Annotated in this window: 52 protein-coding genes, 1 tRNA gene and 1 pseudogene (1 of these 54 only partly in view); 34 read left to right on the top strand and 20 right to left on the bottom strand. The window is 70.0% G+C overall.

Annotated elements, in window-relative coordinates; translation table 11 throughout:
- The 7 genes from Air01nite_RS13795 to Air01nite_RS13765 all read left to right on the top strand — a co-directional run.
- On the top strand, window positions 1–379 hold the 3' portion of the coding sequence (locus tag Air01nite_RS13795; RefSeq protein WP_203702533.1) for a DUF6079 family protein. It extends 3347 nt beyond the left edge of the window; only the last 379 of its 3726 coding nucleotides appear in the window; the start codon falls outside the window, past its left edge; the stop codon is at window positions 377–379.
- 5 nt (window positions 380–384) lie between these two features.
- Window positions 385–3066 (top strand): BREX-2 system phosphatase PglZ, encoded by a 2682-nt coding sequence (gene pglZ / locus Air01nite_RS13790; protein ID WP_239090705.1) that lies wholly within the window; start codon window positions 385–387, stop codon window positions 3064–3066.
- Window positions 3063–4349, top strand: coding sequence for a BREX system ATP-binding protein BrxD (brxD, locus tag Air01nite_RS13785; protein WP_203702531.1), 1287 nt, complete (start codon window positions 3063–3065; stop codon window positions 4347–4349). The genes pglZ and brxD overlap by 4 nt, the downstream gene beginning before the upstream one ends.
- Before the next feature lies 1 nt (window position 4350).
- Window positions 4351–6486, top strand: coding sequence for a DEAD/DEAH box helicase (locus Air01nite_RS13780; protein WP_203702529.1), 2136 nt, complete (start codon window positions 4351–4353; stop codon window positions 6484–6486).
- A gap of 361 nt (window positions 6487–6847) precedes the next feature.
- Window positions 6848–7210 (top strand): hypothetical protein, encoded by a 363-nt coding sequence (locus Air01nite_RS13775; RefSeq protein WP_203702527.1) that lies wholly within the window; start codon window positions 6848–6850, stop codon window positions 7208–7210.
- Window positions 7211–7233: 23 nt separating this feature from the next.
- Window positions 7234–8286: a hypothetical protein gene (locus Air01nite_RS13770; protein ID WP_203702525.1), complete on the top strand. Its 1053-nt coding sequence runs from the start codon at window positions 7234–7236 to the stop codon at window positions 8284–8286.
- The gene (locus Air01nite_RS13765; RefSeq protein ID WP_203702524.1) at window positions 8286–8561 is read left to right on the top strand and encodes a hypothetical protein; all 276 of its coding nucleotides are present in this window, start codon (window positions 8286–8288) and stop codon (window positions 8559–8561) included. The genes Air01nite_RS13770 and Air01nite_RS13765 overlap by 1 nt, the downstream gene beginning before the upstream one ends.
- Window positions 8562–9107: 546 nt before the next feature.
- Here the strand turns inward: Air01nite_RS13765 and Air01nite_RS13760 are convergent.
- A complete protein-coding gene (locus Air01nite_RS13760) occupies window positions 9108–10148 on the bottom strand; it encodes an ATP-dependent DNA ligase (protein WP_239090704.1) in 1041 nt (346 codons plus the stop codon).
- Between the two features lie 703 nt (window positions 10149–10851).
- Complete coding sequence (locus Air01nite_RS13755; protein WP_203702523.1) at window positions 10852–11112, bottom strand: helix-turn-helix domain-containing protein; 261 nt, start codon at window positions 11110–11112, stop codon at window positions 10852–10854.
- 98 nt (window positions 11113–11210) lie between these two features.
- On the opposite strand from Air01nite_RS13755, the gene Air01nite_RS13750 reads away from it, so the two are divergent.
- Entirely contained in the window at window positions 11211–11543 is a 333-nt protein-coding gene (locus Air01nite_RS13750) for a hypothetical protein (protein ID WP_203702522.1), read from the top strand.
- 137 nt (window positions 11544–11680) lie between these two features.
- Here the strand turns inward: Air01nite_RS13750 and Air01nite_RS13745 are convergent, their stop codons facing one another.
- From Air01nite_RS13745 to Air01nite_RS13720, 6 genes are all read right to left on the bottom strand, one after another.
- Window positions 11681–12988 (bottom strand): hypothetical protein, encoded by a 1308-nt coding sequence (locus Air01nite_RS13745; RefSeq protein ID WP_203702521.1) that lies wholly within the window; start codon window positions 12986–12988, stop codon window positions 11681–11683.
- Entirely contained in the window at window positions 12985–13680 is a 696-nt protein-coding gene (locus Air01nite_RS13740; RefSeq protein WP_203702520.1) for a GGDEF domain-containing protein, read from the bottom strand. The genes Air01nite_RS13745 and Air01nite_RS13740 overlap by 4 nt, the downstream gene beginning before the upstream one ends.
- 121 nt (window positions 13681–13801) lie before the next feature.
- Entirely contained in the window at window positions 13802–14623 is an 822-nt protein-coding gene (locus tag Air01nite_RS13735; protein WP_203702519.1) for a hypothetical protein, read from the bottom strand.
- Window positions 14624–14638: 15 nt separating this feature from the next.
- Window positions 14639–15100 carry a hypothetical protein gene (locus Air01nite_RS13730; RefSeq protein WP_203702517.1) on the bottom strand — a complete coding sequence of 154 codons (462 nt, stop codon included), beginning with the start codon at window positions 15098–15100 and terminating at the stop codon, window positions 14639–14641.
- 338 nt (window positions 15101–15438) lie between these two features.
- Window positions 15439–16269, bottom strand: a complete 831-nt coding sequence (locus Air01nite_RS13725) for a TRM11 family SAM-dependent methyltransferase (RefSeq protein ID WP_239090707.1) — start codon at window positions 16267–16269, stop codon at window positions 15439–15441.
- 4 nt (window positions 16270–16273) lie between these two features.
- Complete coding sequence (locus Air01nite_RS13720) at window positions 16274–16804, bottom strand: hypothetical protein (RefSeq protein ID WP_239090703.1); 531 nt, start codon at window positions 16802–16804, stop codon at window positions 16274–16276.
- Between the two features lie 305 nt (window positions 16805–17109).
- Between Air01nite_RS13720 and Air01nite_RS13715 the strand changes: the two genes are divergently transcribed.
- The 13 genes from Air01nite_RS13715 (at window position 17110) to Air01nite_RS13655 (ending at window position 30443) form a co-directional block, all read left to right on the top strand.
- Window positions 17110–17868 carry a hypothetical protein gene (locus Air01nite_RS13715; protein ID WP_203702514.1) on the top strand — a complete coding sequence of 253 codons (759 nt, stop codon included), beginning with the start codon at window positions 17110–17112 and terminating at the stop codon, window positions 17866–17868.
- Window positions 17869–18143: 275 nt separating this feature from the next.
- The gene (locus Air01nite_RS13710) at window positions 18144–18437 is read left to right on the top strand and encodes a pilin (RefSeq protein WP_203702513.1); all 294 of its coding nucleotides are present in this window, start codon (window positions 18144–18146) and stop codon (window positions 18435–18437) included.
- 11 nt (window positions 18438–18448) lie between these two features.
- The gene (locus Air01nite_RS13705; RefSeq protein ID WP_203702512.1) at window positions 18449–19411 is read left to right on the top strand and encodes a TrbL/VirB6 family protein; all 963 of its coding nucleotides are present in this window, start codon (window positions 18449–18451) and stop codon (window positions 19409–19411) included.
- Window positions 19411–20298 (top strand): PrgI family protein, encoded by an 888-nt coding sequence (locus tag Air01nite_RS13700; RefSeq protein WP_203702511.1) that lies wholly within the window; start codon window positions 19411–19413, stop codon window positions 20296–20298. Before Air01nite_RS13705 ends, Air01nite_RS13700 begins: the two co-directional genes overlap by 1 nt.
- Window positions 20295–22040, top strand: a complete 1746-nt coding sequence (locus tag Air01nite_RS13695; RefSeq protein WP_239090702.1) for a VirB4 family type IV secretion system protein — start codon at window positions 20295–20297, stop codon at window positions 22038–22040. The genes Air01nite_RS13700 and Air01nite_RS13695 overlap by 4 nt, the downstream gene beginning before the upstream one ends.
- Window positions 22037–24484, top strand: coding sequence for a type IV secretion system DNA-binding domain-containing protein (locus tag Air01nite_RS13690; protein ID WP_203702510.1), 2448 nt, complete (start codon window positions 22037–22039; stop codon window positions 24482–24484). The genes Air01nite_RS13695 and Air01nite_RS13690 overlap by 4 nt, the downstream gene beginning before the upstream one ends.
- Before the next feature lie 208 nt (window positions 24485–24692).
- A complete protein-coding gene (locus tag Air01nite_RS13685) occupies window positions 24693–25541 on the top strand; it encodes a replication-relaxation family protein (RefSeq protein WP_203702509.1) in 849 nt (282 codons plus the stop codon).
- 290 nt (window positions 25542–25831) lie between these two features.
- A complete protein-coding gene (locus Air01nite_RS13680) occupies window positions 25832–26533 on the top strand; it encodes a hypothetical protein (RefSeq protein WP_203702508.1) in 702 nt (233 codons plus the stop codon).
- A 75-nt stretch (window positions 26534–26608) separates the two neighbouring features.
- The gene (locus tag Air01nite_RS13675) at window positions 26609–27334 is read left to right on the top strand and encodes a hypothetical protein (RefSeq protein WP_203702507.1); all 726 of its coding nucleotides are present in this window, start codon (window positions 26609–26611) and stop codon (window positions 27332–27334) included.
- A gap of 111 nt (window positions 27335–27445) precedes the next feature.
- Window positions 27446–28462 (top strand): helix-turn-helix domain-containing protein, encoded by a 1017-nt coding sequence (locus Air01nite_RS13670; RefSeq protein WP_203702506.1) that lies wholly within the window; start codon window positions 27446–27448, stop codon window positions 28460–28462.
- Between the two features lie 187 nt (window positions 28463–28649).
- Window positions 28650–29639 (top strand): DUF932 domain-containing protein, encoded by a 990-nt coding sequence (locus Air01nite_RS13665; RefSeq protein WP_203702505.1) that lies wholly within the window; start codon window positions 28650–28652, stop codon window positions 29637–29639.
- Between the two features lie 63 nt (window positions 29640–29702).
- Window positions 29703–30032 carry a hypothetical protein gene (locus Air01nite_RS13660; RefSeq protein ID WP_203702504.1) on the top strand — a complete coding sequence of 110 codons (330 nt, stop codon included), beginning with the start codon at window positions 29703–29705 and terminating at the stop codon, window positions 30030–30032.
- A gap of 72 nt (window positions 30033–30104) precedes the next feature.
- The gene (locus tag Air01nite_RS13655; protein WP_203702503.1) at window positions 30105–30443 is read left to right on the top strand and encodes a hypothetical protein; all 339 of its coding nucleotides are present in this window, start codon (window positions 30105–30107) and stop codon (window positions 30441–30443) included.
- A 47-nt stretch (window positions 30444–30490) separates the two neighbouring features.
- Here the strand turns inward: Air01nite_RS13655 and Air01nite_RS13650 are convergent, their stop codons facing one another.
- The gene (locus Air01nite_RS13650; protein ID WP_203702501.1) at window positions 30491–32401 is read right to left on the bottom strand and encodes an Hsp70 family protein; all 1911 of its coding nucleotides are present in this window, start codon (window positions 32399–32401) and stop codon (window positions 30491–30493) included.
- 299 nt (window positions 32402–32700) lie between these two features.
- Between Air01nite_RS13650 and Air01nite_RS13645 the strand changes: the two genes are divergently transcribed.
- Window positions 32701–35112, top strand: a complete 2412-nt coding sequence (locus tag Air01nite_RS13645) for an AfsR/SARP family transcriptional regulator (RefSeq protein WP_203702500.1) — start codon at window positions 32701–32703, stop codon at window positions 35110–35112.
- 364 nt (window positions 35113–35476) lie between these two features.
- A pseudogene (locus Air01nite_RS41905) lies at window positions 35477–36541 on the top strand (recombinase family protein); the annotation flags it as partial.
- A gap of 348 nt (window positions 36542–36889) precedes the next feature.
- On the opposite strand, the gene Air01nite_RS13630 reads toward Air01nite_RS41905, so the two are convergent.
- Window positions 36890–37213, bottom strand: coding sequence for a hypothetical protein (locus tag Air01nite_RS13630; protein WP_203702498.1), 324 nt, complete (start codon window positions 37211–37213; stop codon window positions 36890–36892).
- 159 nt (window positions 37214–37372) lie between these two features.
- Window positions 37373–37444: transfer RNA gene (locus Air01nite_RS13625), tRNA-Arg, on the bottom strand.
- A gap of 504 nt (window positions 37445–37948) precedes the next feature.
- Here Air01nite_RS13625 and Air01nite_RS13620 point away from each other — a divergent pair.
- On the top strand, window positions 37949–38215 hold the full coding sequence (locus Air01nite_RS13620) for a hypothetical protein (protein ID WP_203702497.1): 267 nt from the start codon (window positions 37949–37951) through the stop codon (window positions 38213–38215).
- A 29-nt stretch (window positions 38216–38244) separates the two neighbouring features.
- Here the strand turns inward: Air01nite_RS13620 and cpt are convergent, their stop codons facing one another.
- Window positions 38245–38781 (bottom strand): chloramphenicol phosphotransferase CPT, encoded by a 537-nt coding sequence (gene cpt, locus Air01nite_RS13615; protein WP_203702496.1) that lies wholly within the window; start codon window positions 38779–38781, stop codon window positions 38245–38247.
- Window positions 38782–38903: 122 nt separating this feature from the next.
- On the opposite strand from cpt, the gene Air01nite_RS13610 reads away from it, so the two are divergent.
- From Air01nite_RS13610 to Air01nite_RS13600, 3 genes are all read left to right on the top strand, one after another.
- Entirely contained in the window at window positions 38904–40271 is a 1368-nt protein-coding gene (locus Air01nite_RS13610) for a CoA transferase (protein ID WP_203702495.1), read from the top strand.
- Between the two features lie 102 nt (window positions 40272–40373).
- On the top strand, window positions 40374–41210 hold the full coding sequence (locus Air01nite_RS13605; RefSeq protein WP_203702494.1) for a DUF4097 family beta strand repeat-containing protein: 837 nt from the start codon (window positions 40374–40376) through the stop codon (window positions 41208–41210).
- Window positions 41211–41222: 12 nt separating this feature from the next.
- On the top strand, window positions 41223–41864 hold the full coding sequence (locus tag Air01nite_RS13600; protein WP_203702492.1) for a CatB-related O-acetyltransferase: 642 nt from the start codon (window positions 41223–41225) through the stop codon (window positions 41862–41864).
- On the opposite strand, the gene Air01nite_RS13595 is transcribed toward Air01nite_RS13600, so the two are convergent.
- A complete protein-coding gene (locus tag Air01nite_RS13595; protein ID WP_203702491.1) occupies window positions 41849–42427 on the bottom strand; it encodes a TetR/AcrR family transcriptional regulator in 579 nt (192 codons plus the stop codon). The genes Air01nite_RS13600 and Air01nite_RS13595 overlap by 16 nt on opposite strands.
- An 87-nt stretch (window positions 42428–42514) precedes the next feature.
- On the opposite strand from Air01nite_RS13595, the gene Air01nite_RS13590 reads away from it, so the two are divergent.
- Together Air01nite_RS13590 and Air01nite_RS13585 are read left to right on the top strand one after the other, a co-directional pair.
- Window positions 42515–43528: an aldo/keto reductase gene (locus Air01nite_RS13590; protein WP_203702490.1), complete on the top strand. Its 1014-nt coding sequence runs from the start codon at window positions 42515–42517 to the stop codon at window positions 43526–43528.
- A gap of 50 nt (window positions 43529–43578) precedes the next feature.
- The gene (locus tag Air01nite_RS13585) at window positions 43579–44493 is read left to right on the top strand and encodes an NADP-dependent oxidoreductase (protein WP_203702489.1); all 915 of its coding nucleotides are present in this window, start codon (window positions 43579–43581) and stop codon (window positions 44491–44493) included.
- On the opposite strand, the gene Air01nite_RS13580 is transcribed toward Air01nite_RS13585, so the two are convergent.
- Window positions 44490–45113 carry a gamma carbonic anhydrase family protein gene (locus Air01nite_RS13580; RefSeq protein ID WP_203702488.1) on the bottom strand — a complete coding sequence of 208 codons (624 nt, stop codon included), beginning with the start codon at window positions 45111–45113 and terminating at the stop codon, window positions 44490–44492. The genes Air01nite_RS13585 and Air01nite_RS13580 overlap by 4 nt on opposite strands.
- A gap of 5 nt (window positions 45114–45118) precedes the next feature.
- Window positions 45119–46078, bottom strand: coding sequence for a helix-turn-helix transcriptional regulator (locus Air01nite_RS13575; protein WP_203702487.1), 960 nt, complete (start codon window positions 46076–46078; stop codon window positions 45119–45121).
- A 64-nt stretch (window positions 46079–46142) separates the two neighbouring features.
- Between Air01nite_RS13575 and Air01nite_RS13570 the strand changes: the two genes are divergently transcribed.
- From Air01nite_RS13570 to Air01nite_RS13560, 3 genes are all read left to right on the top strand, one after another.
- Window positions 46143–46598, top strand: coding sequence for a hypothetical protein (locus Air01nite_RS13570; RefSeq protein WP_203702486.1), 456 nt, complete (start codon window positions 46143–46145; stop codon window positions 46596–46598).
- 68 nt (window positions 46599–46666) lie between these two features.
- The gene (locus Air01nite_RS13565) at window positions 46667–48349 is read left to right on the top strand and encodes an NAD(P)/FAD-dependent oxidoreductase (protein WP_203702484.1); all 1683 of its coding nucleotides are present in this window, start codon (window positions 46667–46669) and stop codon (window positions 48347–48349) included.
- 42 nt (window positions 48350–48391) lie between these two features.
- Complete coding sequence (locus tag Air01nite_RS13560) at window positions 48392–48811, top strand: protease complex subunit PrcB family protein (protein WP_203702482.1); 420 nt, start codon at window positions 48392–48394, stop codon at window positions 48809–48811.
- 363 nt (window positions 48812–49174) lie between these two features.
- Here Air01nite_RS13560 and Air01nite_RS13555 read toward each other — a convergent pair whose 3' ends face one another.
- Entirely contained in the window at window positions 49175–49861 is a 687-nt protein-coding gene (locus Air01nite_RS13555) for a hypothetical protein (RefSeq protein WP_239090701.1), read from the bottom strand.
- Window positions 49862–50051: 190 nt separating this feature from the next.
- Here Air01nite_RS13555 and Air01nite_RS13550 point away from each other — a divergent pair, with 190 nt between their 5' ends.
- Both Air01nite_RS13550 and Air01nite_RS13545 read left to right on the top strand, forming a co-directional pair.
- Window positions 50052–50654, top strand: coding sequence for a helix-turn-helix domain-containing protein (locus tag Air01nite_RS13550; RefSeq protein ID WP_239090700.1), 603 nt, complete (start codon window positions 50052–50054; stop codon window positions 50652–50654).
- On the top strand, window positions 50654–52990 hold the full coding sequence (locus Air01nite_RS13545; RefSeq protein ID WP_239090699.1) for a VIT domain-containing protein: 2337 nt from the start codon (window positions 50654–50656) through the stop codon (window positions 52988–52990). Before Air01nite_RS13550 ends, Air01nite_RS13545 begins: the two co-directional genes overlap by 1 nt.
- Here Air01nite_RS13545 and Air01nite_RS13540 read toward each other — a convergent pair.
- The 4 genes from Air01nite_RS13540 to Air01nite_RS13525 form a co-directional block, all read right to left on the bottom strand.
- Entirely contained in the window at window positions 52987–54429 is a 1443-nt protein-coding gene (locus tag Air01nite_RS13540; protein ID WP_203702478.1) for a sulfite exporter TauE/SafE family protein, read from the bottom strand. The genes Air01nite_RS13545 and Air01nite_RS13540 overlap by 4 nt on opposite strands.
- Entirely contained in the window at window positions 54426–55757 is a 1332-nt protein-coding gene (locus Air01nite_RS13535) for a tetratricopeptide repeat protein (RefSeq protein WP_203702477.1), read from the bottom strand. Before Air01nite_RS13535 ends, Air01nite_RS13540 begins: the two co-directional genes overlap by 4 nt.
- Window positions 55754–56359, bottom strand: coding sequence for a class F sortase (locus tag Air01nite_RS13530; protein WP_203702475.1), 606 nt, complete (start codon window positions 56357–56359; stop codon window positions 55754–55756). The genes Air01nite_RS13535 and Air01nite_RS13530 overlap by 4 nt, the downstream gene beginning before the upstream one ends.
- Before the next feature lie 94 nt (window positions 56360–56453).
- On the bottom strand, window positions 56454–57474 hold a 1021-nt coding region (locus Air01nite_RS13525), incomplete at its 5' end, for a DUF4331 domain-containing protein (protein WP_203702474.1).

The raw sequence follows: 57474 nt of genomic DNA, 5'->3' as shown, positions 1-57474 counted from the left end.
ATCGATCGTGGCGACCAGTGACGAGGCGCGCGGCATCATCGACCGGCTTCACGCCACCGCGCGCCACGAGCAGCACGCCGACGACCTCGCGACGGCGCTCACCGTGGCCGGCAACGCGGCCGCAGACCTGCTCGCGCGGATCGGCGGAGGGCCGGGCGGTGGTGGCGGCAGCGGGGGTGGTGACGGGGGCGACGGCGGCGGGTCGGGCACCGGCGAAGAGCAGGACGACGGCGGCTCGGGCGATGGCGGCGGTGTGGTTCCGCCGCGGCGGAACCTCGTCGAGGTCGATGGGACGGCGGCACTCGGCCGGCTCGTGGCCGCCCTGCAGGCGGAGGTCGAGGCCGGGCGGACGGTGACGGTGAGCTGGGAGGCACGGTGACGGCGGTGCAGCCGACTGCGGTGCGGGGCAAGGTCCAGGCGTGGCTCGACGACGACGATGACGAGGCGCCCGCCCTCGCCCTGCGCTCTCGTCCCGATTGGCCGCTCGACGACCCGGTGCTGCGCTTCGACCACGCGACCGCGCGGGTGGTGGAGTGCCCGACCCCGCTCGCCGCTTGGGCCGCGTTGCAGGGGCGGGCCGACGGCGAGCGGCTGGTGCTGCTCACCGAGCTGACCGACGGCCAGCTGGGCGAAGGGCTGCTCGCCTACGTGAGCCGGCACACCGTGCGCCGGGTCGACCCGTGGGAGATCGTCGCGTCGCTCTTCGCCGCCGCGGAGATCGACCCGACGCTCAACCGGAGCCCGCGGTGGGTGGTCGACGCGCTCATCGAGCGTGCCCCAGCGGCCGGCTGGCCCCCGGCCGTCGGCACGATCCTCACCCGCGACCACGCGCTGCGCTCTCTGGTGGCCGAGGTGACCGGCATCGACCGGCAGCAGATCGACGGCGCGGGCCTGCTCCAGTGGACCACCGACGCCACCCGGGTACTCCGCGCCACCCGTTATCCGCCGGACCTCCTCGCCGGCCTCGCCGACTTCCTGGCCGACGTCGGCGGCGCCGAGACCACACCTATCATGGCCGCTGCCCGGGCCGGGCACGGCGCGGACGCCGTACCGCTGGGGCTGTTGACCGGGGTGCTGTGGCCGGCGCCGCCCAGCGGAGCCCGCGCCACCGCGGTGGCCGCGGCCCGTGCCCGGCTGGAACCGCGCTTTGGCGGGGCGCGCCTCACCGACACCCAGGCAGCCGCCCTGCACCGGGAGGCCACCGCCTGGATCGGGCGGGCGCAGGCAGGCGAGGAGAGCGACAAGCACGAGGCGCGGCGGATGCTGCGCCGGGCGGAGCAGATCGCGGCCGAGATCGACGCGACCATGCTGTTGGGGGCGAGCGACGTGCTGCCCGCCGGGTTCGACCAGCGGCTGCGGGAGGTGGCCGTCGCGCTGGGGCTCGCGCTCGGCGGCCCGACGGGAATCGACCGGTCGACGGCCAGCGTGGAGGCGGCGCTGCGCTCTGCCGAGCAGCACCGCGGCGCCGACCCGGGCCGGCTGGAGACGGCGCGCATGGCGGTGCGGCTGCTGCGGTGGCTCGGCACCCCGGACGATGTCGCCCCCGTGACGCTGCACGACGCGCTCTCCCGTCAGGTGCGCGTGGACGGCTGGGTCGACCGCGCCCGGTTGGACGTCTTCGCCGGTGACCGCGACCCGCACGTGGCTGAGACCTATCACCTGCTCCACCGCGCGGTCGACGAGCGGCGCCAGCGGCACGACCACCTGTTCGCCCAGCTGCTCGCCGACACGACCGGCGGGGACGTCGAACCTGGCGCCATGCTGCGCGTCGAGGACGTCCTCGACCGAGTGGTGCGGCCCGTCCTCGCGGCCGGTCAGCGGGTGCTGTTGCTCGTGCTCGACGGGATGAGCGTCGCCGCGGCGACCGAACTCGCCGACTCGATCACCCGGGGCGGCTCCTGGTTCGAGCTGACCCCGGACGGCGGGCCACGGGTCGGCGTACTGGCCGCGCTCCCTACGGTCACCGAGGTGAGCCGGTGCAGCCTGTTTAGCGGGCACATCGCGGTCGGCCAGCAGCCCGCTGAACGCAAGGCGTTCGACCAGCGTTTCCCGACGGGAGTGCTGCTGCACAAGGGGTCGCTGCGGGCGTCGGCGGGCGCTGCCCTCGATCCCGAGGTCGCGCTGGCCGTCGAGAGCACGGACACGCCGATCGTCGCGGCGGTCATCAACACCATCGACGACGCGCTCCACAACAGCCAACCCGGCACCACGGTGTGGGACACCGACACCGTGCACGCCGTCCGTGACCTGCTGGCGCTTGCCACCGACCGGATCGTCGTCGTCGTTTCGGACCACGGCCACGTCGTCGATCGCGGCCCCGATGGGCGGGCCCTGTCGGGCGCCTCCGACGGGAATCGGTGGCGCTCCGCTGACCGGCCCGTCCGAGACGGCGAGTTGCTCGTGCGCGGGCGACGGGTGGCGCTCGGCGGCGGGCAGGTCGTGCTGCCATGGCGGGAGGAGATTCGCTACGGACACCGCAGGGCCGGCTATCACGGCGGCGCGTCGGCTGCGGAGGCCGTGATCCCGCTGCTCGTCTTCAGCCCGGGAGACGACACCGTCGTGCCCGGCTGGGCCGGCGCTCCAGTGGCCAACCCGAACTGGTGGTGGGCGGCACCCGCGTCAGGCGTCAGGGAGACCGCCCCGGCGGCGTCGGACCCGCGGCCGAGGTCCGGGCGCGGCGCGAAGGTTTCGCTGGCGCAGGAGGGCCTCTTCGCGGATCCGGCCGGCACGCCGGCACCGCCGTCGCGCAGCGCTCCGGATCTCGTCGCCGACCTGCTCGCGAGCGAGGTCTATGTCCAGCGTCGGGGAGCCCGGGCGCCGCTGCCGGACGACCGGGTCGCGGCCCTGCTGCGGGCGCTCGTCGCCAGCAGCGGCCGGAGCCGGCTCGACACGCTGGCCGCCGCGGCGGGCGTGCCGGCCCACCGGATCACCGGCACGGTCGCGGCGCTGCGTCGGCTCCTCCAGGTCGAGGGCTATCCGGTGCTGACCGTCGACCCCGACGGCCAAACGGTCGTGCTCGACACCGCCCTGCTCGCCGAGCAATTCGGTCTGGAGCGTGCGCGATGACGGCGGAGGTCTCGGCGCGTCGGCGGCGCGACATCATCGACGCGTTGCGCCGGGGCGTCGTGCCGATGATCGGGCTCGACGCGCTCGCCGTCAGCCTCGACCGGTTCGCGGTGGCCATCGACGACGACCTCGACCGGGTCGCCGGCGGAGGGAGCGTCTTCAAGGCGGTCCGCGGCGAATACGGCGCGGGCAAGACGTTCTTCACCCGCTGGCTGGCGGAGCGAGCCAAGCGGCTTGGCTTCGCCACCTCCGAGGTGCAGATCTCCGAACTGGAGACGCCGCTGCACCGGATGGAGACCGTCTACCGTCGGCTGGTGGAGCACCTCGTCACTGAGCAGTTCACGCCGAGCGCGCTGCGCCCCGTACTCGATGGTTGGATCTTCGCTCTCGAGGAGGATGTCCTAGCCGGCGGCACGGTGAGCGAAGACGACGCCGAGCGGCTCGACGGAGCGGTCGGCGACCTGATGGAGACCCGGCTCGCGGACATCTCGCGGGCGACTCCTGGTTTCGCGGCCGCACTGCGCGGCTATCGCACCGCGACCGCCGCCGGTGACCACGCATCGGCGAGCGCGATCGCAGCCTGGTTGGCAGGGCAACCGAACGTCGCCGCCTCCGCACGGCGACTCGCCGGGGTCAAAGGCGACCTCGACCACTTCGGTGCGCTCAGCTTCCTCCGTGGGCTGCTCACGGTTCTGAAGGACAGCGGGAGCTCCGGTCTGCTGTTAGTCCTCGACGAGGTCGAAACCCTGCAACGAGTACGCAGCGACGCGCGCGACAAAGCCCTCAACGCGCTGCGTCAGTTCGTCGACGAGGTCTACGCCGGGCGGTTCCCGGGGTTGTATCTCGTCATCACCGGCACCCCGGCCTTCTTCGACGGTCCCCAAGGGGTGCAGCGGCTCCCCCCGCTGGCCCAGCGGCTCGCGACCGACTTCGGCGCCGACCCACGCTGGGACAACCCCCGCGCCACCCAAGTCCGCCTGCCCGGATTCGACCTCGACCAGCTCGTCGAACTCGGCCGGAAGGTGCGCGACCTGTACGGCTCCCGCCTCGAAGACGCCTACGTCGGTGAACTCGCCGCCGCAGTCACCGGGCGGCTCGGCGGCCAGGTCGGTGTCGCGCCCCGCGTCTTCCTCAAGAAGCTCGTCGCCGACGTCCTGGACCGAGTCGACCAGTTCGACGACTTCGACCCGCGACAGCACTACACGTTGACCGTGCGCGGCGACGAGTTGACCGAGGTCGAGCGCAACGCTGCGTCCGCAGGCGACGTAGAGCTGACGTTGTAGCATGCTCGAGCTGCATCCCGTGGTCGTGCACCACATCGTCAACAGCCTCGGCTGGCCCGATCTGCGCCCGCTGCAACGTGCGGCGATCGCCCCGCTCTCCGCAGGCGAGGACGCGCTGCTCATCGCGCCCACCGCGGGCGGCAAGACGGAGGCGGCGCTGTTTCCGCTGCTGTCGCGGATGGCCACGGAACACTGGGTCGGCCCGTCGCTGCTCTATGTCTGCCCGCTGCGGGCGCTGCTCAACAATCTGCATCCGCGGGTGACGAGCTATGCGGGCTGGCTCGGCCGCACCGCGTCGCTGTGGCACGGCGACGTCGGATCCGCGGCCCGCAGGCGGGTGCTGTGGGAGCGCCCCGACATCGTGCTCACGACACCGGAGTCGCTGGAGTCCATGCTGGTCAGCCGGCACGTCGATCACGCCCAGTTCTTCTCGGGGCTGCGCGCGATCGTTGTCGACGAGGTGCACGCCTTCGCCGGCGACGACCGCGGCTGGCACCTGCTCGCGGTCCTCGAACGCCTGACGAGGCTGGTCAGGCGACCCGTGCAACGCGTCGGGCTATCCGCGACGGTGGGTAATCCCGCCGACCTCGTCGCGTGGTTGCAGGGCTCAAACCGGGGGAAGGTGCCCGGCACGGTAGTAGCGCCGGACCTCCCCGTCCCCGTCGCCGGCGTCGGTGCAGATGTCGTCACCGTCGGCGGCGGCCGGCCGCCCGCGGGTGACGTCGAGCTCGACTTCGTCGGGTCGCTCGGCAACGCCGCCAAGGTCGTCGCCGCGCTCCATGCCGGTGAGAAACGGCTGGTCTTCTGCGAGTCGCGGCAGCGGGTCGAGGAGCTGGGCGCCCTGCTGCGTGGCCACGGCGTGACGACCTTCCTCTCGCACGCGTCGCTCTCCGCTGACGAGCGGCGCCGCGCCGAGCAGGCGTTCGCCGAGGCGCGCAACTGCGTGATCGTCTCGACCAGCACCCTCGAGCTCGGGATCGACGTCGGCGACCTCGACCGGGTCATCCAGATCGACGCCCCCGCGACCGTGGCGTCGTTCCTACAACGGATCGGCCGCACCGGTCGCCGGCCGGGCAGCGCGCGTAACTGCCTGTTCCTGACGTTGGACGGCGACGCGCTGGTGCACGCTGCGGCGCTGCTGCACCTGTGGGGGAGCGGCTGGGTCGAGCCGGTGCGACCCCGACCGCAGCCGCGACACATCGTCGCACAGCAGGTGCTCGCGCTCTGCCTGCAAGAACAGCGGGTCGGCGACCGGACGTTCGTGGAGTGGTGGAATGGTCTCGACCCGTTCGGGCACCCCGAGGCCGTGATCGCTCGGCACCTCGTCGAGCAGGGCTATCTCGAGCGCGACGGGGGAATGCTGTTCATCGGCCCGGCCGCCGAGAAGGCGTACGGTCGGCGACATTTCATGGACCTGCTTGCGGTCTTCACCGGGCAACCCGAGTTCACCGTGCTCGCCGGTCGCGAGGAGCTCGGCCGGATCGATCCGAGCCTGCTGACCGACGAGGTCGAGGGCGACCGGCGGCTGCTCCTCACCGGTAGGAGCTGGCGGGTGACCTATGTGGACTGGAAGCGACGGCGGTGCTTCGTCGAGCCGGCCGACGGCGGGGGGCGGGCCCGGTGGCTGACCGCCGGCGTCGGCGGGCTCGGCTTCGAGGTGACCCGCGCGATGCGCGACGTGCTGCTGGGCGCCGACCCGCCGGTGCGGCTGACCCAGCGGGCGGTCGACCGACTGGCGGCGGAGCGGGACGCCAGGGCAGCGGCCGTGCACCCGGGCAGCGCGGTCATCCTGCGCCGCGACGACGACCTTCGGTGGTGGACCTGGGCGGGTTATCGCGCCAACGTGACCCTGGCGGCGACCCTGAGCGAGGTCGTCGATCCGATGCAGCGCTGCGACGACGAGAGCATCCGGTTGCGCGCCGATCTGACCCCTGACGAGTGGCGGCGGCTCACCGCGGACGCTGCCGATCGACTCTGCCTTCCAGAGGTCAGTGCCAGGGCGGTCGCGGGTCTGAAGTTCGGCGCGGCGCTGCCTCCCCGCCTAGCCGAGGCGACGCTCGCGGCTCGCCTGGCCGACTTCGACGGCGCGGCGGCGATCCTCGCCAGGCCGACCCGGTTCTTCTCGGTCCACAGTTGACCGTCGTGCCGCGAAACTTCCCTCCGACATCCGTAGCCCCATTACGCCCGGCTGCTCGGTGGCTGCTCGGATGTCGGCGAGTTGAGACGGACAGTCAGGCCCCGCTGGCGGACGGCCCTCGGCCGCGCGAATAGTTCGTGATCGGCCTTGGAAGGACGGATAGCGTGACCAGCCCGGACACCTTCGGACCGCCAGCTACGGCGCGAGTCAGGACGGGACACATTCTCGAGAAGCCTTGGAAGTCCGCCGGAGGGGCCTTTTAATCCACAGGGTCGACGTTCGGTCGGACGTCCTGGCTCGCTCTCGCAGGGGTGTGTGTCAGGCACTGGGAGCGTGCGCCGGACGAGGTGTCCGTCCTGTCGTGCTGGTTACGCACCGCATCGCTACGGTGACGATCGTTGATATCGTGCCTGGCATGGCACGGCGCAGACGTGAGGTGTCGGACGACGATCGCCGGCAGGCGGTTGAGGACTACCGGGTCGAGGTTCAGCGGTTCCAGTGGGAGGCGTACCGCAACTTCCGGTGGGCGGTGGCGGGTGCGTGCATCTTCTTGGGGCTGATCGGCCTGCGGTCGATGTTTGACAGCCGTGAGGACCTGGCGGCGAACATCCTGATGGTGGTCGGCGCCGTTGCCGGCGTGGTCAGCTTTTGGGTCAAGGACTGGCGCCTGTTGGCACCGGCGTTCGTGGTCGCGGTCGCTGGCCTCGTGTCGGTCGCGTTGTGAGCTTCCGGGTTGAGCCTGCCGCGGTGAACGCGTTTGCCCGTCAGGTGATGCGGGCAGCCGAGGACACCACGTCGATCCGGTCCTACCTGGTGCCGTACGCGGATGCGCCGAGGGTCGGCGGGGATGCGTTCAAGATCGCACAACAGGCCCACGATCAGGCTGCCGCGACCATCGACCGGACACTGACGCGCATTATTTCGCTGCTAGAGGAGTCCGCACCAGAACTGGATAGGGCTGCGGCCTACTTCCGGCGGACCGACGTTGGCGCGGCGGCGGCGCTGGACCATTTCCTCGTTGGCAGCGAGGCGTGCCCGACGACCGCGGTCGAACTCGAGTTAGCGAACAATCCCTGTGTCTACACGACGTTCGTGGACTCCCGTGATGTTCAATCCTGTCTGCGGCCGCCGGGGCCGGCGGAGACGCCCGCGAACCCACTGGGTTTCATGGACATGATCAGCCCGAGTCACTGGGCCAACGAGGCGTTCTCGGTGGTGTTCGGCTTCGACCCGATCGGCCGTGCCCAGCAGTGGCTATTCGGCGACTGGGAAGCGTTCGCGGCGATGTCACCGGTGACGACGAATGTCGGCGATGCGCTCGCCGCGATGGCCTACAACGTGCAGACCGGTGCGGCGGTCCTCCAGGATGTGTGGGCGGGCAACGCCGGCGAGGGCGCATACCGCTTCTTCACCGACGCGAATGACGCGGTGTTCACTCTCCGCGATCCGCTGGGCAGTCTCAGCGAGTCGTATTCGGTAATGGCTGGCGCGGTGTGGTCGATGGGCGAGGCGCTCGGCGGGGTCATCAAAGCCTTACTAGACTCGGCGATCATCGCTGGCATCGCGGCAGCGGCCGGCACCGCGACCGCGTACACCGGCGTCGGTCCCGTCGTCGGGTACGCGCTCGCCGCAGGTGAGGTCGCGAACATGCTCAGGCTGTGGGGCAAGGCGACAGCCCTCTATCAAGGCATGTATGCGGCGGTGCTCTTTTTCCAAGGGTCGGTCATTGCGGAGCTGGTTAACCTCGATCAGCTGAAGATCCCTGATCTCGGCGGGCGCTACACACACCCGGCGATCTGATGAGCGACCTATCCGACATCGCGGATGGTGACCCACGCAGAACCAGGTTGCTCCACGCGTGCCTGGAGCGCCTGGCCGACAGCGAGAACGAGCTGCTGCGCGAGATGGCCCGCACCGTCCTGGCGGGCGATGTGACACTACGCGAGGTCGTCTCGAGTCAGGTCTACGGCGATGAGCTGGCGAGATCGTTCACCAGATTCTGGTCCGAGTACCAGGAGATGACGCCGGAGGAACGCGCAGCGCTCGATCACGAAAGCCCGACCCAAGCGCCCTGAACCAGCAGAATCGCCGCCCGAGCCCACGCGCCCAAGACGATCGACCGTGGCATGCTGAGGCGTACGGGTGTTCGAATAGGGGTATCGCGTGGACGGCACGGGCACGACCTGCTGCGGGACCGGCGGCTCATGGGCGACTGCCGGAAAGCCCCTGGTCAATGGGTGTCAGCTCTGCCCCAACTCGCCCACCTACTGGCAGGGGAAACTCCCCGAGCCCTACGTGGCCGTCCCGCTAGGAGCCGACGACGCCGCGGTTGGTTCATCCGATGTTCCGAGCCCGGCACCCTCGGGTCCACGGTGAGCGAGCCCACGGCGTCAGACATCGTCGCCCTACTCGGCGTCGATCCCTCGGCCCTTCCGCTTGCCCCATCTGCCGACCTGGCGGCTGCCGCCCGAGGCGCGGGATCCCGGGAGTGTGCCGCGTGCGGCGGCCAGGCCGAGGTCGCCCTCGTCGCAAGAAGCGCGCTGGGCAACCGGTGGGTCGACCTGTGTACGGGCTGCTTCACCCGAGGGCGGTCGATGGGCAGCCGCCGACCACGCGGTGATCTACTCGTCGACGCCGAGGATGGGCACGTCGTAGATCGACACGTCGCGGCGGGCTCGGACGTGGTGGACTGGGTGGCGGTATCGCCCGTGTTCGAGCGCGGTGTCGACGAGGACTTCCGCGACGACCGCGGGCTCGACCTGGGCGTAGCGCAGCGGCTCGGGCCGTTGCCATGAGTGGGACCACGACGCGGGTAGTGGCTGCGGCCACGGGTGCTTCACCGCCACGCCTCGTCGCTGGGCGACGGGCCGGGACAGGAGCGGGGCGAGCTCGGCGCGCTGCTCGTCGGTCAGCGGCGTCGACCGGCCGACGTATCGCAGTTGCCCACGGGTGTCGAACCGGCCGACGAGCACCGTTTGCGGTGCGCTGACCCACCCGGTGACACCGCCGATGATCGCCTCCGTAGTCGTGCGGACGCGTAGTTTCCGCCAGCCGGCGCGACCGACGCGGTAGCGCTGGTCCTGCCGCTTGGCGACGACGCCCTCGATCCCGGTCGCGACCCAGGTGTCGATCCATTCGCGGGCGACGGCGAGGCTTGTGCTGTGCGGGCACAACACGATCTGGTTCGGCACGTCAGTAAGTAGGTGCTCGAGCAGCTGTCGACGTTCGGCCAGTGGCGCGGGCAGCAGAGACTCGTCCCGGGTCGCCAGGAGGTCGAAGACCACGTAGTGGGCAGGGAACTGGCGAGCCATCTGGAGTGCGCGCCTGCCGGCTGCGGCGCGCCGCTGCAGCAGCGAGAAACTGGACCGCTCGCGCTCCTCGTCCCAGACGATGAGCTCACCGTCGAGAACGGTCCCGGCCGGCAGTGGGCGAAGGGCGCGGGTGATGTCGGGGAATTGGAGGCTGATCGGGTGGCCGTTGCGCGTCTGGAGCTGGACCCGGTTCTCGCGGATCCAGGCCAGCTGACGCCACCCATCCCATTTCGGCTCCCACGCCCAGCCGGGGCCGACCGGGAGCTCGCGCACAGGAGTGGCGAGCATCGGCGCCAGCGGGTATCGCAGGCTCGCGCGGTCGCGACCGGGCCGGGTCACAGCCTCGTGCACCTACTGCTCAAGTGTGCTGATCTTGCCACCCCTCGATCGTTGGCCTGGTGGAGCGGCGTCCGCAGGCAGATTCAGCAGGACGAATCGTCAATCCGTGCAGTGTCTGGCCTGGCGGCCCGGTGTCGGCTGCTTCGGGGCCACGTTGGGGTGCAGTCGTAGGCGAAATCCGGCTCCACGCGTACGTCACTGCAGCCCGGGTGCAGGCAGATCCAGATGTGGTGGCCACCGCAGCCGCATATCGCCCAGTCGAACCGGGTCCAGTTGGGCGACCAGTACCGGTGACTGTTTCGGCACCGGTCGGCAGGCTTGCCATCCAGGATTCGCTGCGACCGGTAGCTGTAGGAGGCAAGCGGATCAGCCCGCGCGGCCTCGATGAGCACGCGAAGCTCCGCAGCTGTGCGCGCCTGGCGAACAAGCCTCGTCGTCTGGTGGGGTGAGTCCCTCCACCGGCGCCAGGTGGTGGTGACCACCCAGACCCTGATCCACTCCACCACCGCGCGACGTTAGGACGCACGTTCTAAACCGTGTGCACGCACCCAGGCCTCGCGCGCCGCGGATTGAGCGCTGACTGCGCGACCGGGCTTCTGCGCCCGATGCCCTGCCGCTGTCGCGGTGATCCTCGACGGTCGGCAGACCCAGCCGGCCAGCATCCCTGTCAGTTGTCGCGGGTGCGTGGCGAGATCGGCGACCGGGTGACCGCGGCTCAGTCGTTGGCGTTGATCCCGACCGCCCGTAGGTATTTGCGGATGGTTTCGCGAGTTAGACCTGTTCGCTCAGCGATTTCCTTCTGGCGCATCCCGTTTCGATGCGCGATGACAGCCGCGTCAGCGACCGCCCGTCTGTGCTGTTCCACCTCGGCGCGGGCGGCGTCGAGACTCTTGCGAGCGCGCACAACCTTGGCCTGCGCTTTTGTGAGCGCGCGGACCGCCTCGAGCAGGCTCGGCGTGGAGGAATCCTTTGTCACAGAGGCATTCTTACCTTGGCGTGCTATGCCATGTCTACATGTCAACATCGGCCAATCGCCTATTGCTGAATAGGCCAATATGGGCAATGATGATTGGCATGGCTGACCCGCCGTGGCCGGCCGAAATGTTGGACTGCCACGAAAGGGGAACTGTGGAACAGCTGGTCGCGCACCCCCCGTGGTGCCAGCGCATCGACTGCGTCGACACCGGCGAGCACGTGTCAGCGCCGGTGGCTATGAGCACTTCCGGAGATTTCGTCGGCATCGACGCCACGCTCGTCGCGCTGGGCGACACGGAGGTCACGTTGGTGCGGTTGAACCTCACTGACGACGGCAACAAAACGGTCGTCGCTCTCTCCCTCGACCAAGCACAGAGACTCACTCGCGCGCTCAGCGAAGTTGTCGAAGCGGGCGACCACAAACTTTCCTGAAGGTCCTTAGATCGTCCGCTTCCGGGTTGGCACTCATCGCGGCGACGAGGACGAAGGGCCCCGACCGCATCTGGTCGGGGCCCTTCCTTATGCCTGCATCCGCCAGCGTTCGGTTCTCGATCGACTTCGGCGTCTCGTCACGCCTCCTTGTCGCCACGGTGCGGCGGGCGTTGCTGCGGAAGTCCACCAAGTACGCGCACGGTGGTACTCGATTTGATGGGGGCGTCAGCGGGCCCTCGCAGGAACGGATCGATCCAGCGCGGGCGGCGCAGCGACTTCTCAGGGCCATATGCGACGTTGCGCCAATGCGGGCTGACCCAGACGCGCTCGGCCAACGGCCGGTGGTCCCCTCGCGGGATCACGGGATTCGGCGTCCGGACCGACGGCCTCCTGATGCTGACGAGGGTGACCTCGGGAGCAGGCCGGCCGGTTCTGGCGTACGCCTTGCCGATGGCCTTGCTCGCCGCTGATGATCGGACCTCGGCCAGTTTCTGCGCGATCAGTACCCACGTGGTGGCGAGAGCGGCGGTCGGCTCGGTCGCGCCTCGGATTGTCTGTCCGTCGGCCACACTGACGGCGTTCATCGGGACGAGCCAGCCGATCTGTTCACGGACGTGTTGGAGGTTGGCACCATCGAGGCCTTCGCCGATGGTGCGGTAGCGGACGATGTCCCACCCGCCGTCCTTTCTGGTCCAGGACGCAGCAGCAGCGTCGTGGACTTGTAGAGGGCGTGACCAGAGCAATAAGCCGTCATCGGCGGGCAGGAGGTCACGGCTGACGGTCACGTCGGGCAGGCTCGCCGCAGCAGCGTCGGTGAGGTCGGTGAACTCATCGTCGATCCAGATGAGGTGCCCGCGGTCGAGTCCGTCCGCGATTGCGGACGCTGATGGCCTGAATCTCTGCGGCAACTGTTGCGGGCTGTGGTAAAGCCGGACCAGCCGGTCGCGGACCTTCGGGATGGATCGCGGGTCGATGGACGTGGCAGGCCATGCCGTCGTGGTGAGCAGCACGGTCAGGCGGTGGTCCAGGTGCTCGACGAACCCGTGGTGGAACTCGGCGATGTGTTGGTATGCGTTTGGGGACGTGGTACCGAGGGCGTTTGCCGCGTGCCGTGCCAATTGGTCGAGCTTGCCGGTCTCGATGAGGGCGTGGCATGTCGCGCACGCGGCCCAGCTCGCGCCGAAACGGTTGACGAAAGTGGTGTCCGCGCTGTGAGCGATCGACGTCAGGTCTCCGCCATACAGGGCCCACAGCGGACGACGGTCGGCGCAGAAGTCGCATCGGCGATGGACGGTGTCGAGCCGCCGGCTCGGGATGGGATCGGGCTCATGGTCGGTGACTACTCCGAGCCCAGCGGGGTGGACATAAGCGGCTGGTTCGCCGGAGGAGTTGAGCACATGCAGACAGACCCGGCAGGCCATCTCCTCGACCTGCGGGTCGATCACCGGGTCACCTCGCCCGGCCTGGAGCGCTCGTCGCGGGCGCGGGGCCCGCGCCGGCCGGCCGGGCGCGGCATGGCCATCCCCGGCTCGTAGGCGCGGTGGCGGTCGCCGCCGCCGCGTTTGGCGTGGTACATCGCGGTGTCCGCATTTCGCATGGCGACCGCTTCGAACGCCTCATCCGGTTGAGCGACTGTCACCCCGACGCTGACTGTCGGGATGATCTGCACGGGGATGCCGTCGGGTCCGTGTACGTAGGCGGGCTCGGCGACGCGGGTGACGAACACGTCAGCGATCTGGGACGGGTTACGGCCGTTGGCCGGTAGCAAGGCGGCGTACTCGTCTCCGGACAGGCGTGCGGCGGTGCCGTCGTAGCCGGCGGCGGTTGCTTTGATGCGTCGAGCGACGGTGACGAGCAGGTGATCGCCGGCCTCGTGGCCGTAGGTGTCGTTGACGGCTTTAAAGTCGTCGATGTCTAGCAGTAGGAGGATCATCGGCATGGTCGGGTCGAGCGTCGCGGCGTCCGCTTCGATGAGCAGACCGTCGCGGTTCAGTAGGCCGGTAAGCCGGTCGCGAAGGATCATCCCGACCATGTCGAGGACGTGCGCGTGGGCGCGGCGGATGGCGCGTTGGCGGATGAGTAGGCCGGTGGCGAACCCGATCAGCCCGCTGGCGATCAAGGCGAGGAGTAGGAACACTGGGGTCCTCCTTCTGGAGAACCCGGGACGCCATCGTTTCCAGGCGGGGCGTCCCGGGTCCATGAACGACGAAGGCCCGCCGGACGGCGGGCCGTTGTTGCTTCTCGGGCAACGCGGTAGGTCAGCTGGCGGAATCCCCTTCGGCGATGAGCCTCACGGGGATGTATCGCGGTGCGCCGACGCGAGCCGGGAAGCGGCCAGCGCTTGGACAGGCGCCGCCGTCGGCCCGCGTGTACGGGTCGTCGGTGCGGGGGCGGCGGCGCAGCAGCACGCCGGGTTTACGTCGGGCGCCGCCCGGTCGGGGCCCGTAGCGTTCGGAGAGCAGGTTGATCCCTTCGACCTCCGACGCGAACGGGATGTAGTCACCGCGGGAGACAATTCCGCCGAGGCGGTCGCAGCAGGCGACGCTGACCGGGTACCAGCCGTCGCGGGCCACAGTGGCGATGTGGCCGCAGCTCAGGAACAGTTCGAACACGCACAGCCGGTGCATCTCGCCGCCGGCTTCACCCGCGGCCTCGAGGTCCGCCGACAGCCGACCCCGCAGGAACGGGCGAACCACGTCGACGTCCAAGGGCTCGCCGTCGATCCGGTGCGGCCGGGTGATCGGCCGCCAACCGTCTAGATCGCAGGCCAGCCAGTTGATCTCGCCGACCGGGCCAGCGACTGCGGCGACGTCGCCGACGGCCAGCGAAGGCAAGCGGACCAGGCGGTACACCTTGATCGCCAGCAGCGACTCCGCGTCGACCGGGCCGGTGTGTGGAGATGCGAGGTGGAGGCGGTCGGTGTTGAACGCGTTGAACGCCCAGTCGGCTGCGGCGTCGGGGCTCGTGTGCGCTGACAGGAGGGGACGGAACGTGATGGCGCCGGTGAGCCAGTCGCTGTCGGAGTAGGGCACGAACGGTGACGTGAGGTTGTGGTAGAGGCTGATGCGGTGACTGGACATGAGTGCGCTCCTCGTCTACCGGTCGGTGTGGGCCAGGGCCAGGTAGGCGCGCTTCAGGTCGCTGGTGACGAACTCGCCACCTTCGCCTGCTGTGGACAGCGCGTCGGCGGTCTGCCGATCGACGCCCGCTGTCGGTGAGCCGGCCCAGGCGATGGATCGTGTGTGGTCGGCGAGCTTTTGGACGGTCTGGGTGAGGTAGGCGTGTAGCAGGGTCAGGCCGTGGACGAGGTGGACCAGGTCCGCCCTGCTGTGGATACCTGCCGCGTGTGTGGCGGCGTCGTGGAGCCGCATCGCCGAGATCAAACTCAGTCGTACGGCAACGGTGGTGCGCACCGGGTCGAAGAGCCCTTCATCGCCGAGAACCGCTTCGGCGGCCGCGAGGAGCGCAGTGGCAGCCTCGGCGTCCGGACCATCCAAATCGGGGACCGGTTCGGTGAGGAACTCGACGTCGATCAGGTACCACGCGAGCTTGAGCATGTCTCCCTCCAAAGGGGGAAATTGCGCGCCGGCCACGACGTATGGACCTCCGCGCGGAGTGAGGAACGGTTGCGCGTGCAGAGGCATGGCGGCCGTGCCGTGGGATGCCGACGGATGAGGCGGGGCGAAAGGCCGCCGACCGTGTGGTGGGCGCGAATGCCGTCGCGGGCGCGTCAGATCGGCAACAAGGAGAAGGAAAGAGCCTTCAGGCTAGGTGCGGTCAGGAGATGCCGGCCCGTCTGTCAGGGCTCGACGAGCTGTCGGAAGCTGACAGCCCAGCTCCGCCCTACGCCCCGGGTGCGGCCTCGGGACCAAAGGCTGGCGGCCGGGCCACCGGTCTAGCGGCGTCGCAGGACAAGGACGTCCTCGTGAGCGATGAGGTGAACGGGGATGCCGTCGGCCCGGGACCTGCGGACAGCCATCAGGCCGAACATGGAAGCGCGGTGCACGATTTGACCGTCGCGGACCGCGGCGAGCATTGCCGCGCAGCGTTCGACCGGGTCGAAGCCGACGGACCGGGCGATGGCGAAGAGCTCGCCGGGGAGGTCGATGAGGTCGTCGGGCCGTCGGCGTACCGGCCGGCAGGTGATGACGGCGGTTCCCCCGGGTCGCAGCAGCGCGTGGCTGGCGGCGAGGATTGCGGCGAAGCCGTCGAGGAGCCGTGACCAGCCCGCGTAGGCGAGGTTGCCGTGTTCCCGGTCGCCGTAAAGGTGGGCACGCTTACGGACGCCGGCGCGGGTCATGGTGACCAGGCCGTGGGTAGACCGGCCGTACGGCGGGGACGTCAGCACCAGACCGACCTGGCCGAGCGCCGCCGCGGGGGCCACATCGAGCAAGCTGGTGGCGTCGCCGGTGATGACCTTTGCAGTCCCGCGTGCACCCTGACTCGCGGCCAAAGCAACGTTGGCATCGGCGAGCGCGGTGAACCGCGGTTCGATGTCGACGCCGAGAGCGTGCCGGCCAAGGTGCATCGCTTCGACCAGGCTGGTTCCGGATCCGCACATCGGGTCCAGGACCAGGTCTCCCGGCGCGGTGTAGGAGGCGATGGCGTGCGCAGCGAGGTCGGGGAGCATTTTGCCCGGGTGCGTGGACGACTCCGGCACGTACCGGCCACGGCGCTGGTCGCGGGACAGCCGCTGGCACGTCAACCAGATCGACGTGACCGGCATCGGCTCAGCCATTCTGATCACCGCCGGACCGAGTGCGCGTCAGAATGAGGACGTCGGTGTGGATGTTGAGCTCCGCGCGGCTGCCGGCTACCGGGGCGCGGTGCGTTGCCACGATGTGTTGGAGGTAGGACAGGCCGGCCTCTTTGGCGGCGATGACGACGTCGACCGGCTGGGTCGGGTCGCCGTGGGGAAGAAGCACGGCTACGCAGCCGCCAGCACGTAGGTGTGCGCGGCAGCGGCTGAAGAACTCCGACGGCGGGCCAGCCGCCGGTGGCGGCGGCCAGACGGCAACGACCAGTGCGGCTGGTTCAGGGCACCATCCGGCTGCATCGGTCGGGCCGGGGTGGCGGCGCCGCCGTGAGGCGATGACGGCACGGGTCAGCTGCGGGCCGACAGTCAGGTCGAGGATCAGGTCGCTGGTGTGGGTCAGGTTGTGGACCAGGCGGACACCCATGGGGTGGGAGATCGTCTCGCCCGGGTGAGGTGCGGGTACCGGCCAGACGGTGATGGGGACGGGCGGGTCGCCGGGCACCACGTCTCCGACGGGAACGGGCGCCCTGTGGTGGGTGTGGTCGGTCATCGGCACGGTGGCCCCCGGACCGGCGCGGGCGTACTGACAACCCGTAGTGCGGTGCTGTCAGCCCGATCGAACTCCGGCCCGAGCTGACAGCTCCCGGCCGCTCGACCCGAGGCAACACGGTCCGCGCAGCTTCCAACCTGACAGAACCTGTCGAGACCTGACCGCGGCCCGCGAACCGCTCGTGGTGTCAGGTCGAGCTGTCCCAATCGAGGCCTCGCTGACGCCACCCGGCGTCGGCAGCTCCTGCGAAAGGGATCGCTATGCCGACCCGACTCCACTCCGCGCTCACTGCCGCAGCAACCGCGTTCGAGTTCCTCGTCTGCGAACCGGCGCCCTTGGCGTTCGACGCCCGGCTCGTGGCCGGTTTGCCAGACCGTGTCATGCCTCTGGACGAGCTGCGGCAGCTGATCGTGGCGCAGCCCCACGGCAGCGACATCACCGACGCCCTGTGGAGGCAGCTGGCGGGCCACGCACGCGAGTGGGGCCCGGCCTGGGTGGTCGGCGCCGTCGGCGTCGCCCTGCCGGGACTGACCAGGATGGCCGCCAAAATCAGCCGAGGGCATGCCCGGCACGCCGACGACGTGGATTCCGAAGTCCTGGCCGGCTTCCTCCAGGCCCTCCGCGAGGCGCCGCTGGAGCCGCCGCGGCTGTGGCTGCGCCTGTGTTGGGCGGCATGGCGCGCAGGTGTCGCCGTGGTTACCTCCACCGACGTCGACGAGCTGCCATCCGACATCCCCACGGGCTCGCGGTCACCGTCGTTGCCCTATGGACACCCCGATCTGCTCCTCGGACGGGCCGCGGCCGCCGGTCTTATCTCGGCCGAGGCGGCGGAGCTGATCAGTTGCACGCGGTTCGGTGATGCGCTGATCGAGCAACTCGCGGCGGGTCAGGGCGTGTCGGCGTCGGCCCTGCGGATGCGCCGGCGCCGCGCCGAGCGCCTGGTGGCCGCCGCTGTGCACCGCGGCGACCTGTCCGGCCCTATGGTCGGTGCGCGTCGGGGCCGGGACGAGGCGGCCTGATCTGGCCGCCACGTGGGCGTTGCCGGCGAGCCTGTCAGGCGCTGACAGCAGGCGTGCGGGTTCGATCGGCCTGACAGCCGAGATCTGGGCGGTGCATGCCATCCACGGCATGCCCGCCCGGTGGGACAGCCCGAGTGGCCACGGTCCGGCACGGCTTGGCGATGGCGTACTGACAATCGAGCCCTTCGCTACCCGCAAGGGAGGAGCGCCCCCACCGGACCACCGGCCGCGACGGCCCCACCGCGGCGGACCACCTCCTTTGTGGAGCCGCCGCTATGCACACGTTCCTTTCGCTGCTGACCGACGCGGTCTCGGCCACGCCGCCGCTCGCTGCACCCAAGACCGTCCCCGAGGTCATCGACGGCATCACCGGCTGGGTCATGGGGATCCTTGCCGCCGTCGCCACGATGTTCTTCGCCATCGGTGCCCTGCTGTACATGGGTGCCGGCAACGACACGGGCCGGGTTGAGCAGTCTAAGGGCTACTTCAAACGGTCGCTCGGTGGCTACGCCCTCGCCGTGCTGTCACCGGTTTTCCTGCAGATCCTGCAGAGCATCATCGGCGGGTAGGGGCACTGGTCATGGTCGACCACTTCCTCGACGGCACGATCGACTGGGTTGCCGACCGCATCATCGACGTTCTCAGCGGCGTGCTCGCCTTCCTGACGTCGGAGATGTTCCTGTCGCCGGACGTCACCGTCCTCCCCCAGGTCCAGACGATCGCCGGCCGCAGCGCGCTGGTCGTCAACGCCTGCTTCGGGCTCGCGATCATCACGGTGGGTGTCGCTTTGATGGTCAGCGGATCCGTCCAGACGCGCTACACCCTCAAGGATTTCCTCCCGCGCCTCGTCGTCGGGTTCGCGCTATCCGTGTTCGCGATGCCGATGTGCGCCGTCATCATCCAGGTCGCCAACGCGCTGACCGTCTCGATGGTCGGCACGGACACCCCCACTGTCGACGCGGTCACCATGGCCCGCACGCACGTGGTCGCCGCCTTGGCCGATCCGCACACCGCACTTCTCGCCCTGCTCGTCGGGCCGCTCATCGTCGGACTGACGGCGTCACTCGTCGTCGGCTGGCTCGTCCGCATCGGTGTACTGATCATCCTGGCCGGGCTCGCCCCGATCGCGCTGGCCTGCCACAGCCTGCCGTGGACCGAACCTGTCGCCTACCTATGGTGGCGAGCCCTGCTCGGATGCCTCGCCACTCCCACGCTGCAGGCAGTGACCCTCGCGACCGGCGTAGAACTGATCTTGGACCCGCGGTCGAACCTGCCCGTCGTGATGGGCCTACCCCAGACGGACCTGCTCAACCTGTTCATCGTCGCCGTCGTCCTGTGGGTCACCGTCAGCATCCCCGGCTTCGTCCGCCGGGTCGTCCGGCAGCCCCGCAGCCGCAGCACCGGCGCCGTCCTGGCCCGGGTCGCGGTCGTGCAGACCGTTGGACGCCATCTGCGTCGCCGGCCGGCAGCGTCGCCACGGGTGCGGGTCAGCAACCACACCCACCGGCGGCAGCGCCGTGTCGTGCTCAATCGGGAGACCTGATGCACGACATCGACGATGCCCCGCGCGCGGTGGTGCCCGCCAACATCAACGAGCCCGACCGGATCGCGTTCGGGTTGACGTTCCGTCAGCTGGCCATCATCGGCGCTGTCGCGCTGACTGGCTTCGGCGTCTACCGCCTCGCCGGCAACATGCTGCCGCTGCCGGTATGGCTGTTCGTGGCCGCCGTCGTGGCCGCCGCAACGGTCGTCGTCACGCTGGGACGTCGCGACGGGGTCTCGCTGGACGTGTGGCTGCTCAACGGCATCACCTTCAGCCGAGCGCCGCGGACGCTGGCACCCGGTTCGCCGCACGCCACCACGGTCGCCGTGCTCGCCGGCGCGACGGCACTGCCGGCCCCGCTGCGAACCCCGGTGACGTCGGTCAGCCCGCGCGGAGTGGTCACCTGCGACCGGGCGGCCCGGGTCGTCATCGCCTGCGGCACCACCAACATCCACCTGCGCACCGGAGACGAGCAAGAAGCGCTCCTTGACGGGTTCGGTCGGTTCCTCAACGCGCTGACCGGTCCCACGCAAATTCTTGCCTCCGCGCAACCCCACGACCTGTCCGCGGACGCCCACGCCGTCGCCGACCACGCACCACGCTTACCGCACCCGGCCCTGCGAGCCGCCGCCGACGACCACGCCGCGTTCCTGCTCGACCTCGGTGCCCGCCGCGATCCGCTGCGCCGCCACGTCCTCACCGTCGTCACCAGCGCCCACGCCGCCGACGCCGCGCGCGCCCTGTCGGGCCTGGGCGTCCCCGCCACAGCGTTGGACGGTCCGGCGGTCACCGCCGCCCTGGCCAGCGCGGTCGATCCGTTCTCCCCGCCGACACCCGGACCCCGCGCGACCGCCGGCGCCCCGATCACCCTGCGGAGCACACCATGAAGCCGTTCCTGCGGCCTACGACACCCGCGACCGCCACGGACGGCATGCCGTCGCCAGCGGCCTTGCAGGTCACCCCGTCACATGTGCGGCTCGGCGACGGATACGCCGCCACCTACGTCGTGTGCGGCTTCCCGGCCGAGGTCGGTGCGGCCTGGCTGGACCCGTTGCTGTCCTACCCCGGTCGTGTCGACGTCGCCATCCACATCGAGCCGGTTCCTGCCCAGCTGGCCGCTCCCATGCTGCGACGGCAACGCAGCCGCCTCGAATCGTCACGGCGCATCGACGCCGACCGCGGGCGCCTCGGCGACCCGATCGTCGAGGCCGCCGCCGCCGACGCCGCCGACCTCGCGGACCGCGTCGCCCGGGGAGCGGCGAAGCTGTTCGACACCGGCATCTACATCACCGTCCACGCCCGCGACCTCGATGAGCTCCGCGCGGCCGCCGACGGGGTGAAGGCCGCGGCCGCCAGTGTCCTGCTCGACTTGCAACCGGCAACGTTCCGCCACCAACAGGGCTGGGTCGCCACCCTGCCCATCGGCGAAGACCCGCTGCGCGTGCGCCGCATCCTTGACACTCCGGCTTTGGCCGCCGCGTTCCCGTTCGCGTCAGCGGACCTTCCTGCGCCCACGCCCGGCGCCGCACCCTCACCCGGCGGGGTCCTGTATGGGGTCAACACCACCAGCAACGGCGTCCTGGTCTGGAACCGGTGGGCCCAGGACAACCACAACTCCGTCGTCTTGGCCCGCAGCGGCGCCGGCAAGTCGTACCTCGTGAAGTTGGACGTGCTCCGCAATCTGTACCAGGGCACAATGGTGTCGGTTGTCGACCCCGAGGACGAGTACGCACCGCTGGCCGAGCACGTCGGCGGGACCGTCGTCCAGCTCGGCCGTCCAGGCGTGCGGATCAACCCGCTCGACGTGCCCGCCGACGGGCGCCCCGACACGCTCACCCGACGCGGCCTGTTCCTGCACACCCTGATCGCGGTGATGCTGGGGGCCACACCGCCACCGGCAGAGAGCGCCGCTCTGGACCGGGCCATCATCGCCACCTACGCCCGAGCCGGAATCAGCGCCGACCCCACGACCTGGAGCCGACCCGCGCCGTTGCTGCGCGACCTAGCCGACACGCTCGCGGCCGACCGCGACCCTGCCGCCGGACAGTTGGCCGCACGGGTCGCCCCGTGGACAACGGGGAACTTCGCGAGCCTGTTCGACGGGCCGACGACCACCGCACCGCAGGGCCACCTCGTCGTCTGGTCACTGCGGCACCTACCGGACGAGATCCGCAACGTGGGCACGCTCCTCGCCCTCGACGCCATCTGGTCGCGCATCGACACACCCTCCGCCACCACGGACCGACAGCTCGTCGTCGTGGACGAGGCATGGCTGCTGATGCGCGACGGTGAGGGCGCCCGGTTCCTGTTCCGGATGGCCAAGGCAGCCCGCAAGCGCGCGGCCGGGCTGTGCGTCGTCACCCAAGACGCCGCCGACGTCCTGTCCACCGACCTCGGCCTCGCCGTGGTCTCCAATGCGGCCACCCAGATCCTGATGGGCCAGTCCCCTCAAACGATCGACGCGATCGCCGAAGCATTCGACCTGACCGCAGGCGAAACCCGCCTCTTGCTCTCCGCGCCCCGCGGAGAAGGGCTGCTCGTCGCGGGCCGCGACCGCATCCCGTTCCGCTCCGTCGGCTCGCCCAGCGAACACCGCATCGCGATCACCGGAATCGGGGAGACGGCATGACCAACGCCCCGACATGGCCGGTCGACGCCTGGGCATGGCTCGCGGCGCGGCCATGGCTGGCACTGGTCGCTGTCGCAGTCACCGCAGCGGCAACAGCAGGCCGTCAGCAGTTATTCGCGTGGCGGCACCAACGGTGGGCGGCGGACGCCCGGCTGCTAAGCATTGCTGCACCTCCTGAGGTGACGGCGGAGTCGGCTGCGGTGTTCTGGACCACCATGGTCGGCGTCCTCACTCCTTCGGTGTGGCGGCGCCGACTCTTCGGGACGCCGCACGTGGCATGGGAATACGCGTGGTCCGCCCGAGCCCTGACGATCCGTGTCTGGGTGCCCGGCACCGTGCCGCCAGGCGCGGTCGAAGCCGCCGCCCGGGCGGCGTGGCCCGCCGCGACCGTCGCCGTCTCCGACGCCGCCCCGCCCATTCCGGAGACTGCCGTTGAGCAGGCGGGCGGGGCCTACTGGCCGCAGCACGGCGACGTGCTACCGCTGCGCGTCGACCACGACAGCGACCCGCTGCGGGCACTCCTCGCCGCCGGGGCGCAGGTCCGGAACCGCGAGCACGCCTGCGTCCAGATCCTGGCCCGGCCGGCAGCACCTCGACGCGTCCGCCGAGCACGGGAATCGGCTGCCAGCGGGCAACCCGGCCGCAACGACCCGGCCGCCCTGATCGCGACCGTTATCGCGCGCCTAGTGGCCCAGCCGCTGCTGTGGCTTCTCGAGGTGCTCCTCCCTGGCCCGTCCAAACCGGGTGCCGCCTCGACCACCACGACGCGTGCGGGCGATCGGGATCCGGTCGCCTCCACGATCGTCCGTGCCATGGTCGCCAAAGCGACCACAGTGCCGCACCTGGAGATCGCCGTGCGATACGCCGTGGCCGCCGAAACACCGGCCTCCGCCAGCGCTAACCGCCGCCGTCAGGGCCGCGAACGCCTCGCCGGGCTCGCGCACTCGATCGCGGCCGCCTCCGCCACCTACACCGGTCCCAACCGGCTTCGGCGGCTGCGGCTGCCCTCGCCGGTCACCGCGCTGGCGGCCCGCCGGCTCCGGCGCGGATTCCTGGCCACCGTCCCCGAGCTCGCCGCGATGGCCGCGCTGCCACAAGACCTCGCGGTGCCGGGCCTCGACCGTGCCCGCGCGAAAGCGGTCCCCGCGCCAGCCCAAATCCCGTCCGGCGGCCGCGGCGTCAAACTCCTGGGCCGCTCACAGCTCGGCCGAGCCAGCGTTGGAGTACACACTCTCGACACCCGCCAGCACATCCACATCGTCGGCAAGACCGGCGCCGGCAAGTCCACCCTGCTACTGAGCATGATCCTCGGCGACATCAAGGCCGGCCGCGGCACCGTCGTCGTCGACCCGCGCGGCGACCTGGTCACCGACATCCTCGACCGGCTCCCCGCCTCCTACGCCGACAAGATCGTCCTCATCGACCCCGATCAGGACAACCCAGCCTGCTTCAACCCCCTCGACGATCGTGGGGATCCGCACCTCGCTGTCGACAACCTCGTCGGCATCTTTGCCAAGATCTTCCAAGGGCAGTGGGGGCCGCGCATGGACGACACCATGCGCGTGGCCTGCCTGACCCTCATGCGGCACGCGCGACCCACCCTGAGCCTCGTGCCTTCCCTGCTCCAGGACCGCGAATTCCGGGCCCGGTTCACGCACGGCCTGGACGACCCGGACGGCCTCGGCGGCTTCTGGATCTGGTACGACAGCATCAACGAGCAGTTCCGCGGCCAGGTCATCGCACCTGTCCTGGCCAGGTTGAGAGCGTTCCTGCTGCGGGACTTCGTCAAATCGGTGATCGGCAACGCCCACAGCTCGTTCGACATGGGCCGCGTCCTCGACGGCGGAGTCCTGCTGTGCCGACTGCCGAAAGGAATCCTCGGCGAGGACACCATGAGGATCCTCGGCTCGCTGATCGTCGCCCGTGTGTGGCAGGCTGCCACCGCGCGAGCGAGGATCCCCGAGGATCAGCGCAAAGACGCCACCCTCTATGTGGAGGAGTGCCAGAACTTCCTCACGCTGCCCGGCAGCGTCGGAGACATGCTGGCCGAGGCCCGCGGCTTCCGTCTCGGCATGGTCCTGGCCCACCAGCATCTGGCCCAACTGCCCAAGGACGTCGCCGCAGCCATCTCGGCCAACGCCCGGTCGAAGCTGTACTTCACCATCGATCCCGCCGACGCCCGAGAACTGTCGCGGCACACCAAACCCGAGATCGACGAACACGACCTCGCCCACCTCGACGCGTTCACCGGCGCCGCCAGACTACTGGTCGGCAACCGCGAGCTGCCCGCGTTCACCTTCATCACCAACCCACCCGTGCCGATCGTCGGCGAGGCAACTGCCATCCGTCAGGCGTGCGCAGCGAAGCACGCACCTGGTGACGAGCCGCCCATGCAACAACTCGCGCGCACCGCCATGCGACGCCGGCTATCCGAACAACGCTGACCGGCACCGGCCTCGTCTCAGCACTCGCTTGGGTGCGGCATTGGGGGCTCGTCTGGGGGCGTCCACGATCCGAGGCCACAGACGAGCCCTCCCGCCCGGAGGCATATGCGCCCCGGGCTGCGAGAACCCTGGCCGCTGCGAGCACAGCCACCAAGATCAATGAATCCAGACTCCCTACGGGACTCTCTCTCCAGGGGTGATCCAGCCCATGCCTCAATACCGTTCCAGCCTGCTGGCCATCTACCCCCACATCACCGACCGCGACCGGCGGCTACTGCAACTGCTTGACGACCACCTGGTCCTCACCACGGACCAGATTCACCGACTGCTGTTCCTCGCCCGCCGCACCTGCCAGATCCGCCTCAACGAGCTACGCGCTCTCGGCCTGCTCGAGCGATTTCGGTTCGCCCGCGCCGGCGGCGGCAGCCAGCCATGGCACTGGACCCTCGGCCACGATGGTCACCGATTCCAAGCCGCCGCACACGACCTGCCCGAACCAACCCTGCGCTCCAGCAGGCAACGCATCAACCGACTGTCCGCGAACCCGCATCTGACCCATCTGCTGACGGCAAACGAGTTCAGCGTCCGCCTGTGCGCCCACACGCGCGCGAACGCCGATGCCCGACTCGACCGATGGTGGTCCGAGGTCACCGCCGCCAGGCAGTTCCGCACCATCACCGCGGACGGGCACGGCCTGTGGAGCGTCGGCGGGATCACCGCCGGTTTCTTCCTGGAAGCCGACTCAGGCAGCGAGCCCCTCGCGCGTGTGGTGGCCAAGCTCGACCGGTACGCGGACCTCGCCCGCCGCGGCGGCCCCCGGTACCCGGTCCTGTTCTGGCTGCCGAGCGCGGCGCGCGAGGACCACCTCCACGGGCGCCTGCGTCTCCGGCATGCCGACGTGCCCACCGCCACGGCCACCCACGACAGCGACCCGGCCGAGACCGTCTGGCTGCCCGGCAACGGCACCCAACGACTCCGGCTGATCGAACTGCCCAGCGACCACGGGCAAGCCGTCGCCGACAACCCCAACTTCGTCGACGGCGTCTTTGTGGCCTGACAGGCCCTGACAGGGCAACACCATCAGCCTCATCGGTGCAGGTCAGCGGATTTTGTGTCAGCTGGGCCTGTCAGGTCGCGCGGCTACGGTGCTCGGCACATCCATTTCTTTCTGCTCGCGCCACCGCCCGTCTCCCACCCGGCGCATGCCCGCGCTCGCAGGATCACCAGCCCACCTCTTTGGTCGGCTGGCCATCCAGGTTCAGCGCCCACAGGGCAGCCCGCCGCGAACAGACGCGCGTCTGTGGCGACACCTCGCCATGCCCACCTGCCGCGAAGGGAGCACCTGTCGTGCCCACCAACACCCCCATGGCCGCACGCGTGGTCACCGTCTGCTTCGCAGACGGCGATGACGCCGACTGGTTCGCCGCCTCGGAGAAGATCAACGATCTGCTTCACGCCCACGGCACACCCTCACGCCGTTACCACGTAAGGCACCGCCGCCTCGTCGGCTGGCTCACCCGCTGGTTCGGCTACTTCCTGCTCGACGCCGCCCTCCGCCTCAGCGGTTACACCGTCGCCGCCGGCGGCCGAAAGAGCCGCCTTGACCTCACCACCACCGCCGCCCGCGCCGCCGACGACGCCCGCAACCGGTGGCAGGCCTTCCACGCCTACATCGCCACGACGACACCGAACGCCCGGCCGTGGGAGGACCTCCTCGCCCAACACCACGCCGCGCCAGACAAGGTCACACTCGCCGAGGCCCGCCGCCGCTTCGAACAACAGCCACGGGTCCTCGCGATGCTCGCCCACAGCGGCGGCCACACCTTCGACCCCTACGAACTCGCCCTCTACCAGGCCAGCGAAGCAACCTACACCGGCCTGCACTGGCGCACCGCGCTCGTCGGCGACGCCCTGATCACCACAGACGGCCGCCTTCTACAACCCGCCGGCCCGTCCCTCGCCGACCGCCTCCGATTCCTCAACGATGCCTGCGTCTATCTGCGCCGCCTGCGCTCCAACGCGCGACTCTGCGCCGTTGCCCTCGCCTGACACCCCGCCCACGGCCGGCCCAGCATCGCTGCGGCCGGCCGTTCCCTGTCCATCGAGGACCGACGAGGAGACCCCATGTTCCTGACCGACCCCGCACTGCGATGGATCGCGGCCGCAACCGACGACGTTCTGCCCGACCATCTGTGGCGCCACGACACCGCACGCGACGACACCTGCGGCGAACTCGCCACATTGCTTCACAAGATCACATTGCGGTTCAACGACAGCTCCAGCGCACTCGACAAGGCAGTCAACGGGTTGGCTGAGCGCAGCAACGCGGCACAGCAACTGCTGTGCGCGGGCGTCCACATCCGGTACGCCGGACAGTTGCAAGCCATCGCGGACATCTACGCCGCTAGCGAGCAGCACACCGTCCTGGGCGAGCTCCTAGTCGAGGCGTACCAGGGATGGCGCAGTCACCGGACGATCGGCGACGGCGATGAACGCTACCTGCTCCTCCAGCCCGGTGACCCGTCCTACGGCGTGGCCATGCTTCGCCGCCAACCCGCGAACACCTGGTTGATGTTCGTGGACGCCGAGGCCGCCGCAGCGTTCCAGGTCCCCTACCCCGCTCGGATCCTGGGCGAGATCCGCCGCATCGACGCCGGTTGGCTGCCGACGGCGAGCACCAGTCCGGACCACCACCCCAAGGGCACCGCCGACAGGCTGCCGCAATGCGAAGACCTCGCAACCGCCTGCCGGGCGCTTCTGCGCTGGTGGCGGTTACGGCACTCGCCCGAATGGAACAACCGCCGCCCCGTCCACCTCAGCCCTGCCGAACGGGCAGAGCTGACGGCCTGAGCTCAGCTCGGCGACCCGAACACGGCGCTGATGCCGCAGTCGTACCGAAACCGACAGGACGAAACGACCGTTCTGTCCAGCCACCCGCAGACTCCCGAAGGAGGACGCACCATGGAACACCCGGCCCTGTCACCAACCGCAAAGGCGGTCCTCGACGCGCTGGTCGAACTCGGCCAGGGCACAGCCGAGGAGCTGGCGGAGAAATCCGGCAAATCCCGCGCCACCACAGGCCGTGCCGTCAAAGCCCTTCACGACGCCGGTCTTGTCGCCCCGGCCGAAGGCGCCGACGCGTCCAGCGACGGCACCTCGACGCAGTGGGTCGTCGCGACGCCCCCGCCGACCGAGCAACCGGCGCCGGATCCGGAAGCGGTCCCAACCCGCGAGAGCGAGACCAACACCGAGCCCGGAGCCGACGACAGTTCGGATCAGGCTCCTCAGCCGGACGGTGACGGTGGAGCTGAGGACAGCGACGACGGCCGTGGCCGCGATGACGTCGAGCAGAACGACCAACCCGCGCCGGACCAGGTTGCCCCGGTCAGCCGGCCCGGCGACCGCAAGGTCATGGCGATCAAGGGAGTCCTGAGCGACCACGGCGACAATGGCGCCACGCTCGACACCATCGTCCAGGACAGCGGATTCGGCCACGCCACGGTCATACGCCTCCTGGCTGCCATGGAGCAGGCAGATGCTGCCCGCCGCATCCCGCAACAAGACGGCGAATCGTCGCAGCGGTGGATGGCCGGACCAGCGAGGGCAAGCGCGGTGGACCCGAACCCGGCACCGCCACGGTGCCAGACCTGCGGACAAGTCATCCGCGCCGCCCGAACCCCGAGGCCCGTGACTGCCGGCGCCGCCGAAACCGTCAACACCGACGGAAACCGTCCGTTCGCCAAAGGCGAACTCGAGGCACTGACCGTAGGCTATCTGGCCGCCCGGCCCGGTCAGCCACTGAGCCCGCAAGAGATCGCCCACGGCATCAGCGAGGAGCTCGGCGGCCGCGACGTGAGCTCGGGCGCTGTCCGCAACAACTGCGCGAAGGCCGCGCTAGCCGGACGGATCCGCCTACACACGGAGACACCGCAGCGCTTCGTCTACCCAGCGACGGGCAGCGACGACGGCAACAGCTGAGCCATCCGGGTGGGCCTTCACACCGCGCACGAACACCCGCTGCTGACCGACGTCAGCCGTCATCGCCCACCGGAGCGGTCTCGGCAACCCTTAGGCGTCACGTCGGGCGTCTGCTGATCCGATCACCCATCCCAGGGGCCGAGCCGTGCGCTCGGCCCCCCTCCTTCACGTTCACGAAAGGAGAACCGTGCCGCACGAACTCGAAACGTTCGCCAACGGTCAGACCGCCTTCGCAACCGCCCGCATCTCCGCATGGCATCGCCTCGGCACCGTCACCGAGACCACCATGAGCGCCGAAGAGATCATGGCGAAAGCGTTCCTCGGCAACTGGGGCGTGAGAAAGATCCGCCTCGTCGGGATCGACACCGTCAACGGGACCGAAACACAGATCGCCTGCGACGACAAACGGATGACAGTCCGCCGCAACCCTGTCACCGGAGAGACCGAGTACCTGGGCATCGTCGGCGACGAGTACGGCGTCGTCCAGAACGAGCAATGCGCTGAGATCCTCGATCGCCTCGTCGACGAGGTCGGAGGCGCCCACTTCGAGACCGCCGGCAGCCTGCGCAGGGGCAAGAGCGTGTTCGTGACCATGAAACTGCCCTCGGCCATGCACATCGCCGGCGTCGACCGACTCGACCTGTATCTGGTGGCCACCACGTCCCACGACGGCACCGCAGCGCTACGAGTCGACGCGAGCCCTATCCGGGTCGTCTGCGCCAACACCCAACGGGCAGCATTCCAAAACGCCGTCGGGACCTACGTGTTCCGCCACACCAGCAATGTGAACTCCCAGATCACCCAAGCCCGCGAAGCCCTAGGCCTGATGTGGACCTATCTAGGGGAGTTCGAGCATGCCGCGGAACGAATGATGAACGAGACGCTGGCCATGGCCGAGTTCGAGAACACGATCGCGAAGATCTGGCCGATCGCCGACAACGCCTCGGACGGCACCAAGAAGAACGCCAAGCAGCGACTCGGCACCCTCAAGTACCTGATCCGAGAGGCCGACACCCAAGCAGCGATCCGTGGCACGCGCTGGGCGGGATACCAGGCGATCGTCGAGTACCTCGACCACCACCAGCCGGCCAAGAACGACACCGTTCGCGCCCAACGCGTTCTGACCGGCAACGTCGGCGAGCTCAAACTACGCGCCTTCGACCTGCTGACGCTCTGAACCGCATCCTCGCCGCTCAAGCCGCTGTCTGCGGCCCAGCGGATTGACTCTTCGGGAGATCTGATGCCGTACACGCCACCACGCGAGCGGCTCTGCGACTGCCGCTGCCCACTCCACTACCGCCGCCCGCGCAACACCTACACCGAGGCCGCCTGCGGCTGCAGCGTCACCTGCGCCACCCAGCCCATGACCCTGATCGTCGAGCAATGGAACTGCGCGTTGTTCCTCGACACGGCCGGGAACCTGTTGTACGTCGACTCCCTCGGCCACGGGAGCTGGGCCTGGGACTCTGCCGGTGAGATTGACACCCGGCACGACTTCTTCGAGGCCAGCCAAGTCCTCGAGCGTCTGCTCCGCCACGCGGCGCAGTCCATCGGTCCGACTCTCCGCTAACCCGTCCCCACCGGTGGGCCGCCCTCTGGGCGGCCCACCACCCTTTTGCGCTTCATCACAAAGGAGACCCCCATGTACTCGACCTTTCTCCGGCCGTACGAGCAGGACTGTGACTGCCGGTGCCCGGCTCACCGTGGCCAGCCCCGACTGACCTACAACGACTCGAACTGCCACTGCCTCATCACCTGCGCCACGCAACCCCTGACCCTGCTCGCCCCGGAAGTCGGCGGGGCGTTGTTCCTGAACTTCCACGGGACACTCTGGTTCGTCTCCGCTCCCGAACCAGGTCACTGGGATTGGAGGCACGCCACGCCGGTCGACGTCGGCCACCGGCTGCTCGCCACCGCCATCGCCATCGCCGACGCGCTGCACTCGTCTTCCATCGAGCTTCAGCGGTTCAGGCACCACTGATGGGCCGCAGGGCGGCACTCGCCCGGTGCCGCGTGCCGGTGAACTGTCTACGGCGACCTGGTCGCCAGCAGATGATGCACACGCTCCCGTAGTCCTGGATACGCGACGCGGGCGCTAACCCCCACCCTCGTGGCGGTCCACCACACGCAGCCGGTGACGTAGGCGAGCGTGATCGCGCGAACGTTGCCGAGACTGGCGACGCTGAAGCACCCGACCGCCAGGATCACCGCCGTCAAGACTTGGAGGCGCCGGCTTCGGACCACCGTCATCGCGATCGCGATACCTGTGATCGCGGCACTGAGGCGAATGATGACCGACGAGGTGCCCGCGCTGATCTGGGCGTGGACGGCGTAGCGCATCCCGATCATGCCGAGGCTGCCCAGCAGTACAGCGGCCAGCGGATGGCGCAGATGAGCAAGCCAGGTCGGGATCGTGGGAGCCGGGACCGATCGCGCCAGCGCCGCGATGAGAAGCGCTCCGGCCGCGACGGGCAGAGCCGGCACGATCGCGTGCGACGCGTACTCGGTGGTCGTCGCTCCAACGAGAGCACCGATCGCCAGCCCGAACAACGCCGAGACGACGATCCCAAGTACGCCCGCGCCGGAGAACGTGGCGCGGATCAGCGCTGCGCCTTCGGACGGGTTGGCGTTGGAGGTCGACAGGTAGAGGGTCGGCAGCAGATGGGCGACCGACCAGGTGGTGAGAACGGCAGCGACGGCAGCAGCCGAGATGAGCTCTTCCGCCAGGTGGACGAACAGGCCGCTGGCGTTGTTTGTCGTGAACAAGGTCATCAGGACGAAGGCGAGGAGCGCCAAAGAGGAGGCGGCAAAGAGTGCTGGTCTCATGAAGTCGGTCAGGCGGAGCTTGACCCGCGGCAGCTGGAGAGGCGTCGTGAGCGGCGTGGAAGCGGTGGCCGTGGTGAGCGCTCCGTTGGCGGCGGCGATGTCGGTTCGACCGGGAAGTCGAGGTTCGTGACCCGTTGCTGCCGCCACCGCCTGCTTCATTCCTGGAAGGGCGGCGCCACCCCCTGTAAGCACCACGAGGAACAGGTGGCTGCGGTCGATGTCCGCTGCGGAAAGCACCTCGGATGTTGCGGCGTCGAGCGCGGCGAGCGCAGGCCCTGCGATCTTGGCGAGAGCAACCCTGTCCACGACGACAGGCGGGTGAGGATCATGCAGAGCGACGGCGGTCCGGTCGTGTTCCGCCAGATCCACCTTCGCGTCCTCAGCTGCGGCGAGGACTGACTGCCACTGTGGGTCGTTGGCATCCTCCTCGAGCTGGGGCGCACCCGGTGGTGTCACCGCGTCCAGGAGGTGGAGCGCGAGGAGCCGGTCGACATCACGACCCGCCGCACCGGTAGCGACAACGGTTGCGAGTTGCTGAAATCCGCCATCGGACTGTTCGAGGACGGTGAGCGTCGTCGCGGCGGCTCCCGAGTCGCACACCAGCACGTATCCGCCGCTTGGCACCTGCTGTCCGGTTGTAGAGGTCAGATACGTGGTGACCGCCGCCGGCGATGAGACAAAGACAATGTCAGTGAATCCCGCTGCTGTGGCGCCTTGGCGCAGACTGTCTCGACGGATCCGTCCCCACGCCGGCGGGACAGTCAACACGACCGCGCTCAAGGCGTGGCCGACGATTCGGTTCGCCTCGGCATGCACTGCCGTCAGGATCGCGGCGAAGATGTCGTGGGCCTCAATCGCTCGGTCGCCGAGTTGGACGGGTCCGGCGCCGAGGGCCGATATCGGGTCTTCGAGGTAGCGATCGGGCTGCTCCACAGCCGCGGCGCGGGCAGACGACCCGACGAGGAAGCCTCCACCGTGCAGTGCGAACACACCACTGCGCATTCGGGGGGACCCGTCCGGCATGAGTGGTATCCGCCCACCGTCGGCTAGCGCGAGGACGGCCTTGGTGTTAGCCGAGCCGATGTCAACGCCGAGACGGGCAGCCGCGGGCACTCAAGCAGTCTGCCCACGCATCTCCTTCTGCGCCGACCCGATGCCGGTGTGTGATCAAAGATATGCGGATTGTGAACATTTCTCGATCGAGAGGTTGAGATGTGACCGAGGATGCGAGTAAACGCGAGGTATCTGCCTGCCCGCTGCCCCCGGAGGCTGCCCTGACCCGATCCCCGGATCGGCCGACGCGCGACCGAGACGATCTTCTACGTCAGGAGACCGTCTGGGTTGCGGCACCTCCATCGAGAAGGCCGAGCGCGACCAAGCGGGCTGTCGCGCGGGCGCGCGCGGTCGGTGCCGTGCTGACGTTCGCCGTGTGGCTTGTCGGCATTCCCGTCACCCTCGTGATCGTCGCGGGGTGGCCGGTGCCCGAGACGCTCCCTTCAGGACGAGACTTCCTGGACGCCTTGTCGCAACCGGACTTGTTGACGGAGCAGAACCTTCTCAAGGTTGCCGCCGCGCTCATCTGGCTGATGTGGGGCCTGTCCATCGCGTACACCGCGTACGCGCTGGCTGCACTCGCGCCGTCGCGCATGCCGCGGTTTCCTGTCCCAAGGCTCGCACGTCGGATCGTCACCGGCCTGGTCGGTTCGATCTCCGTTACGGCTACGGGCCAGGTCGCAGCCGCCGCTGCACCGCCTGCGGTCACGGCTACCGCTCAAGACGTCGAAGCGCCAGCGCAGACACCCCAGCCTTCAGCCAGTCCGACCACCGATTCAGCGGCGCAGGCGAAGCCGGACCCGGTTCACCGGGTCGTTCGGGGCGACACCCTCTGGGACATCGCCGACGACCACCTCGGCGACCCGAACCGGTGGGACGACATCTATGACATCAACAAGGGACGACGCCAGCCCGACGGACGCGCTCTGCGGGATCCAGATCTGATCCAGCCTGGATGGCGGCTCACGATCCCGACCCAAGCCGCTCGCGCCGCCCCCACGCCCCCTAACCGAACGCCCGACGATCCCCGACCGGTCCCAACCGAGTCGCCTACGCCCACGCCAGCCACGGCAACTACGCCACCTTCAGCGCCAGCAGACGCGCGCCGAGACGTCCACGTCACCAGCACAGACGAGCGGGGCATCGAACTATCCGATGGAAGCTGGATCCCCTGGGCACTCGCTGGCGCCCTCGCGACCGTCGCGGCCGCCGTATGGAGGCAGCGCAGGCGCCGCTACACCGGCCACGACGTGGAAGACCTTCCGACGATGCCGCCGCCGGCTCTCGCAGCAATCGACCGCGCAGCGACCAAGGCCAAGACCCGCAGGCCGACCGACGGAGCCTCCGGCAGCCGAATCCCTGTCGAAGAGACCGCGGCTCAGCGGATGCGTATGCCGCAAGTAACTGCTCTCGTCGGCGATGGAAGGTTGGGAGTGGCGCGCTCGGCGATGGCGCAGACCCTGACCACTCCCGCTTCCGAAAACACCGAACTGCGTGGCGAAGTCGTCACCGATCAAGCGTCGGTTGCGGCAATGCTCGGACCCTTCGGCAGCACAGTCGAGAGTTGGACGCGGCTGCACGTCGCGGCGGACATCGACGAGGCTGTCGGCATCCTCGAAGCGAGGCTCCTACACCGCGCCCGAATCCTCGATACCCAGGCGACAGAGGAGCCACCACCGCTGTTGTTCATCTGCACAGCGCCATATCAGTCCGCCCCGCCTCGCCTTAATGCGATCCTTGGGCAAGGACTTCCCTCTGGCGCGAGCGCGCTCCTCCTGGGCGATTGGCCCGCCGCCGAGACCTTGAACGTCACTAGCGATGGCACCGTTCGACGTACCGGCAGCCTGCCCGCGGCCCGGGTCGCAATCCTCACAGCACGCACCGCCAACGAGGCGATCAACGCCCTGCACGAAGCTCAGACAGGCGAAACGGCGAGCACTCCGGCGAGCCCCGACCTCGTCCCGATCGCGGCAAGCCGTACTCAGACCACCGAACTGGCACCCCCGCCGGCCATGGCCGTAGCAACCGACCAACCAGCGGCAGCGAAAGGACGACTACGCGTCCTGGGCCCACCCGGAATCGACGGCATCACCGGACCGGGCCGACCGCTACGCGCGAAAGCACTCGAAGTCGCGGTCCTACTCGCCTGCCATCCCGACGGCCTCACCACCCGAGACATCGGCGAACATGTCGAACCCGACGCGAAACTCAAGCAAGCCGACGAACGTGTCCACACCAACATCTCCAACCTCAAGCACGTCTTCGGACGATCGGCGGGCAGGCGCACCAACGCCTATGTCATCAGGGCCAACGGCAGGTACCAACTGGACCGCGACGCCGTGGACGTCGACCTCTGGGAACTGCGGGACCTGCTCCGCAACGCCGCGATCGCCAACCACGGCACCCGGCGACGCCACCTCGAGGCCGCCTGCGCGCTGTACACCGCACCCTTGGCGGCATCGACCACCTACGACTGGATCCAACCTCACCGTGAAGCTGTCCGCCGGTGGGGAACCGAAGCGCACCTCCAGCTAGGGGAACTCCTGCTCGCCGAGGACCCGACTGCAGCCTCGCATCTTCTGGACAAGGCGATCACCCTCGACCGGTTGAACGAGGCGCTGTACCGGCTAGCGATGCGCGCCCGCCACGCCTTGAACGACACCGAGTCGGTCGACACGCTCCTGCGTGCCTTAACGCGGGCGCTCGCCGAGATCGACGCGAAGCCCGACCAGGAGACCACTGAACTCGCGCGCCGGCTTCAGGCCCGCTGAGCAATCTCCTTACCGACTGCGGTTGCGGCATCGAGCCCGCCGCTCAGGAAATGTCCATCCTTGATCCGAAAGGAGAACCCCGTGGCCGAAACGTCTGTGGACGCGGTAACGCGCGTTCCCATCGCCAAGGGAAATCCGTGGTTGACGCCAGCAATCAGCAACACAATGGGACGGCGCCGCCCGCCCCAACAAATCGCGTTGTGGACAATGTCAAATCCGAATTGTCGACAAAACGTGTCACAGCGGGTCCGCCGAATATCGACCAATCGCCATTAGAATTGGATTTTGATATCACTATTGTTGGCGGCGCAGCTGGCAGGCGGTTAGCAACCGAACAGGTCGACGCCATTCTGGAGGTATTCGAATGGTTCACTCGAAGGCCACCTCGGTCGACGTGACCGAGAACAGCGAGGCGGATTCCGCCAAACTTGCGACTTGGCTCCAGGCCCGTGTCGTCGACACTCCCGAACCGCGGCGGCTGCGGCTGGCCTGGATGGGAAGAACATCGGACGACGAGGTCCAAGACCCCACGATCTCCCTCCCCAGGCAGCTGCGCTCCTGCCAGGTCGCGCTCAGCGACGACATGGAGATAAGCCTGCACTTCTGGGACGTTGAGACTTCACGCAAGGCGCTCGGCGCTCGGGGCACCAGTTCTGCCTGGCGCAACTTCGACATCGACATCCCACGCGACGGCGGGATCGCCGACCTACTTGCTGAGGCGCAGCGGCCTGACCGTAGGTTCGACGGGGTCATCTGTGAATCCATTGACCGCATCGCCCGGCTGACCTACCAGAGCACGAAGATCGAACATGACCTCGAACAGCTTGGCATCCCGCTGATCGCGGCGGACGAGCCGGTCATGCGATCCGCGCGGACCGGCCGGATCGAGAAAAAGGCCGGCATGGTGCTGCTGCGCCGCGCCAAGCAGGGTGTCGCCGAGTGGTATGTGCTCGAAATGCTGGAGAAGTCCCGCAACGGCATCGAGATCCACACCGACCAAGGCTTCAACGTCGGCAAGCCGCCCTACGGCTACCGCGCGGAGCGAATCCGGCACCCGGTTCCGGCCAAACGGGCCGAGGGCAAGCACAAGACCAAGCTCGCGCCCGACGCCGCCCGCGGGCCGGTCGTCACGCGAATCTTCGAGATGCGCGCCAACGACGGCCTCTCCTACCGCATGATCGCCGGGACGTTAAACGAGGACCTCACTGAGAACCCACCACCGGAGCCGGTAGACCCCATGCGGGCCCTTGGCCGCTGGAGCCCTTCATCGGTTCGCGAGATCCTGATCAACCCGAAGTACACCGGTCACATGGTCTGGAACCGCCGCGCCACCAAGGACAAGCAAAGTCCTGGCAAGGTGAACCCCCGCGACGAGTGGATCATCTCCAGCCGCCCCGTACACGAGGCCCTCGTACCCGTCGAACTCTTCCTCGCGGCACAGCCCACGCCACGGCGACGCGACAAGGCCCGCGCCGACCTCGGCCCGATGGCCCGGAACCCACATCGCCAGACGAAAAGCGTCTACCGCCTCCGGTCCTACGTGTACTGCTCACCCTGCGGAACGCGCATGCACGGCAAACGCAACCACGCCGGCACCGCCTACAGCTACTGCCAGCCTCGGGGACGAGTCCGTCCGGACGGCCACCCGACCGCGGTATGGGTCAACGAGCGCAAGCTCACCGATGTCGTGTCCCACTTTTTCAACACCCACGTGCTTGGGCCCGACCGGATCAAACTCGTCGCCGCAAGCCTGCCTGCGGCCGCAACGCACGCCGCCTCAGCTCACCGCCAGGCGGAGATCGTCTTGGAACGGCGTGTCGCCGAGCTCGAAACCGCAGCCGACAATCTGCTTCGTGCCCTGGAGACAAATGCTGACGCGGATGGCCATTTCTTCGGGCGTATGAACCGCCGGGTCAAGGAGCTTGATCGAGACATGGCAGAGGCGGCGAGCGCCCTCGCCGCACACCGTGCGGCCGCGCCTGAACCGCCGACCAACGATGTCTCCCTGCTCGACCTGCTGCCGCTGGTCGAGGTCGATCTCAATGAGCTGGCGGCGGACCGCCTCCACAGGTTCCTCGACGCCTTCCGGGTCGAGATCCACTACGACCACCGCAGTCGGCGGGCGACTCTCAAGGCGGAGATCAGCGGACAACTGATCGAGGAACTGGCCCGGGTGGCGAACTGGGGACAGCCACGATCGGAACGTGGAAATAAGGAGAGCGCAAACGCTGGCGACACCGCAGTGCGCAGTTTAAGGATGTGCCCCCGGCAGGATTCGAACCTGCGCTCCCGCCTCCGGAGGGCGGTGCTCTATCCCCTGAGCTACGGGGGCTCAGCGACCGGGAAAGAGTACCAGGGTTCCCACCGGGTGGGTGTTTGGGCACCCGGGAGGTGCCGCGGTGGGGGTCCGACCTGCAGGCGAAGCTGTCCCTTCAGCGGATGCGCCGGGTGTCAGCCGCCGAGAAGCATGTGTCGTCCGGGCATTCATGGCGGCTGGAGGATCATGCGTTGGCGGCCCGCGCTTGCACTTGCCGCGTCGGCGGTGGGTGCTGTGCTGTTCTTTGGGGCCGGGCCGGCCTGGGCTGATCAACCACCCGCTGCGTCCGGGGCCGGTGCTCGACGGGTCGAGGTCGTGCGGCCCGTGCCGCATGAACCCAAGCGGGTCCACCCCGCCGCGCGGAAGCCGCCCGGCACGTTGGGCGACGCGTCATCCCGACGGAGCGTTGCGGCTTCGCCGCCGCTCGCTCGGCCGCAGCCGGCGCCGCCGGGCGCCCGGTCGCAGCCGCCCGCAGGGCCGCGGCTGGCGCCGACCGCGACGAGTGGTCCGCGTGGGTCCATGCGGGCGGTCATTCAAGCCGTCGGCGACGGTCGGTCCGTTGCCAATCGGGTGGCGCCGCCCGCAGAAAAGAGCGGCGCCGCGGTCGTGCCCAGTGGTGGGCCGTCCGCGCCTGGCACCGGCGGCGGCGACGGCAGCGGGAATGACGCTCGGGCGACCGGCATGGCCGTCGGCACCGTCCTGCTCGTCGGCGTCGGGCTGATCGCGGCGGGCGTCGCGCTGGTCGGCCTCCGCAACCGCCGCGACACCGTCGACCACGGCCAGTAGGTGCACCGAGAGAGTGGCTGACGTCGGAGTCACCGCACGTATCCCTGCGTGAGGTGGGCCGCGATCGTGTGGGCGCAGGTCAGCGACTCCAAATGTGTCGTGTCCACCTCCAGGTCATAGGCCACGCCCTGGTGGACCACCTCCGCTTGGGACGCGGCCATTCCTGGTGTTCGGTCGCCTCGGGCCAGTTCGCGGCCCGCGGCCACCTCACCGTCGCAGCGCACGCCGACCCAGAGCACCGACAGATCCCCCAGGGCCTTCTGCCACCGCTGCTGTGAATAAGCCCCACCCAGAAAGACCTCGTCCACGATGACCCGGGCGCCCGCGCGCGCCATCGCCGCGACGCCCTCGATCCACGCCGCCTCCAGCGAACGGAACTTCGGACTGACAGTCACCGAGCCGTCGGCGCCGAAATCGATGCCCGACCCCGACGCCGGCAGGGCGTCGACGAAGGTGTCCGTGCCCACCGCCAACCACGGCTCAGGCAGCACCGCCTGCAGGCAACGGACGATCCCCGACTTGCCCGAGCTGGACCCACCATTGAGCACGATCACCTCAATTGCCACACCGCCACCGTACGGGGCGGCCCGCCACCGACAGAGGGATGATGGCCACGGGGGGCGAGAGCATGGAAACAACCGGCGCGCGCAGTCTTCGTAACGGTGAGTTGCGGCCACTGGCAGACCTCATGCGGCAGGTGGGGATCGAAGCGCATTTCTCCGGTGACGCGACCATCCTCGGGTCGGATCCCGTCATCCGGTCGCCGCATCGGCTCGCGGAAGCGTCCTGCACCGCGCATCTGCTGATCGCTGCCGCCGGTGCCGCCATCTGGGAACGACGCGGCGGCGCACCGACCGACATCGCCATGGACGTCGTCCATGGGCTGCATCACCTGCATCCGACGCATTTCGTCGAGCAGGCCGGCTACTCCAGCAACGTCGGCGCCGAGTTCGTCGACGTCAACGGCGTCTTCGAAACCCGTGACGGCCATTACGTCATGCTCGAAGCCGGGCCCCCGTACCAGAAATTGCTCAATGGTTATCTGAACTTCTTCGACTGCGGCAACAAGAAGGCGTCCTTCGCCCGCGAGGTCGCCAAATGGGACTCCGACGATCTGGTGCGGGCCCTCTCCGACGCCGGTCTCCCCGCCTGCCGCGAACGCACGCGCGAAGAATGGCTGGCGCACCCACAAGGACAGGCGCTCGCCGGGGTGCCGCAGATCGAGATCACGAAGATCGCCGACGGCGATCCGGTCCCCTTCACCTACGACCCCGATTCACCCCTCGACGGTGTACGCGTGCTCGACTTCACGCACGTCCTCGCCGGCCCCCGCAGCGCAAGGACGCTCGCCGAGTACGGCGCCGACGTGCTGCACATCAGTTCACCTTGGTACGCCGACACGCTCGCCCAGCATCTCGGTGTCGACGCCGGCAAGTACGACGCGTATCTCGACCTCCGGTACGACGACGACATGGCGACCATGCGGCGGCTGGCCGCCACCGCCGACGTGTTCGCCTGCACGTACCGGCCGGCCGTGATCGAGCGTTTCAACCTGCAGCCCGAAGCGCTGGCCGCCGACAGCGAACGCGGCATCGTCTACATGTCCGCCAACGCCTACGGGCACGAGGGCCCCTGGCGGCACCGGCCCGGGTTCGACCAGAACGGGCAGGTGACGTCCGGGTTCGCGCTCGAGGAAGGGCTGGGCGGCCCGCCGAAGTTCTCCCCGGTCTTCTACGTGGCCGACCTGATCACCGGCTACTGCGCGGCCGCCGGGATGATGGCGGCCCTGCTGCGGCGGGCCACGGAAGGCGGCTCGTACCAGGTGAAGCTGTCCCTGACCCGCAGCGTCATGTGGGTGCAGGCGCTCGGCCTGCTCGACGTCGCGGCGCAGGGCGACGTGCCCGAGACCGACACCTACCCGGCGGACACGGTCGAGATCGACACGACCTACGGCGCCGTGACCTTCCTGGCGCCACCGGTCACGTTCAGCAACCTGACCCTGCCGACCACGGACCGCCTGGTGCCCTACGGCGGAGACCCGGCGGCGTGGCCGTAGCGGAAAGGCGTGTCAGCAGCGTGTCAGGTCGGTGGCGGACCCGGCGCCGATGGTTGTCCCACGGCACACCGCCGACGGACGACGAACGAGGAGAACGCCGCCATGCCCAGCTTCGCCACCCCCGAGCCCATCGCCGCCACCGTCGAGGTCGCCGGCGCCCACGTGCGGGTCGTCGCAACCGACCGCGCCGACACCGTGGTGACGGTCGAGCCCATCGACGCCGCCAGCCGCAAGGACGCCAAGGTCGCCGAGAAGACCAAGGTCGACTTCGCCGCCGGCCGACTCTCGGTCAAGACCACCACCTCGGGCGACAAGGCGGGCTCCGTCGCCATCACGATCGACCTGCCGGCCGGGTCCAGCCTGGCCGCCTATCTCGCGCATTCGGACATCCGGGCCGACGGGGTTCTGGGCGACAGCGACCTGCACATGGCGTCGGGCCAGGTCCGGCTAGACCGCGTGAGCGCGCTGCGGGCCAACATCGCCTCCGGTCAGGTCGCGGTCGGCCACGTCGCCGGGCGCGCCGACGTCGACGGCGGGGCGTTCGACCTGCGGATCGGCGAGGTCGAGGGACCTGCCGCCGTCGAGAACTCGGGCGGACGGGCGTGGATCGGCCACGCCCACGCCGACCTGAGCCTGCGCAGCGCGAGCTGCGACTTCGACGTCGACCGCGCCGACGCCGGCGTCACCGCCGGCACCGCCAGCGGCGGCATCCGGATCGGCCGGATGACCCGCGGCCAGGCCGACCTGTCCAACGGCTCGGGCAACATCGAGGTCGGGATCAGCGAGAACAGCACGGCGTACGTGGCCGTCAAGAGCGAGCGAGGATCGGTGCGCGACTACGTCTCGTCAGGTGGCGGCGCGAAGCCGTCCGGCGACGAGGTGACCGTCCACGCCCGTACCCGGCACGGCGACATCATCATCCGCCCCGCCGCCGACTGAGGAAGCGAGTCCATGACAGCCGACCCGAACGTCCTGCATCCCATCCCCGGCCAGCTGCGGGTGGTGCTGCTCAAGCCGCTGGTCACCTCGCCCTTGATCGAGGTCGGCGAGTTCTCCTACTACGACGACCCCGACGATCCGACGGCGTTCGAGACCCGGAACGTGCTCTACCACTACGGGCCTGAACGGCTCGTGATCGGCAAGTTCTGCGCCCTGGGCGAGGGCGTGCGGTTCATCATGAACGGCGCCAACCACCGCATGGACGGGCCGTCCACGTACCCCTTCCCGATCATGGGTGGTTCATGGTCCGAGCACTTCGACCTGATCACGGGTTTGCCCGCCCGGGGCGACACGGTGGTGGGCCACGACGTCTGGTTCGGTTATCGCGCCATGGTGATGCCAGGTGTACGGATCGGCAGCGGCGCGGTCATCGCCTCCGGCTCGGTTGTCGTCGACGACGTGCCCGACTACGGCATCGTCGGCGGCAACCCCGCCCGGCTCATCCGCCGCCGCTACAGCGACGAGGACGTGGCCCGCCTGCTGGCGCTCGCGTGGTGGGACTGGCCGGCCGCAAGCATCACCGCGCACGTCCGCACGATCATGTCCGGCACCGTCGACGACCTCGAGGCCGCGGCGGCTCAGCTGTCCTCGTAGGCCACCGCGTCGAGGGCCTTGCGGAGATACGGCGCCAGGTGTCGCGCGTCGGTCAGGGCCTCGTCGTGCAGCACGTTGCGCATGAGTTGGACGCCCGCACAGATGGCGATCAGGAGCGCCGCGCGGCCCGCCCGGTCGTCGGCGCCGGGCAGGCCCTCGGCCAGCTCCCGCTGGTAGTGGCGCTCGACGTGCTCGCGCATGATCTCCGCCGCGCGCGGGTTGGCGGCCGAGCGCAGCGTGAGGATCATGCCGTCGCGGGCCGGCGGTGCGGCGGTGAGCAGCTCCGTTGCCGCCTCGGCGGTGTGCTCGGGCGTCATCAGCAGCGTCTTGGCGAACAGCTCGTCGACCACCTCGGCGAACAGCTGCTCCTTGGAGCCGAAGTAGCGGGTGATCAGACGGGCGTCGACGCCCGCGGCACGGGCGATGTCGCGGGTGCCGGCGCCGTCGTAGCCGGACCGGCAGAACAGGTCGGCGGCGGCGTCGAGGATCGCCCGCCGACTCGCGGCGGAGTCGCGCCTGGCCGGTTCGCGGGCGTCGCGGGCATCGGAAGTGGTGCTGGTCACCCCGCCAGGTTAGCCGTTCGGCTTGCGATGTCCCCAGGTGCGGACATAGTGTCCTCAGGTGAGGACAAACTTCATCGGAGGGACGACATGACCATTCCGGTTCGCTATCTGGGTCCGGACAAGCTGGCCGTCGGCGCGGTCGGTTTCGGGGCGATGAGCTTCCTCAACCCGTACGGCCAGAGCGGCTACGACCCTCGGCAGGCGGCCCGCGAGATCGTCGACCAGGCGCTCGCCAGCGGGGTCACCATGATCGACACCGCCGACGGGTACGGCGACAGCGAGATCATCGTCGGTGAGGCGGTGGCCGGCCGGCGGGACCAGGTGGTGATCGCCACCAAGTTCGGCATCGTGGAGGCGCCGCACGGCACCGGCACCGCGCGGATCGACGGCTCGCCGGCCTACGTGCGCCGGCGGATCGAGCGGTCCCTGCGGCGCCTGGGCACCGACCACGTCGACATCTACTACATCCACCGGATCGACCCGAACACGCCGATCGAGGAGACCGTCGGCGCGATGGCCGACCTGGTCCGCGAGGGCAAGGTGCGCCACCTCGGCGTGTCCGAGGCCCACCCCGACACGCTGCGCCGGGCGGTGGCGGTGCACCCGATCACCGCGCTGCAGACCGAGTGGTCACTGTGGACACGCGACATCGAGCGCGAGATCCTGCCGGTGACGCGGGAGCTCGGGATCAGCGTGGTGCCATACAGCCCGCTCGGCCGGGGCGCGTTGACCGGTGCGATCGCGTCGACGGCCGACCTGCCGGCGAACGACTTCCGCCGCGGCATCCCGCGCTACTCCGACGAGAACCTGCGGCAGAACCTGAGCACGGTCGACGTGGTGCGGCGCATCGCCGGTGAGCTCGGCGCCAAGCCCGGGCAGGTCGCGCTGGCCTGGCTGCTGGCCAAGGCGCCGGACGTCGTGCCGATCCCGGGCACCAGGCGGGCGGCGTACGTGGCCGAGAACGCGGCCGCGGCCGAGCTGAGGCTCACGGCCGAGCAGGTGGCGGAGCTGGACGCGCTGCGCGTCGTCGGCGATCGGGAGATGGCGACGGCACAGCGCGCCGACAACTGGTTCGACGGCCGCACGCCGCCGCTCCACTGACCGTCCACTGTGATCTTTTGCTGCCGCGCCTTCACGTCCATACTGGACCGATGTATGGAGTGATCGTCGCTGAGCTTGGTGGACCCGACGGGCTGCGAGTGGCCGAGTTGCCCGATCCGGTGGCGGGTGCGGGGCAGGTCGTGGTGCGGGTGCGGGCCGTCTGCGTGCAGCCGGCCGACATCGCCGCCCGGGTCGGGATGATTCCGGGCGGGCCGGTGCCGCCACCCTTCCTGCCCGGTTGGGACATCGCCGGTGAGGTCGCCTCGGTGGGTGCCGACGTCGCCGACCTGACGGTGGGCGACCGCGTCGTCGGGATGATTCCCTGGTACCTGACCCGCGGCACACCCGGTGGGTACGCCGAGTACGTGGCGGCCGACGGGCAATGGTTGGTCCCGCTGCCGGACGGGCTCGACGTCGCCTCGGCCGCGACGCTGCCGCTCAACGCGGTCACGGCGCACCAGGCGCTGGCGATGCTCTCGCTCGACGAGCCGTCGACGGTGCTGGTCACGGGCGCGAGCGGCGGCGTCGGCGGGTTCGCGACCGAGTTGGCCGTGCGGCGCGGCCATCGCGTGCTCGCTCACGCCACCCACGACGACGAGGCGTGGGTCGGCGCGCTCGGTGCGGCCGAGGTGATCCCGCGTTCCGCCGACCTGGGCACGGTCGGGCCGGTGGAGGCCGTGCTGGACGCGGTGCCGCTCGGCGACGCGGCGCTCGCGGCCGTCAAGGACGGCGGCGCGGTCGTGACGACCCGGCCGACACCGCCGGCCGATCCGAGCCGCGACGTCCGCCAGCACCTGCAGCTCATCCACCTCGACCGCGACGTGCTGGCCGAGTTGGTGGGTCAGGCGGCCGCCGGCGAGCTGCGCACCCGGGTCGCGGCCACGATGCCGTTGTCCGAGGCCGCGGAGGCGCACCGGCTCGTCGAGGCGGGCGGCGTACGCGGGAAGATCGTGTTGATTCCCTAAAGAACTTCGTCGTCGGCGTGTGCGCCGAACTCCGCGACCCGGACTTCGGCGCTGCGCTCGTACCTGCTGATCCGGTCTGTCCATTGTGCATCGACGCCGAACGCCACAGCGGCGAAGCCGACCTGGCGGATCGCGTCGGGCACCTCGGGGCTGCCGGGCGGCAGCACGCGGGCCGGGTCGCCGACCGCGAGGTTGTGTGGCGGCACGAAGAACTCGTCGGGCAGGACGGTGCGGGCGTGCACCAGCCCACCGACGGCGACCACCGCTCCCGCGCCCAGCCGGGCCGTCTGCAGCACGGTGGCGGCGGTGCCGAGATAGGCGCACCGCCCGATCTCGCAGCCGAGCAGCGTCGCGTGTGGACCCACGAAGACGTGGTCGGCGAGGACCACGGGCTGGTCGGTCCCGGTGGCCGCGGACGCCCGCAGGACCGCGTTCTCGCAGATCACCGTGGCTTCGCCGAGCTCGATGTGGGAACCCTCGGCGTCCAGCACCGCGCCGTACATCACCCGCGCCCGCGGGCCGACCCGCACGTCGCCGACCAGCGTGGCCGTCGGCGCGACGTAGGCGGACTCGTGCACGCGCGGCTCGTTGCCCCGATGGCGGATCCTGATGCCCTGCATAGCCGTCATCCTGCCAGCTCGTAGAGCGTGGCGAGGGTGCTGACGGTGGCCCCGATCCGGGCCCGCAACGACTCGGGCCGCAGCACCTCGGCCTGCGCGCCGAGGCGCAGGAACGCGCCTTCGGCGTGGCTCTCCGACTCGATCGGGACCGTGGCCAGTGTCCAGCCGTCGGGCTGGACCTCGCCGGCGGTGGCCGCCTCGGCGACCGCGCGACCCATCAGGTGCGGCAGCCGCGGCAGTGCGGCCGGCGCGAACCGCACGACGGCCGTGCCCTGGTGCAGGCGGGTCCGGAACGCCACGACGTGCTCCCGCCAGTGCCGCGCGAGGTCGAAGCCCAACGGCCACTCGAACCGCTCGGGCAGCACGGCCAGCTCGAGGATCTGGTTGACCTTGTAGGTGCGCACGTCGCCGTCGGTGGCGGCCACGAGGTACCAGGTGCCGGCCTTGAGCACCAGGCCGTACGGCGCGAGCCGTCTCGACACGACGTCGGACCACGTCTCGTAGCGCATCGTGATGATCTGCTGCTCCCACACGGCTTCGGCGACCGCACTGAGGTGATCGGCTTCGTCGCCGTCCTGGTACCAGCCGGGCGCGTCGAGGTGGAATCGCTGCCGCATCCGCGCGGACCGCTCCCGCAGGGCGTCGGGCAGCGCGGCGTCGAGCTTGAGCTGGGCCGCGGCGACGGCTTCCGCGAGCCCGAGCGCGGCGGCGGCGCCGGGCAGCCCGGTCAGCACGAGCCCGCGGGCCTCGTCGGCGGTGAGGCCGGTGAGCTGGGTGCGGAAGCCGTCGACGAGTTGGTAGCCGCGCGCGTCCGCGTACACCGGAATGCCGGCGGTCCCGAGCGCGACCATGTCGCGATAGACGGTGCGCACGGAGACGTCGAGCTCGTTGGCGAGCGCGGTCGCGCTCAACCGCCCCCGGCTCTGCAGCAGGAGCACGAGGGACAACAACCGATCGGCGCGCATGGCCGAATTCTGCCGGCGACCACTGACAAAAGATGTCAGGTGTACGGCCCTAGCGTCACTGCTCATGACGAACACCGACTTCGAATTCCTCACGGGCCACTGGACGAGCCGCCAGCGGCGACTGACGAAGGTGCTGGCAGGACAGGATGAGTGGTACGAGTTCGCGGCGACCCTCGACTGCCAGGTCCTGCTGGACGGCACGGGCGTCTTCGACGTGCTGCGCGCCCCGGAGCGCGACCTGGAGGGGCTGGCGCTGCGCCTGTACGACCCGGCGGAGCAGGTCTGGCGCATCTGGTGGGCGTCGAAGACGAGCGGCGGCCAACTCGACAACCCGGTGGTGGGCCGCTTCGACGGCGGTGTCGGCCGCTTCGAGTGCGACGACACGTGGGAAGGTCGCCCGATTCGCGTCCGCTACGAATGGAACAAGACGGATCCGGCCCACCCGACCTGGCAGCAGTCCTTCTCGCAGGACGGCGGCGAGACCTGGGAAACGAACTGGACGGCCACCTTCAGCCGGTAGTGATGTCGACCGCGCCGGCTCTTCCATGTCCGGCGCGGTCGCCTTTTGCCTGGCGTAAAGTTGACTGCGTGTCTCGTCCGGTGCTTGTCGCCGTAGATCAGGATGCGGGCGCACTTCGTGATGTCGAGCGGGAGTTGCGCGACCGCTATGGGCGGCATTACCGCGTCATGAGTTTTCACTCGCCGCAGGAGGCGCAGGCCTGCCTCGAAGACCTTTCCGATTCTGGCGACGAGGTCGCGTTGGTCCTTTCGGGACAGCGGCCGTCCGGAGCGACCGGCATCGAGTTGCTGGACGCGGCGCGTCGCCTTCATCCCCACGCGAAGCGCGGACTTGTCATCGCGTGGGGCGATTGGGGCGACCCGGAGACGGGCCAGGCGATCTTCGACTCGATGGCCCGCGCCCGCATCGACCATTACGTGCTGCGGCCGTCGGAGCCACCGGACGAGGCTTTTCACCATGCGATCTCGAGCTTGCTGCTCGGGTGGGCCGACGCGCGGCGCGCGCTGCCCTACACGATCCACATCGTCGGCGAGTCCTGGTCCGGCAGGGCTTATGAGCTCCGCAACCTGCTTGGCCGCTGCGCGATCCCGCACTCGTTCTGCCTGGCCGACTCGAACGAGGGACGCACTCTGCTCGCTGATGCGGATGCCCGGGAACCGCTCCCGGTCGTCATCTTTCCCAACGGGAAGGTCCTGACGGACCCCAGCAACGTCGACCTCGCAACGGCGGCCGGCTCCGCCGTCAACCCGGACCGGATCGATTTCGACCTCGTCATCGTCGGCGCGGGACCGGCCGGTCTGTCGGCGGCCGTTTACGGCGCTTCGGAAGGGTTGCGCACCCTGGTCGTCGACGAGGGCGGGATCGGCGGCCAGGCGACATCAAGCTCACTGATTCGCAATTACCTCGGCTTCCCCCGAGGTGTCAGCGGTCGGCGGCTGGCTCAGCGGGCGTACGACCAGGCTTGGATCTTCGGAGCGAACTTCGCGTTCATGCAAAGAGTGACGCAGTTGCGGCGCGAGGGCGACGGACTTGCCGTCACCCTTTCCGACAGCGGCCGCGTACGCGCCCGCGCGGTGTTGATCGCGACGGGCGCCGACTATCGCCGGCTGGGCGTCCCGACCCTCGAGGCGTTGAACGGCGCGGGCGTCTTCTACGGCGGCCCGATGTCCGAGGCGCCGGCGATGGTCGGTCGTGACGTCTATGTGCTCGGGGGCGCGAACTCGGCCGGGCAGGCGGCCGTTTATCTCGCTCGCTACGCGAGACGCGTGACGCTCGTGGTCCGGGCCTCGTCACTCGCCGCCGGGATGTCGCACTATCTGGTCCGCGAGGTGGAGGCGACGCCGAACGTATCGGTCCGCCTCGGCACCGAGATCGTCGGCGGCGGTGGCAGCGGGTCGTTGGAGCGTCTCGTGCTTCGTGGCGTTGCCGAGGAGACCGTCGACGCGGATGGGCTGTTCGTGATGATCGGTGCGCGCCCGTTCACCGAGTGGCTGCCGCCGGAGATCGACCGGGATGCGCAGGGCTTTCTCCTTACGGGTGAGGACGTTCGTGCGTGGCCGCTGGCTCGCCGCCCGTTCCTCCTCGAAACGAGCATGCCGGGAGTCTTCGCGGCGGGCGACGTCCGCCACGGTTCGGTGAAACGCCTGGCATCAGCGGTCGGCGAGGGCTCGATCGCGATCCAACTCCTCCACAACCTGTTCGCCACGGACCTGCCGCATGCGGGCGCGCGTGTGCGGAATCCACGCCCGTGATCGTGGCGGGGGCGTCGTCTCGTTAATTGCTACGGTTCATCGATGGTCGGTCCCGCTGCTTCGCCCATTGCATTTCGCAGCCTGTTCCTCGGCTGCGCGCACTCCATCGACAGCTCCTACCCGGAAGCCGGGCTCTTCCTGGTGCGCACCGAAGATGAGTGGGTGGGGCGCTGGACGACGATGACGAGCGGCCAACGCCCCGCTCCGCAGGTCCCAGCCGTCGACTGGGCATCCGAGCTGGTGGTGATGCTGGCTCTTGGTTGGCGTCCGACGGGCGGCTACTCGGTGATCATCGAGCAGGTGGCCGTCGGGGAAGGCCATGTGCGAGTGAGCGCCTGGGAGAACAGGCCTTGGGGCTTTACGACGCAGGCCATCACGTTCCCAGTTCACGCCGTGGCCGTGCCCGCGCACGACGTTTCTGATGATCTTTATCTGGTCCAGCGGATCACCACAACGGAGTAGAAGCCGGCCTTGCGCGGCGCGGTCGTGCTCCGCGCCGGGTAGGGCGACATCTCGATCGCCGCCGTTGGCGGCGTCTCAGCGAGTCTGGGCACGGGCACCGGCTACGGCCGGATCAGCAACGCCCTCAAGAACGACGCAGCCGCCGAACTCGACATCCGCGCCACCGCCTCACACGGCGACATCACCGCCCACAGCCTCTAGCAAGCGACCAGCCGCGCCCACCGCGACGAGATCCCGTCCGTCGCGGTGGGGCCCGCGTGGATCACGGCCGATGCGTTCGGCCGTTTACAGCGTTCTGGGCGAACCTACGCCGGCCACGCCAACGATTGGCGGGAGTGGATCGGGGACGAGGGCGCGACGACGTCAGCCGCCGCGCACAGAGGGCTGAACGGTCCAGTAATGAGCGGCGGCCGCTGGCACCGAGCCGACCGCGAGGACCCACTCGTCGCCGAGCGTCCCGACTACGAGGTCGCTGTTCTCGAATCGCAGCATGAGGCCGCCGCAGACCCCGGCGCCGTCCTGCCCGACGATCACGGCGGCGTCGGTGAGCCGGCGCCCGATGAACCCGGAAAGCACGTCCGGACGTTGTGCCGGGCCGACCCTGGTCTCTCCGTACTCGTCCGCGCCGTAGGAACGGTAGGGGTTCTCCTTCGCGAGCAGGAGTTGATCGCCGCGGCCGTGCAGACCGACCGGCCCCGCGCGTTCGAAGAACAGCCAAGCGTGCAGCAGGCTCTCGGCGTCCGGCCCGCGTCGCCCCTCGTGCCAGTGCCGAGCCTCCGTAACGGCCTCGAGCCGTCGATCGACCATGTTCGTCAGCCACGACGCGACCATCTCGGGATCGGTGAAGCCCGCGTACGCCGCCCGATGCTCGACGCCTAGCGCCTGCCACACGGCGCGAGCCGCGGCCTCGTAGACGTCGCCTGTGCCGGTGTCGACTTCGGTGATGACCACATCGGTCACGGTCACCCTCGCCGCAGGACGGCCGCCCAGAGCCCATCGAGCGCCCAACTCCGCTTCCCGGCGGTGCTCCTCGGCGGCGATGGCGGTCACCTCTACCTCCGACCGGCTGGATGCCGCCACCTCGACGGTGACCTGAGCGAATCGCGAGGAACGATTCGTTTGCCGCAACAGACGGAAGGTCGTCACGGCATCGATGATCCCAGGCGGCCTTCTGACAGCTTTGTCCTCCTGAGGCCGGCGGGCTATTGACACTGTCATCTGACAGTGTCATGTTTGATGGGTGGTGAGCGCTGGGTGGACGATCGGTGAGCTGGCGTCGCGGGTGGCCGCGGCGCTCGGCGACGGCTATCCGGGCGCGCCCAACGGCCGGGTGCGGGACGTGCCCGACGCGCGGGTGATCCGGTGGTACGCCACGATTGGCCTGGTCGATCGGCCCGCGGCCATGCGCGGCCGGACGGCGCTCTACGGAGAGCGCCACCTGTTGCAGCTCGTCGCGATCAAGCAGCGCCAGGCGCACGGCAGGAGCATCGCCGAGATCCAGGTCGAGTTGGCCGGGGCCAGTGATGCGACGCTGCGGGAGATTGCGGCGACGCCGGACGCGTTACCGGCCGCGACCGCTGAGGCCGAACCTCAGCCCGAGCCGGCGGCCCGGGTCGCCCGGTTCTGGACCGAGCGGCCCACGCCGGCGCCGGCCGACGCCGAGACCGCGGCGGCCGCGCCCCCGCGGGCAGAGCCGGCGCTGCTCACGGGCGTGCCACTTGACGGCGGCGCGTTCCTGCTGCTGCCGGCGACGCCGGACCACGACGATCAGGCGGCCATCCTGGCCGCCGCCGGACCGCTGCTCGACCTGTTGTCCGCACGAGGCCTGCTGAGGAGCGAATGATGAACGCTGTCACACCGATGACCGAGGCCGAGCTGAGCCACGAGCGGGCCCGCAGCACCACGGGCGAGTCCGGGCTCGGCGCCCTGCGCACCGAGCGCGGCAACCTGCCGCTGGACCGGCTCGACCTGCGCGCCGACATCACCGGCCTGGTCAGCCGCATCGAGTTGACCCAGGACTTCCTGAACGTGCACGACCAGGCGCTCGAGGCCACGTACGTGTTTCCGTTGCCCGACCGCGCCGCCGTCACCGGGATGCGGATGGTGGCCGACGGCCGGGTCGTCGAGGCGAAGCTGGCCGAGCGCGGTGCCGCCCGCCAGCAGTACGAAGACGCGATCGCGGCCGGGAAGCGTGCCTCGATCGCCGAGGAGGAGCGGCCCGACGTGTTCACGATGCGGGTCGGCAACATCCTGCCGGGCGAGCGCGTCACCGTCACGCTCACACTGGCCGGGCCACTGTCCATGGAGGATGGTGAGGCGACGTTCCGGTTCCCGCTCGTGGTCGCACCGCGATACATCCCGGGCGCGCCGCTGCCCGGGCCCAGCGTCGGCGACGGTCACGCCGACGACACCGGCGCCGTGCCGGACGCCTCGCGGATCACGCCACCCGTGCTGCTGCCCGGGTTCCCCAACCCGCTGCGGCTTTCCATCGACGTCGGCGTCGACCCGGGCGGCCTGCCGTTGGGGGCGATCCGGTCCAGCCTGCACACGGTGGTCGAGGAAGGCGGGCGGATCCGGGTGCGACCCGGGGAGCGGGCAGACCGGGACTTCGTGCTGCGTCTCGCGTACGGCGCTCCGGACGAGTCGGCCGCGCTCCTGACGGTCGCCGACGCCGAGGGCGACGAGGGGACGTTCCAGCTGACCGTGCTGCCGCCGACCGGCGCCGGCACGCCCCGCCCGCGCGATGTGGTCCTGCTGCTCGACCGCTCGGGCAGCATGCGTGGCTGGAAGATGGTCGCCGCCCGCCGGGCCGCCGCCCGCATCGTCGACACGCTCACCGACGCCGACCGGTTCGCCGTCCTGGCCTTCGACCACACGGTCGACGAACCCGACGCGCTGCCGTCCGGGCTCGTCGCCGCCACCGACCGGCACCGCTTCCGGGCCGTCGAGCACCTCGCCAGCATGGCGGCACGGGGCGGCACCGAACTGCTGCCGCCACTTCGCCGCGGTCTCGGATATCTGACCGCCGCCGACGGCGAGCGCGACCGCGTGCTCGTGCTGGTGACGGACGGCCAGGTCGGCAACGAGGACCAGATCCTGCGCGAGGCGGCCGGCGACCTGGCCCGCGTGCGGGTGCACACCGTAGGGGTGGACCGGGCGGTCAACGCCGGCTTCCTCGGCCGGCTCGCCGCCGCCGGCGGTGGGCGCTGCGAGCTGGTGGAGAGCGAAGACCGGCTGGACGAGGCGATGGACAACATCCACCGGCGGATCGGCGCTCCCCTCGTGTCCGGTGTCTCGATCGCCGCGAACGGACTGTCGCCCGTCGACGACACGTGGACGCCCGGCCGCCTGCCGGACCTGTTCCCCGGCGTGCCGTACGTGGTCTCGGGACGCTATCGAGGCGCCGCGGCCGGCGGGCTCACCCTGCGGGGCACGACCCGGGACGGTAGCGCCTGGACGGTCACCGCCGACGCCAAGCCGAGCGACAACCCCGCGCTCACCGCGATCTGGGCCAGGGCACACCTGCGCGACCAGGATGACCGGTACGCCACCGCGAGCGGCCGCGACCTGACGAAGCTCGAGCGGCGGATCGTCGACACGTCACTGCGGTTCGGCGTGCTGTGCCGGTTCACCGCGTACCTCGCGGTGGACAGCCGAGTGGTCGCCGAGGGCGGCTCCGGCCACCGCATCATCCAGCCGGTCGAGCCGGCCTCCGGCTGGGACATGCTTGCCGCAGGGCCGGTGGCCATGAGGGGTGGGCCCCAGCGGTCGGAGACAGCTGGGTTCGACGGGTACACCACCCAGGCATTCACGCGGGCCGTTCCCGCCGCACCTGCTGCGGCTCCCGCCCCACCCGCCACCGTCGCGGGCGACCGGGCCGACCTGGCCGACCTGGCCGACCTGGCCGACCTGGCCGACCTGGCCGCGCGTGAGGCACAGCGGTTGCGTGACCTCACCGGCCGTCCGGCCTACGAGCGACGCGAAGCTCTCGAAGACCTCGGCAGCCGGCTGGCCGCCCTCGCCGTCGACGGCCCGCTGCGAATGCTCGCCGAGACCCTGCGGCCGGAGACGATCCGCAGCCGCCCGTTCGACGAGCTGTGGGCGTACGCCCTGGAAGTCCTGGACAAGGTCGCGAACGCGGAGCCGAAGCGCAGTTCGTCATTCTGGCGCCGCTCCTAGAGGACTGGGACCGCCGCGCGGATCACCAGGACCAATCCGACCAGGAGGACCAGGGCCGCGGTGATGAGAGGGGTGACGGTGGCGGCCCGGCCGGAGACGGTGTCGATCCGGTGCGCCAGGCGGCCGTGGACGTGGACCAGGAGGAGGCCCGTCGCGGTGAGGACGGCGGCCATGCCGACGCCGTAGGCCACCACCAGGAGGACTCCGAACCAACTGCGGCCCAGGGCGATGGCGCTGAGCAGCACGATGAGCGCGGACGGGCTCGGCACCAGGCCGCCGGCCACACCGAGGCCGACGAGGCCGCGCCGGCGGTGGTCGTGGGCGCCATGGCCATGGTGGTGGTGATGGTCCTGTCCGTGCGCGCCCACGGTGGCGAGGACCGGCGTCAGGGCCACGGCGGCCGGCCGGTTCACCGCGGATCGCAGCAGCGCCGCGCCGATCGCCGTGATGATGAGTCCACTGAGGATGCCGAGCCAACCCAGCACGGCTTCGCCGGCGATCGACGTGGCGGCGGTCAGCAGCAGGCCGAGGATGAGCACGCCGCCGGTGTGCGTGGCGGTGACCGTCGCGCCGACAGTGAAGGCATCGCGGTACGAACCCCGGCGGCCCGCGATGTAGGCGGCGATCACGGTCTTGCCGTGTCCGGGCAGCAGTGCGTGCCCGGCACCGAGGATCAACGCCAGCGCGATCGCGAGCAGGCCGGCCAACGGGGTGAGATGGTCAGCGCCCGTCAGGTCGTTGAGGCGGTTGCTCAGGCCGCCGAGCGCGCGGGCGACCGGACCGGACGAGTCGACGGCCGCTGCGGCGGCGGCGCCGTGCGCGGCGCCGTCCGCGGTGGTGCGCAGGGTCACCGATCGTTGATCCAAGGGCGAGGAGAGCAGGTCGTCCGGGTACGACCGCAGGGCGTCGCTGACGCTCGTGGTAGGCACCGGCGGGTCCTGCAGGCCGACCCCGGCACCGGTCGCGGTGATCTCGTGCCAGCCGATCCGGTCGGTGCGATATGCGTCGGTGAACCGGACGGTCGCAGCGCCGTGCAGGTCCGCCGCGACGGTCAGGCGGCACGACGTGCGCCCGGTGGCCAGGTTGGCCGCACCGGGTAGGTATTCGAAGGTGCTGCCCTCGACGCGCCAACCCAGCAGCCGACCGTCCACCTCGACCCGCACGGCTGCCGCCAGCGCCGCGCAGGTTCGCCGCGCGTAGTCCGCAAGCTCGCCGGCGTCGGTGACGCCGTCGCCGGAACGGTCGACGTCCGCGCGCTGCTGCAGCGTCGGGATCTCGGCCTCGTCGACGACCGCGGCGTCCTCGATCCGGTCGGGAAGCAGCCGCAACCCGTGGAAATGGTTGACGGTGAAGTTGCCGAGGGGGTGGGCCGACGCCGGTGCCGGTGTGAGGAGAAGCGTCGCGGCGGCGGCGGCCAGGACCGCCAGCAGGCGCCTCACGCCGGCCCGCCCAGCGAGTCCAGCAACGCCCGCGCGCGCGGCGCTTGCAGCGGGTCGAAGTGCGGGTTGATCCCCATCGCCGTGGTCAGGTCGGCGCGGGCCTTGTCGCGGTCGCCGAGCGCGGCCAGGATCGCGCCCCGGTGGTAGTACAGCGCCGCGTTGCGCCACCCGAGCTTGATCGCGGCGTCGGCATGGGACAGCGCCTCGTCGTCGCGGCCGTTGCGGTGCAGTGCCCACGCCAGCGTGTCCGCGGCCAGCGCGTTCGGGCGCGCCGCGAACTCGGCCCGGGCGTCGGTCAACGCCTCGGCCGGCTGGTCGTGGTCGGCGGCGAACCGGGCGGCGGTCAGCTTGTCGACGACCCCGTTCGCGGTGAACAGGGCCTGCGCGGCGTCCAGCAGGTCGTACTGCTGCCGGGCCTGGTCCGTGCGGCCGGCCGCGGTCAGCACGTCGCCGTACTCGGCCAACAGCTCAGGCAACGGCAGCGCCTGGGTGACCCGCGCGTAGTCGGCCAGAGCCTGCTCGGTGCGCCCGAGCGCGAAGGCGGCCTTGCCCCGGCCGGCATAGGCGAGCTGATAGGTCGCGTCGGCCGCGATCGCCTGGTCGTACTCCTTGAGTGCGCCGGCCTGGTCGCCGGCGTTGAACGCCAGTTCGCCGAGGTAGTAGCGGCAGAAAGCGACATCGGCGGGCGCCGCCGCGTCGTCGAGGGCCCGCTGCAGCGCATAGCGGGCCCGCGGCACGTCCCCGTGCAGCTCCAGGTCGTAGGAGGCGCGGGCGAACGCGGAGATGCCGGGCTCGACGTCGAGCATCCGCTGCACGGCGTCGCGGGCTTCCTGATAGGAACCGAGCTGCGTCAGCGCATCGACGATCACGCCCTGTGCGCTGCCCGCCGACGCATTGACCTTCTCCGCCTTGCGACCCCAGTCGAGGGCCGCCGGGAAATCGTGGCGCGCGTTGGCCAGCGCACCCATCCCCACCAACGCCTGCCAGTTCGTCGCCGACTCGAGCTCCAACGACCGGCGCAACGCGCCCTCGGCCTTGGGGTAGAACGCCGGGTTGCCGGTCACCCGGGCCTGCTGCACGTACGCCGAGCCGAGCGCGGCCCACGTCGACCAGTCCTTGGGCACGGTCCTGAGCCGCCGCTGCGCCGCGTCGATCGCGGACGCCAGCGTCGCGCCACCGACGTGCGAGTCGAGCGGGCCGGAGAGGGGGCCGGAGAGAGGGCTCGAGACCGGCCCGGCCGGCTCAAAGCCGCGGACGAAGATCGTGCCGACAGCGAGCACCGCACCGGTCAGCACGAGCACGGCCGGCAACCAGCGCCGGGGCCTCATCGGGGACCCCCGTCGAGGGTGGCATAGGCGACGAGATTGTCGCGGTACGCCCCCGCGGCCTGGTCGAAGTCGCCGGAGCAGGTGATCAGGCGCAGTTCCGCGCGGGCGCTGGCCGCGTACACCTCACCGCTCGGGAAGGTGTTCTTCGGATAGTCGGCCAACCGGTACACGGTGAACGTGCGGACCGCACCGTCGATGCCACTCACCTCGATCTTGCTGCCCTTCTTGAGCTCCCGGAGCCGGAAGAAGACGGCCGGGCCGGTTGCCGAGTCGACGTGCCCGGCGATCACGGCCGGCGGCCCGCCGGCGTCGCCGGGACTCGGGCCGCCCGCGTACCAGCCGGCGACCTGGTAGTCGGTCGGCACCTCGAGCGTCCCGTCGGCGAGCCGCCGGAGGTCGACCAGCGGCGACCGCACGCCGATCGACGGGATGCGCAACTGCGCTGGCTGCGCGGCGGCGGCCCGCACCGCGGCCACCCCGGCGGCGCTGGGCGCGGGCGGGGTCGCGACCGGCGGCGACGCCGGGTCGTGCGGCACGAGCCAGATCGCCAGCCCCGCGAGGCCCACGACGGTCAGCGTCACGAGCCAGGTGCGACGGAGCACGCCGGCACCCGTACCCGATGCGTCCAAAGCTCCTGCTCCTCCCGGTCGAGACGGTGCGGCGCGGCCTGGCTGGCCGCGCCGCACCCGCCGTGCGTCAGCGCGCGTCGAGCCACGCGTTGCGGCGGCGCAGCAGGACGAAGCCGCAGAAGATCAGGGCCGCCGCGCCGAAGCCGGCGCCGACCCGGGTCCAGTCGCCGCCCGCGGTGCCGCCGGCGCCACCGGGAACGCCGCCGTTCGGCATGCCACCGGCGTCGATCTGGTTGACCGCCACGTTGCTGGGCAGCGCGAGGTACGGGAACGTGTCACCGAACGGCACGTTGTTGACGTTGACCTTGTCGCCCGCGGCCAGTGCCGGCACCAGCTGCCCGGTCTGCGCCGCACCTTCGAACGCCTGCAGCGAGATGTCCACGACGTCGTCGGTCAGGCGCCGGCCGTTCGGGAAGCCCTGGTTGTCACCGCCCAGCACGCCCAACCGGTTGGGGTTCGCGGTCACCGGGACGCTCATGTTCAGGCGCAGCTCCTCGGCCGGCACGAACTTGCTCGGGTCGACGTCGCCGTTGAGGATCTGCGAGTTGAGGTCCGCCTGGATCGGCGGCGTCGAGCCGTCGAGGGTCGGTGCCTTCTTCGCGATGCCCGTCAGGTAGATCTCGACCAGGTCGTTACGCGGCGTCGCCGGGGCCGGGATGCCGTAGATCCCCTGGATCACCTGGGGCAGCTCCGGGTTGGTGACGCGCGCGACCAGCGCTGGGTTCTTCGCGTCGTCGGCCGGGGTGCTGGCGTTGAACGCGTCCTTCTGGTTCGCCGCCGGGACCAGCTCGTTGACCAGCGGGTTGCCCAGCCGCGAGACCTGCACCTGGTGGTCGCCGGCCTTGGGGTCCGCGACGTTCATGGTGTCCTTGGACGTCGCGCTCCAGATCCCGATCACCGGGTTCCTGGTCGCGTCGCCGTTGAGCGCCAGAGCCGTCTTGGGCACCTGCAGCGCGATCGACTGCACGTTGTAGCCCGCCAGGGTGTCCTGCCCGCGCTCGGACAGGTTGCCGCCGTAGATGAGGTCGAACACCCGCAGGTCCAGGAAGAACGGGTCCTCGGCCTGCCCGACGTAGCTCTTGCCGCCA

The organism is Asanoa iriomotensis (genome assembly GCF_016862515.1).
GTDB classification, from domain to species: Bacteria; Actinomycetota; Actinomycetes; order Mycobacteriales; family Micromonosporaceae; genus Asanoa; species Asanoa iriomotensis.
This window is presented reverse-complemented; position numbering and strand designations above follow the sequence as displayed.

Excerpts from the sequence above, each read along its gene's own strand:
- brxD (WP_203702531.1), top strand. The coding sequence starts at position 3,063 with ATGACGGCGGAGGTCTCGGCGCGTCGGCGGCGCGACATCATCGACGCG.
- Air01nite_RS13780 (WP_203702529.1), top strand. The coding sequence starts at position 4,351 with ATGCTCGAGCTGCATCCCGTGGTCGTGCACCACATCGTCAACAGCCTC.
- Air01nite_RS13765 (WP_203702524.1), top strand. The coding sequence starts at position 8,286 with ATGAGCGACCTATCCGACATCGCGGATGGTGACCCACGCAGAACCAGG.
- Air01nite_RS13750 (WP_203702522.1), top strand. The coding sequence starts at position 11,211 with ATGGCTGACCCGCCGTGGCCGGCCGAAATGTTGGACTGCCACGAAAGG.
- Air01nite_RS13735 (WP_203702519.1), bottom strand. The coding sequence starts at position 14,623 with ATGTCCAGTCACCGCATCAGCCTCTACCACAACCTCACGTCACCGTTC.
- Air01nite_RS13730 (WP_203702517.1), bottom strand. The coding sequence starts at position 15,100 with ATGCTCAAGCTCGCGTGGTACCTGATCGACGTCGAGTTCCTCACCGAA.
- Air01nite_RS13725 (WP_239090707.1), bottom strand. The coding sequence starts at position 16,269 with ATGCCGGTCACGTCGATCTGGTTGACGTGCCAGCGGCTGTCCCGCGAC.
- Air01nite_RS13715 (WP_203702514.1), top strand. The coding sequence starts at position 17,110 with ATGCCGACCCGACTCCACTCCGCGCTCACTGCCGCAGCAACCGCGTTC.
- Air01nite_RS13710 (WP_203702513.1), top strand. The coding sequence starts at position 18,144 with ATGCACACGTTCCTTTCGCTGCTGACCGACGCGGTCTCGGCCACGCCG.
- Air01nite_RS13705 (WP_203702512.1), top strand. The coding sequence starts at position 18,449 with ATGGTCGACCACTTCCTCGACGGCACGATCGACTGGGTTGCCGACCGC.
- Air01nite_RS13700 (WP_203702511.1), top strand. The coding sequence starts at position 19,411 with ATGCACGACATCGACGATGCCCCGCGCGCGGTGGTGCCCGCCAACATC.
- Air01nite_RS13695 (WP_239090702.1), top strand. The coding sequence starts at position 20,295 with ATGAAGCCGTTCCTGCGGCCTACGACACCCGCGACCGCCACGGACGGC.
- Air01nite_RS13690 (WP_203702510.1), top strand. The coding sequence starts at position 22,037 with ATGACCAACGCCCCGACATGGCCGGTCGACGCCTGGGCATGGCTCGCG.
- Air01nite_RS13685 (WP_203702509.1), top strand. The coding sequence starts at position 24,693 with ATGCCTCAATACCGTTCCAGCCTGCTGGCCATCTACCCCCACATCACC.
- Air01nite_RS13675 (WP_203702507.1), top strand. The coding sequence starts at position 26,609 with ATGTTCCTGACCGACCCCGCACTGCGATGGATCGCGGCCGCAACCGAC.
- Air01nite_RS13670 (WP_203702506.1), top strand. The coding sequence starts at position 27,446 with ATGGAACACCCGGCCCTGTCACCAACCGCAAAGGCGGTCCTCGACGCG.
- Air01nite_RS13660 (WP_203702504.1), top strand. The coding sequence starts at position 29,703 with ATGCCGTACACGCCACCACGCGAGCGGCTCTGCGACTGCCGCTGCCCA.
- Air01nite_RS13655 (WP_203702503.1), top strand. The coding sequence starts at position 30,105 with ATGTACTCGACCTTTCTCCGGCCGTACGAGCAGGACTGTGACTGCCGG.
- Air01nite_RS13620 (WP_203702497.1), top strand. The coding sequence starts at position 37,949 with ATGCGGGCGGTCATTCAAGCCGTCGGCGACGGTCGGTCCGTTGCCAAT.
- Air01nite_RS13610 (WP_203702495.1), top strand. The coding sequence starts at position 38,904 with ATGCGGCAGGTGGGGATCGAAGCGCATTTCTCCGGTGACGCGACCATC.
- Air01nite_RS13605 (WP_203702494.1), top strand. The coding sequence starts at position 40,374 with ATGCCCAGCTTCGCCACCCCCGAGCCCATCGCCGCCACCGTCGAGGTC.
- Air01nite_RS13600 (WP_203702492.1), top strand. The coding sequence starts at position 41,223 with ATGACAGCCGACCCGAACGTCCTGCATCCCATCCCCGGCCAGCTGCGG.
- Air01nite_RS13590 (WP_203702490.1), top strand. The coding sequence starts at position 42,515 with ATGACCATTCCGGTTCGCTATCTGGGTCCGGACAAGCTGGCCGTCGGC.
- Air01nite_RS13585 (WP_203702489.1), top strand. The coding sequence starts at position 43,579 with ATGTATGGAGTGATCGTCGCTGAGCTTGGTGGACCCGACGGGCTGCGA.
- Air01nite_RS13580 (WP_203702488.1), bottom strand. The coding sequence starts at position 45,113 with ATGCAGGGCATCAGGATCCGCCATCGGGGCAACGAGCCGCGCGTGCAC.
- Air01nite_RS13575 (WP_203702487.1), bottom strand. The coding sequence starts at position 46,078 with ATGCGCGCCGATCGGTTGTTGTCCCTCGTGCTCCTGCTGCAGAGCCGG.
- Air01nite_RS13570 (WP_203702486.1), top strand. The coding sequence starts at position 46,143 with ATGACGAACACCGACTTCGAATTCCTCACGGGCCACTGGACGAGCCGC.
- Air01nite_RS13560 (WP_203702482.1), top strand. The coding sequence starts at position 48,392 with ATGGTCGGTCCCGCTGCTTCGCCCATTGCATTTCGCAGCCTGTTCCTC.
- Air01nite_RS13545 (WP_239090699.1), top strand. The coding sequence starts at position 50,654 with ATGAACGCTGTCACACCGATGACCGAGGCCGAGCTGAGCCACGAGCGG.
- Air01nite_RS13535 (WP_203702477.1), bottom strand. The coding sequence starts at position 55,757 with ATGAGGCCCCGGCGCTGGTTGCCGGCCGTGCTCGTGCTGACCGGTGCG.